This window comes from Methanomassiliicoccus sp., from assembly GCA_033485155.1.
Lineage (GTDB): Archaea > Thermoplasmatota > Thermoplasmata > Methanomassiliicoccales > Methanomassiliicoccaceae > UBA6.
The window spans coordinates 230,687-288,357 of sequence record JAWQJJ010000003.1 but is presented as its reverse complement, the minus strand read 5'-3'; the positions used below and the strand labels follow the sequence as shown (position 1 = coordinate 288,357).

The 57,671-nt window shown below is 58.5% G+C and carries 52 protein-coding genes and 1 rRNA gene (2 of these 53 running past the window's edge); 34 read left to right on the top strand and 19 right to left on the bottom strand.

Features of this window, described 5'->3' with window-relative positions; genetic code table 11:
• The 4 genes from SA339_06925 to SA339_06910 form a co-directional block, all read right to left on the bottom strand.
• Window positions 1–907, bottom strand: the 5' portion of a protein-coding gene (locus SA339_06925) for a hypothetical protein (protein MDW5562945.1). 32 nt of this gene lie to the left of the window's left edge; 907 of the gene's 939 nt are visible here — the first part of the coding sequence; its start codon is at window positions 905–907; its stop codon lies off the left edge, out of view.
• Window positions 908–993: 86 nt separating this feature from the next.
• Window positions 994–1,584, bottom strand: coding sequence for a hypothetical protein (locus tag SA339_06920; GenBank protein MDW5562944.1), 591 nt, complete (start codon window positions 1,582–1,584; stop codon window positions 994–996).
• A 15-nt stretch (window positions 1,585–1,599) separates the two neighbouring features.
• A complete protein-coding gene (locus SA339_06915; GenBank protein MDW5562943.1) occupies window positions 1,600–2,700 on the bottom strand; it encodes a DUF763 domain-containing protein in 1,101 nt (366 codons plus the stop codon).
• A gap of 64 nt (window positions 2,701–2,764) precedes the next feature.
• Window positions 2,765–3,166, bottom strand: a complete 402-nt coding sequence (locus SA339_06910) for a DUF61 family protein (protein ID MDW5562942.1) — start codon at window positions 3,164–3,166, stop codon at window positions 2,765–2,767.
• A 142-nt stretch (window positions 3,167–3,308) separates the two neighbouring features.
• Between SA339_06910 and nifB the strand changes: the two genes are divergently transcribed.
• From nifB to SA339_06870, 8 genes are all read left to right on the top strand, one after another.
• Window positions 3,309–4,601 carry a nitrogenase cofactor biosynthesis protein NifB gene (nifB, locus tag SA339_06905; GenBank protein ID MDW5562941.1) on the top strand — a complete coding sequence of 431 codons (1,293 nt, stop codon included), beginning with the start codon at window positions 3,309–3,311 and terminating at the stop codon, window positions 4,599–4,601.
• Between the two features lie 9 nt (window positions 4,602–4,610).
• The gene (locus SA339_06900) at window positions 4,611–6,209 is read left to right on the top strand and encodes an acetolactate synthase large subunit (protein MDW5562940.1); all 1,599 of its coding nucleotides are present in this window, start codon (window positions 4,611–4,613) and stop codon (window positions 6,207–6,209) included.
• Window positions 6,210–6,498: 289 nt separating this feature from the next.
• Complete coding sequence (gene alaS, locus SA339_06895; GenBank protein MDW5562939.1) at window positions 6,499–9,186, top strand: alanine--tRNA ligase; 2,688 nt, start codon at window positions 6,499–6,501, stop codon at window positions 9,184–9,186.
• Window positions 9,187–9,355: 169 nt separating this feature from the next.
• On the top strand, window positions 9,356–9,934 hold the full coding sequence (locus tag SA339_06890) for a 30S ribosomal protein S13 (protein ID MDW5562938.1): 579 nt from the start codon (window positions 9,356–9,358) through the stop codon (window positions 9,932–9,934).
• 24 nt (window positions 9,935–9,958) lie between these two features.
• Window positions 9,959–10,645, top strand: coding sequence for a 30S ribosomal protein S4 (locus SA339_06885; GenBank protein ID MDW5562937.1), 687 nt, complete (start codon window positions 9,959–9,961; stop codon window positions 10,643–10,645).
• 2 nt (window positions 10,646–10,647) lie between these two features.
• Window positions 10,648–11,031 carry a 30S ribosomal protein S11 gene (locus SA339_06880; GenBank protein ID MDW5562936.1) on the top strand — a complete coding sequence of 128 codons (384 nt, stop codon included), beginning with the start codon at window positions 10,648–10,650 and terminating at the stop codon, window positions 11,029–11,031.
• Window positions 11,032–11,042: 11 nt separating this feature from the next.
• Window positions 11,043–11,882, top strand: a complete 840-nt coding sequence (locus SA339_06875; protein MDW5562935.1) for a DNA-directed RNA polymerase subunit D — start codon at window positions 11,043–11,045, stop codon at window positions 11,880–11,882.
• Window positions 11,883–12,093: 211 nt separating this feature from the next.
• The gene (locus SA339_06870) at window positions 12,094–12,285 is read left to right on the top strand and encodes a rubredoxin (GenBank protein MDW5562934.1); all 192 of its coding nucleotides are present in this window, start codon (window positions 12,094–12,096) and stop codon (window positions 12,283–12,285) included.
• Window positions 12,286–12,336: 51 nt separating this feature from the next.
• Here SA339_06870 and SA339_06865 read toward each other — a convergent pair whose 3' ends face one another.
• Both SA339_06865 and SA339_06860 read right to left on the bottom strand, forming a co-directional pair.
• Complete coding sequence (locus SA339_06865; GenBank protein MDW5562933.1) at window positions 12,337–15,681, bottom strand: DNA polymerase II large subunit; 3,345 nt, start codon at window positions 15,679–15,681, stop codon at window positions 12,337–12,339.
• A gap of 107 nt (window positions 15,682–15,788) precedes the next feature.
• Entirely contained in the window at window positions 15,789–16,784 is a 996-nt protein-coding gene (locus SA339_06860; GenBank protein ID MDW5562932.1) for a GTPase, read from the bottom strand.
• A 58-nt stretch (window positions 16,785–16,842) separates the two neighbouring features.
• Between SA339_06860 and SA339_06855 the strand changes: the two genes are divergently transcribed.
• Window positions 16,843–17,544: an NUDIX domain-containing protein gene (locus SA339_06855; GenBank protein ID MDW5562931.1), complete on the top strand. Its 702-nt coding sequence runs from the start codon at window positions 16,843–16,845 to the stop codon at window positions 17,542–17,544.
• 75 nt (window positions 17,545–17,619) lie between these two features.
• The gene (locus tag SA339_06850) at window positions 17,620–18,060 is read left to right on the top strand and encodes an Lrp/AsnC family transcriptional regulator (protein MDW5562930.1); all 441 of its coding nucleotides are present in this window, start codon (window positions 17,620–17,622) and stop codon (window positions 18,058–18,060) included.
• Here SA339_06850 and SA339_06845 read toward each other — a convergent pair.
• Window positions 18,055–18,678 (bottom strand): hypothetical protein, encoded by a 624-nt coding sequence (locus SA339_06845; GenBank protein ID MDW5562929.1) that lies wholly within the window; start codon window positions 18,676–18,678, stop codon window positions 18,055–18,057. The genes SA339_06850 and SA339_06845 overlap by 6 nt on opposite strands.
• Before the next feature lie 43 nt (window positions 18,679–18,721).
• Window positions 18,722–19,393 (bottom strand): superoxide dismutase, encoded by a 672-nt coding sequence (locus tag SA339_06840; protein MDW5562928.1) that lies wholly within the window; start codon window positions 19,391–19,393, stop codon window positions 18,722–18,724.
• Between the two features lie 176 nt (window positions 19,394–19,569).
• Here SA339_06840 and SA339_06835 point away from each other — a divergent pair, with 176 nt between their 5' ends.
• The 5 genes from SA339_06835 to SA339_06815 all read left to right on the top strand — a co-directional run bounded on the left by SA339_06835 (window position 19,570) and on the right by SA339_06815 (window position 23,808).
• Window positions 19,570–21,036 carry a DHA2 family efflux MFS transporter permease subunit gene (locus SA339_06835; protein MDW5562927.1) on the top strand — a complete coding sequence of 489 codons (1,467 nt, stop codon included), beginning with the start codon at window positions 19,570–19,572 and terminating at the stop codon, window positions 21,034–21,036.
• Window positions 21,037–21,114: 78 nt separating this feature from the next.
• Entirely contained in the window at window positions 21,115–21,888 is a 774-nt protein-coding gene (gene heR / locus SA339_06830) for a heliorhodopsin HeR (GenBank protein MDW5562926.1), read from the top strand.
• 70 nt (window positions 21,889–21,958) lie between these two features.
• Entirely contained in the window at window positions 21,959–22,918 is a 960-nt protein-coding gene (locus SA339_06825; protein ID MDW5562925.1) for an EF-Tu/IF-2/RF-3 family GTPase, read from the top strand.
• A gap of 45 nt (window positions 22,919–22,963) precedes the next feature.
• Window positions 22,964–23,302: a hypothetical protein gene (locus SA339_06820; GenBank protein ID MDW5562924.1), complete on the top strand. Its 339-nt coding sequence runs from the start codon at window positions 22,964–22,966 to the stop codon at window positions 23,300–23,302.
• An 80-nt stretch (window positions 23,303–23,382) separates the two neighbouring features.
• Window positions 23,383–23,808 carry a hemerythrin domain-containing protein gene (locus SA339_06815; GenBank protein MDW5562923.1) on the top strand — a complete coding sequence of 142 codons (426 nt, stop codon included), beginning with the start codon at window positions 23,383–23,385 and terminating at the stop codon, window positions 23,806–23,808.
• 11 nt (window positions 23,809–23,819) lie between these two features.
• On the opposite strand, the gene SA339_06810 is transcribed toward SA339_06815, so the two are convergent.
• Both SA339_06810 and SA339_06805 read right to left on the bottom strand, forming a co-directional pair.
• Window positions 23,820–24,731 carry a hypothetical protein gene (locus SA339_06810; protein MDW5562922.1) on the bottom strand — a complete coding sequence of 304 codons (912 nt, stop codon included), beginning with the start codon at window positions 24,729–24,731 and terminating at the stop codon, window positions 23,820–23,822.
• Between the two features lie 2 nt (window positions 24,732–24,733).
• Window positions 24,734–27,355 carry a PEP/pyruvate-binding domain-containing protein gene (locus SA339_06805; protein ID MDW5562921.1) on the bottom strand — a complete coding sequence of 874 codons (2,622 nt, stop codon included), beginning with the start codon at window positions 27,353–27,355 and terminating at the stop codon, window positions 24,734–24,736.
• 183 nt (window positions 27,356–27,538) lie between these two features.
• Here SA339_06805 and SA339_06800 point away from each other — a divergent pair, with 183 nt between their 5' ends.
• On the top strand, window positions 27,539–29,599 hold the full coding sequence (locus SA339_06800) for an ATP-dependent DNA helicase (protein ID MDW5562920.1): 2,061 nt from the start codon (window positions 27,539–27,541) through the stop codon (window positions 29,597–29,599).
• Between the two features lie 97 nt (window positions 29,600–29,696).
• Window positions 29,697–29,817 (top strand): 5S ribosomal RNA (rrf, locus tag SA339_06795).
• Window positions 29,818–29,832: 15 nt separating this feature from the next.
• On the opposite strand, the gene SA339_06790 is transcribed toward rrf, so the two are convergent.
• Window positions 29,833–30,414 (bottom strand): hypothetical protein, encoded by a 582-nt coding sequence (locus SA339_06790; protein ID MDW5562919.1) that lies wholly within the window; start codon window positions 30,412–30,414, stop codon window positions 29,833–29,835.
• Window positions 30,415–30,547: 133 nt separating this feature from the next.
• Window positions 30,548–31,498: a hypothetical protein gene (locus tag SA339_06785; protein MDW5562918.1), complete on the bottom strand. Its 951-nt coding sequence runs from the start codon at window positions 31,496–31,498 to the stop codon at window positions 30,548–30,550.
• A 72-nt stretch (window positions 31,499–31,570) separates the two neighbouring features.
• Between SA339_06785 and SA339_06780 the strand changes: the two genes are divergently transcribed.
• Window positions 31,571–32,860, top strand: coding sequence for a hypothetical protein (locus SA339_06780; protein ID MDW5562917.1), 1,290 nt, complete (start codon window positions 31,571–31,573; stop codon window positions 32,858–32,860).
• A 17-nt stretch (window positions 32,861–32,877) separates the two neighbouring features.
• Here the strand turns inward: SA339_06780 and SA339_06775 are convergent, their stop codons facing one another.
• Window positions 32,878–33,315: a phosphate-starvation-inducible PsiE family protein gene (locus tag SA339_06775; GenBank protein ID MDW5562916.1), complete on the bottom strand. Its 438-nt coding sequence runs from the start codon at window positions 33,313–33,315 to the stop codon at window positions 32,878–32,880.
• A 480-nt stretch (window positions 33,316–33,795) separates the two neighbouring features.
• Here SA339_06775 and SA339_06770 point away from each other — a divergent pair, with 480 nt between their 5' ends.
• The 6 genes from SA339_06770 (at window position 33,796) to SA339_06745 (ending at window position 42,240) form a co-directional block, all read left to right on the top strand.
• Window positions 33,796–33,975, top strand: coding sequence for a hypothetical protein (locus SA339_06770; protein ID MDW5562915.1), 180 nt, complete (start codon window positions 33,796–33,798; stop codon window positions 33,973–33,975).
• Window positions 33,976–34,261: 286 nt separating this feature from the next.
• Window positions 34,262–37,216, top strand: coding sequence for a PAS domain S-box protein (locus SA339_06765; protein ID MDW5562914.1), 2,955 nt, complete (start codon window positions 34,262–34,264; stop codon window positions 37,214–37,216).
• A gap of 309 nt (window positions 37,217–37,525) precedes the next feature.
• Window positions 37,526–38,365: a zinc ribbon domain-containing protein gene (locus tag SA339_06760; protein MDW5562913.1), complete on the top strand. Its 840-nt coding sequence runs from the start codon at window positions 37,526–37,528 to the stop codon at window positions 38,363–38,365.
• Window positions 38,366–38,888: 523 nt separating this feature from the next.
• Complete coding sequence (locus SA339_06755) at window positions 38,889–40,025, top strand: hypothetical protein (GenBank protein MDW5562912.1); 1,137 nt, start codon at window positions 38,889–38,891, stop codon at window positions 40,023–40,025.
• Between the two features lie 252 nt (window positions 40,026–40,277).
• Window positions 40,278–41,753 carry an ATP-binding protein gene (locus SA339_06750; protein MDW5562911.1) on the top strand — a complete coding sequence of 492 codons (1,476 nt, stop codon included), beginning with the start codon at window positions 40,278–40,280 and terminating at the stop codon, window positions 41,751–41,753.
• Between the two features lie 241 nt (window positions 41,754–41,994).
• Window positions 41,995–42,240: a hypothetical protein gene (locus tag SA339_06745; protein ID MDW5562910.1), complete on the top strand. Its 246-nt coding sequence runs from the start codon at window positions 41,995–41,997 to the stop codon at window positions 42,238–42,240.
• A 98-nt stretch (window positions 42,241–42,338) separates the two neighbouring features.
• Here the strand turns inward: SA339_06745 and SA339_06740 are convergent, their stop codons facing one another.
• On the bottom strand, window positions 42,339–44,408 hold the full coding sequence (locus tag SA339_06740; protein ID MDW5562909.1) for an SPFH domain-containing protein: 2,070 nt from the start codon (window positions 44,406–44,408) through the stop codon (window positions 42,339–42,341).
• A gap of 306 nt (window positions 44,409–44,714) precedes the next feature.
• On the opposite strand from SA339_06740, the gene SA339_06735 reads away from it, so the two are divergent.
• From SA339_06735 to SA339_06715, 5 genes are all read left to right on the top strand, one after another.
• Entirely contained in the window at window positions 44,715–45,026 is a 312-nt protein-coding gene (locus tag SA339_06735; protein ID MDW5562908.1) for a hypothetical protein, read from the top strand.
• A 165-nt stretch (window positions 45,027–45,191) separates the two neighbouring features.
• The gene (locus tag SA339_06730) at window positions 45,192–45,539 is read left to right on the top strand and encodes a hypothetical protein (GenBank protein MDW5562907.1); all 348 of its coding nucleotides are present in this window, start codon (window positions 45,192–45,194) and stop codon (window positions 45,537–45,539) included.
• Window positions 45,540–45,765: 226 nt separating this feature from the next.
• Window positions 45,766–46,206 carry a phosphate-starvation-inducible PsiE family protein gene (locus SA339_06725; protein MDW5562906.1) on the top strand — a complete coding sequence of 147 codons (441 nt, stop codon included), beginning with the start codon at window positions 45,766–45,768 and terminating at the stop codon, window positions 46,204–46,206.
• Between the two features lie 333 nt (window positions 46,207–46,539).
• The gene (locus tag SA339_06720) at window positions 46,540–47,463 is read left to right on the top strand and encodes a hypothetical protein (GenBank protein ID MDW5562905.1); all 924 of its coding nucleotides are present in this window, start codon (window positions 46,540–46,542) and stop codon (window positions 47,461–47,463) included.
• Window positions 47,464–47,728: 265 nt separating this feature from the next.
• The gene (locus tag SA339_06715) at window positions 47,729–48,643 is read left to right on the top strand and encodes a cysteine synthase family protein (protein ID MDW5562904.1); all 915 of its coding nucleotides are present in this window, start codon (window positions 47,729–47,731) and stop codon (window positions 48,641–48,643) included.
• Window positions 48,644–49,125: 482 nt separating this feature from the next.
• Here the strand turns inward: SA339_06715 and SA339_06710 are convergent, their stop codons facing one another.
• Both SA339_06710 and SA339_06705 read right to left on the bottom strand, forming a co-directional pair.
• Window positions 49,126–49,929, bottom strand: a complete 804-nt coding sequence (locus SA339_06710) for a hypothetical protein (protein ID MDW5562903.1) — start codon at window positions 49,927–49,929, stop codon at window positions 49,126–49,128.
• 275 nt (window positions 49,930–50,204) lie between these two features.
• Window positions 50,205–50,522 (bottom strand): Rieske 2Fe-2S domain-containing protein, encoded by a 318-nt coding sequence (locus tag SA339_06705; GenBank protein MDW5562902.1) that lies wholly within the window; start codon window positions 50,520–50,522, stop codon window positions 50,205–50,207.
• 482 nt (window positions 50,523–51,004) lie between these two features.
• Between SA339_06705 and SA339_06700 the strand changes: the two genes are divergently transcribed.
• The 3 genes from SA339_06700 (at window position 51,005) to SA339_06690 (ending at window position 54,074) form a co-directional block, all read left to right on the top strand.
• Window positions 51,005–51,310 (top strand): KGG domain-containing protein, encoded by a 306-nt coding sequence (locus SA339_06700; protein ID MDW5562901.1) that lies wholly within the window; start codon window positions 51,005–51,007, stop codon window positions 51,308–51,310.
• Between the two features lie 1,599 nt (window positions 51,311–52,909).
• Window positions 52,910–53,083: a hypothetical protein gene (locus SA339_06695; protein ID MDW5562900.1), complete on the top strand. Its 174-nt coding sequence runs from the start codon at window positions 52,910–52,912 to the stop codon at window positions 53,081–53,083.
• 751 nt (window positions 53,084–53,834) lie between these two features.
• Entirely contained in the window at window positions 53,835–54,074 is a 240-nt protein-coding gene (locus SA339_06690; GenBank protein MDW5562899.1) for a hypothetical protein, read from the top strand.
• Here the strand turns inward: SA339_06690 and SA339_06685 are convergent.
• Both SA339_06685 and SA339_06680 read right to left on the bottom strand, forming a co-directional pair.
• Window positions 54,063–54,662: a DUF2284 domain-containing protein gene (locus SA339_06685; protein ID MDW5562898.1), complete on the bottom strand. Its 600-nt coding sequence runs from the start codon at window positions 54,660–54,662 to the stop codon at window positions 54,063–54,065. The two genes, SA339_06690 and SA339_06685, sit on opposite strands and share 12 nt — an antisense overlap.
• A 5-nt stretch (window positions 54,663–54,667) precedes the next feature.
• Window positions 54,668–55,825, bottom strand: a complete 1,158-nt coding sequence (locus SA339_06680; protein ID MDW5562897.1) for a uroporphyrinogen decarboxylase family protein — start codon at window positions 55,823–55,825, stop codon at window positions 54,668–54,670.
• A 183-nt stretch (window positions 55,826–56,008) separates the two neighbouring features.
• Between SA339_06680 and SA339_06675 the strand changes: the two genes are divergently transcribed.
• The gene (locus SA339_06675) at window positions 56,009–56,341 is read left to right on the top strand and encodes a hypothetical protein (GenBank protein MDW5562896.1); all 333 of its coding nucleotides are present in this window, start codon (window positions 56,009–56,011) and stop codon (window positions 56,339–56,341) included.
• 141 nt (window positions 56,342–56,482) lie between these two features.
• Here SA339_06675 and SA339_06670 read toward each other — a convergent pair whose 3' ends face one another.
• Complete coding sequence (locus SA339_06670; GenBank protein MDW5562895.1) at window positions 56,483–56,689, bottom strand: hypothetical protein; 207 nt, start codon at window positions 56,687–56,689, stop codon at window positions 56,483–56,485.
• Window positions 56,690–57,042: 353 nt separating this feature from the next.
• Between SA339_06670 and SA339_06665 the strand changes: the two genes are divergently transcribed.
• Window positions 57,043–57,671, top strand: the beginning of a protein-coding gene (locus SA339_06665) for a saccharopine dehydrogenase C-terminal domain-containing protein (protein ID MDW5562894.1). The gene runs 814 nt beyond the window's last position; the window shows 629 of its 1,443 coding nt (coding positions 1–629); it begins with the start codon at window positions 57,043–57,045; the stop codon falls past the right edge of the window.

The window sequence follows — 57,671 nt, the reverse complement described above, 5'->3', positions numbered from 1 at the left end:
TTCTTTTAACGACGAATGTGATCCATCTGCTAGGTGTTCTTGTCTGACCAAAGTCGAAGTCAGTATACGAACGGGACACCGACTCCGCATAATATCTGCCGCCCTTGGATTTAGCGATCACATTGTCCAGCATGTCCTGGAATCTTGGATTTTTAGTTGCATGGGGAAACAGCGATAGGGCATCAAGCACCCTGAGAATCCCATATTTCACTTCGGGGTACCTCAGTTTTGTAAATTGGGTTCCGATTCCGAATCCATATGGTCGCCATGGCTCAGCTCGGCGGGCCCAATGGTCCAAGATGAGGTCGATGGCCCCGTTCATCTGCGGATCGTCCCGAAATTTATCGTACTGCCCGAGGAGCATCAGTATGTTGAGGTTATCCATGGGGCATGATTCCGTGGACTCTAGTTTCTCCCCTCTTGCTCGATTCATAGCACAATGCCACCCACCATCTAGACGCTGATCCTTGAGTAATAGCTCGACGAACTTCTTCAACCGGGGGTCGTTTTTATAGCCCATTCGGGCCAGCGAAGAGAGCAGGATGGCCGAGATGCAGTAATAGCGGGGCTTCATGTTATTTTGAAAGACGAACGAGCCGTCCTCCCGCTGCAGGTTGAGGATTTCCTCGACCTCCCGTTCGAGGCCCAGATCATGGATGGTGAGGCCAATATCTGCTAGGAAGTACAGATCCCAGAATGCATTGCCGGTACTGGTGTAGGGGACTTGACCGGTCTTCAACCCCTGCAATCCGACCTTATCGTCCTTAAGTCTCTTTATGACGGCGGCGATTCCCTGTTCTCGAATGGCCTCAGCCGGCCTCCCTGGCAGGCCTAGCAGTTGCTTCTCGAACGCATGCCTCATCCAATACTCGCCTTCGATCAGCCACTTGGCGACCTCTTCGTCCATGATCCCCCGAGGCCATACCCGCCGGTGGGCATAATGCTTGGTCCAGTCAGGCTCGAACACCGTTTACAGGGCAATATGAAAAATGCTCACTCGGAGACGCCGTACTTCTCCTTCATGAGCTTGATTATGTTGTCCAGTTCGTTGTAGTTACGTCGACCGAGGTCGAGGACCTTACCGCTGGACAATACAAGTTTGAGGTTGGTCGGCATTTCATCCGTCCTGTCCTTGATGTTGATCTCTATCCGGCGAACGAGGATCTTGGAGATCCTTTCCTTGGGAATGAACCCGGGGAATCCCCTCACCTCTTCGAGGAAAGAGGTGTGGACCTCCAGGCCCCTGGACCAGACCTTAACCGGATAGCTCATTCGGCGGCCCCGTGGGCTTATGACCTCAGTGACGTAGAACATGAGCACGAGCGCGACAACTCCCATGAGGAGGTTACGAACGGTCGTTCCGTCGGAGAGGTCCTTCGATGTCGCCAGGTAAATGAGATAGATGAAGAGGACGATCTCGGCCATCCTGCCGAGGTTCTCGAACAGGGACCACCTCCAACCTGCCAGGACCTTTCTAGGCTGCAACTTCTTCGGTATCGTTTCGGTGTACAGCAGCTCGCCCTTGGTCTCGTCGAACGCCTTCTTTCCCTTGGCCATCGTCACGGTGAAGGGAAGGAGAATCAAGTATCTTTGCCTGGGTCAGCGCTCGAAGTCCGGGGGCACCATTGCCCGAAGTCGCTGCACTGCCTCCAGCTTCTCCCGCTTCTTGACCTTGGCCTCCTCCACGCCCTTGGTCAGGTAGTCGATGGCCTGATCCATCGCCCTGCGGTCCACGGGATAGGGTACGCCGTCCTTGCCGCCGACCGCGAAGGAGAACTTCACGGGGTCCTTCCAGCTCGGCTCAGCCCCGTACACCAGCTCCCCGGTCAGAGCCAGGGCCCGGATTGCCGATGGACCAACCCCCCTGATGGCCAACAACTCCTCGTAACTGGACGGCTGGAACTCGTACGCTGATCTCAGCGCCCTCCAGTTCACCGTGCGGGGCATGTGCAGCTTCAGCGGCTGCCCCCCGCACCACTCGTCCAGAGTGCTTTGCCCCTCGGCCACTAGCAGGATGTCCTTCTCCACGTGCTCAATCCCGTCGCACACCAGGTCCACTGCCACTCTCCTAGATTCGCCGGATGCCCCGGCGGTCATGTCCAAAGTTTCCTCCACCCGGCTGCCCAGGATGGCGGTGTGCGGCTCCTCTACGAAATGGCGTGCCATCCCGCTGTTCCACTGGTACCGGCGAGCGTACCCGCTGACATCGGACATCCCCTGCTGGACCACTGTCCAGTGACCCTCACCGTCAAAGGCCAGGGCGTGATGGTACAGGCGGTGACCGTCCTGGATCGCAGCGCTGTCGACCTTGGCGCACATGCGGGACACATAGACCAGCCTCTGCTGGTCTTCCTCCGACATGTCGCACAGGTCGGCGTGGAAGGCAATCTCGTCCGGAGTCCTCAGAGATACCTTTCCTTTCCCGCCGACCACCACCAGGTCCTTGCGGCCCTCCAGCGCTTTCTTCAGTGCTCCGCAGGTGACGGTGGTGGTTCCGGAGGAGTGCCAATCGAAGCCCAGCACGCAAGAGAACGCCTGGAACCAGAAGGGGTCCGCTAGCCGGCGCAGGTACTCCTCGCTCCCGCACTCCAGGAGCATGACGTCGGAGATGGCCCCGGCCAGCTTGACCATCCGGTTGAACAGCCAGCGCGGCGCGCTGCCGTTGTGCAACGGTAGATCGGTGATCCCGGTGCGGGACATGCGATCACTGACGATCGGTCATAAGCATAAGCGTTTGCCGGGGTTGGATGAAAATCTCGATGTTTCACGGAGAGAACATCGTTGTGGTAGCCGTCGGCAGCACGGTCCTGAGCTTCACCATGTGGGGATGGAACAGCCTCATCTGATCAGGGAACTCCGGCTCTCTTCCTACGATCTGGGACACGACCTTGACCTCGACCCTCCCCAGGATCTTCCAGGCACCCCCCGCCTCATCCCCGGTGTCGGTCATGATGATGATCGGCAGCTTTAGCTTCGGCTGGTCCCAGGGATCGACGATGGTGGACAGATACTCCAGCTCGTTCCTCTTGATACGGTAGTGGATGCCATCCTTGCTCTGGTACTCGGGATCTTGGGCTTTCAGGAGGTCGGTCAGAGAGGTCCTCCTGGACGGCACATGACGGTTCATCATCTCCAGGAGCCTTCGTATCTGGGTTTCGTCCTGCATCGCCTCGGTCTAGGTAAACGGAATTCTTGAAGCTTTGGCTGTCGCGGCCTTCCCCGATCTGGAGGGCATCTTGGAGCTGCCGTCCCTTCAAAGGTCCGAAACGGGTAAGGGGCATCGGTTATAATCGTTAAAGTGCATCGTGATGACGAGGGAGATGGACACCAAGGACAGGCCAGACCTGAAGGCGATGCTGGAGACGCATCCCTGTTACAACGAATGTGCTCACCGCCAGTTCGCCCGCATGCACCTGCCGATAGCGCCGAAGTGCAACATCCAGTGCAACTTCTGCAACCGCAAGTACGACTGCACCAACGAATCGCGCCCTGGCGTCACCTCGGAGGTCCTGACCCCGGAGCAGGCGGTGGAGAAGGTACGCTTCGTCAAGAGCAAGGTGCCGCACCTCAGCGTAATCGGCATCGCCGGTCCCGGAGACCCGTTGGCGAACGAGGAGACCTTCCGGACGCTGGAGCTGGTCGGAAAAGAGTTCCCGGAGATGACGCTGTGCCTCAGTACCAATGGCTTGAACCTTCCGAAGAACGTCGAGCGGCTGAAGGCGTTGAACGTGCGCTTCCTCACCGTTACCATGAACGCCATCGATCCCGAGGTCGGCGCACGCATCTATGACTTCGTCCACTATGATGGCAAGAACTACCGCGGGGTGGAGGCGGCAACGATCCTCCTCAATAACCAGCAGGAAGGGATCAAGAGGGCGGCGGACGCGGGAATGCTGGTCAAGGTCAATTCTGTTCTGATCCCCGGCATCAACGCCGATCACCTGCCGGCGGTGGCCAAGAGGGCGAAGGAGCTCGGCGCGTACATTGTCAACATATTGCCGCTCATACCGGTGCCGGGCACCAAGTTCGAGAACCTGCCGGCACCGACGGCGAAGCAGCGAAAGGAGCTGCAGGATTTGTGCGAAGTGGATATCCGGCAGATGAGGCACTGCCGGCAGTGCCGTGCCGATGCCATCGGCCTCCTGGGCGAGGACCGCTCGGCGGAGTTCGCGCACTTTACCTGCTCCGGCAGCAGTGCAGAGAAAGGACAGCCGGTGGCGCTGGAGTTGGAGGGAGCAACAAAATACCGCATCGCTGTCGCCACCGGCGACGGCCGGGCCGTGGATCAGCACTTCGGCATGGCCGAGGTGTTCCGCACCTATACTGTGGAGGCCGGCAAGATCTCCGAAGGGGAGAGCATCGACGTGCGAGAACAGCAGGAGATCCCTCTGTTCGGGCCCGGTCACCGCACCAAGATCGAAGATACGGCCGTCAAGCTCAGAGGCATGGATGCGGTGATCTCGACGAAGTTCGGGGAGCCGGCGATCGAGGTCATTCGGGAGAACGGCCTGATACCGATAGAAGATCATGGCGACGTACATGACGCGTTGAGGCGGGCGGCGGATTCGATCTACAAGGAGCGGTCGGCCACCTTTCAATGAGGTGCGGAAATGAAAGGTTCGGACATTCTGGTCAAGTGCCTGGAGGAACAGGGCGTAGAGCGCGTGTTCGGAATCCCGGGAGAGGAAAACCTCGACTTTATGGACTCTTTGGTCGGCTCGAACATCGATTTTATTCTAACTCGCCATGAGAGCAGCGCTGCCTTCATGGCCGGAATGGTCGGGCGGTTGACCTCGAGGCCCGGGGCGTGCTTGACCACCCTGGGCCCGGGAGCAGCGAACATTGTCATCGGGGTCGGGGAAGCATATCTCGGCTATTGTCCCATGGTGGCGATGAGCGGGCAATTGAGCCACTCATGCCACCGCCCGACGAGGAAGCAGTACCTGGACCTCATGTCCATGTTCCGTCCCATCACCAAGGGTGTTCTTTCTCCGGCCAATGCGGAGGAATTGGTCGGAAAGACAAGGGAAGCGTTCTCCCTGGCTGCCGCCGAGCGCCCGGGGCCGGTGTACCTCGAGCTACCGGAGGACGTTATGAAGGGTAGCGGCTTGGAGCCGGCCCCCCCATCCCGTCCCATTTCCGAGAGCGCGATGGCCCCGGACGTAAGCCAGGTCAGAGAATGGCTCGCCGCGTCCCAGCACCCGATCATCCTCGCTGGCAGCGGCGTGGTCCGGGGACGGGCGACCGCCGAGCTGATCAAATTCGCGGAGCGGTGGAACGTTCCGGTGGCCATGACCTGGCTCGGAACAGGGAGCGTGCCGTTCGATCATCCCCTGAGCTTGGGGACCGTAGGCCTGCGGAGGGCGGACCTCGTCAGGCGGGCGTTCGAGGCTTCGGACCTCGTTCTCCTTGTCGGTTTCGACATCGTGGAGTTCGAACCGCTGTACTGGAACTTCGGGACGGCGAAGAAGGTGGCGTACATGGCGGCGGCACCTTGCAATCGCGTCCCGGGATTCCAACCGGACCTCCAGGTCATCGGGGACGTGCGCCCGATGCTGAGCGCATTAAGCGAAATCGGTGCGGCCGGTCAGAACTGGACCGCGGACCTGAAAATTGAGCTGAAGGAAATGCTCGCCACCGTGCCTAATCCGGGCAGGGGGGTGAAGCCGCAGGCGATAGTGCGGGCGATCAGGAGTGCGCTGGGGAAGGAGGATGTCGCAGTGTCTGACGTGGGCGCCCACCTGCTGTGGATGGCTCAACGATACCCCGTGTACAAGGAGAACACCCTGCTCATGAGCAATGCCCTGATACCGATGGGCGTCGGCGTGCCATGGGCCATTGCCGCTAAGCTAGTTAACCCGGAGCGCAAGATCGTGGCTTCGGTCGGCGACGGGAGCTTTGCCATGACTGGTATGGAGCTGCTCACGGCCAAGGAGCAGGGGACGCCCCTTGTAGTGGTGGTGTGGAACGACTCGGAGCTCGGATTGATCCGGATTAAGCAGGAGAAGGCGTTCGGACGCAGCATAGGTGTACGATTCGGCAACCCGGACCTCGTCGGTTATGCCAAGTCGTTGGGAGTCGCCGGCTACCGGGCATCATCGAGCAGAGAGTTAGAGGAGGTCCTGACGCGATGCCTCAAGGACGACGAGCTGGCGGTGATAGATGTGGCGGTGGACGCCAGCGAGACGTCAGGCCTCTCGCCGTCCTGAGCGCGGCGTATTCCCATGTCCCCCATATTTCACCCAGGAGCTGAGGAAGTCGACCGTTCGGGCCCGCCATCAGCAGGTCATCGAGGATCATCAACATCGGCTATAGGGCCGATAACAACGGCTGATGCAGCTTCCTCCGACCACGCGCCCTATGATGCTGTACGCGGCGTGCTGGGAGCGGGACGAACCAGATGAATACGGGAGGGTCATGCAGTCCACAGGGGGTTGTATCGTGCCTCCCTCATCTAATTAGAAAAGGATTAAATGAGCCATCACATTACTCGCCAGCATGTCCTCAGAGTTCGATCTTCAGTTCTTCAAGGATAACAACTTCATTCGCAAGGTCTGCCCCAAGTGCGGCCGTGCGTTCTGGTCCCAGGGAGATTGGGAGACCTGTGGAGAGTCTCCCTGCGAGGAGTACTCGTTCATCAACAACTCGCCGATAAAGCGGCCCTACTCCAACCACGAGATGCGTGAAGAGTATCTCAACTTCTTCGAGGAACATGGTCACGGCCGGGTCCGCCGCTACCCCATCGTCGCCCGGTGGCGGGAAGATGTTTTCTTCACCCAGGCCAGCATCTACGACTTCCAGCCGTGGGTGCTCAATGGCGTCGTTGATCCGCCGTTCAATCCGCTGACCATTTCCCAGACCTGCGTCCGGTTCAACGACATCGACAACGTTGGACGCACCGGTCGGCACTACACCTTCTTCGAGATGCTCGCGCATCATGCGTTCAACAGATCGGGGAAGGAGATCTACTTCAAGGACCGGACCGTCGAGCTCTGCCATAAGTTCTACACCGAGCGGCTGGGCGTACAGAAGGAGAGGATGCGCTACATCGAGGAGTGGTGGGAGGGCGGCGGCAACTCCGGACCGTGCGTGGAAGTGATCCTGGAGGGCGTGGAGCTTGCCACCCTAGTGTTCATGCAGTATCGGGAAACGCCGCAGGGCCGCATACCCATGGACATGACCGTGGTGGATACGGGCTATGGTCTCGAGCGTGCGACCTGGATCTCCCAGGGAACGCCGTCGGCCTACGAGGCGGTCTTCGGTCCGGTCGTCCAGTACATCCAGGATGAGGTTGGCATCAAGCCGAACCAGCGCATCTTGGAGGAATACAGCAAGGTGGCTGGGGCCATGAATATGAAGACCGCGGCGGACATCCGGAACCTGAGGCAGCGCACCGCGGAGCGGCTCGGGATCACCTACGAGGAACTAATCGCCAACGTTGGGCCGATGGAGGACATCTACATCATCTGCGACCACTCCCGCGCCTTGGCCTTCATGCTCAACGATGGGGTGGTGCCGTCGAACGTGCGCGAAGGCTACTTCGCCCGCATGCTGGTCCGCCGGGCCCTGCGCTCAATGCGCTCGCTGGACGTCAAGTTCACCCTGGCTGACATCGTGGGGATGCAGATCGACTACTTCTCGCCATACTTCCCTGAGCTGGTGGAGAACCGCGACGACATCATGTCTCTGGTCAAGGTCGAGGAACAGCGTTATTACGAAACGCTGGAACGCGGCCGGTCCATTGTCCAGAGGATGACCAAGGACCTCAAGGGCCAGCCGATCACGGTCGACAAGCTCATCGAGCTGTATGACTCCCATGGACTGAACCCGGAGATCGTTAAAGAGTTCTCCGATGTGCCAGTGGAGATACCAGACAACTTCTACATGCAGGTCGCCAAGCGGCACGAGTCCACCGAAGCCGTCGACGAGGAAGGGGCGAAGACCGAGGAGTACCCTCTGAACATGCCGGAGACCACGAAGTCGTACTACGAGGACCCAGAGGTCATGGCTTTCGAGGCTGAGGTCGTGGCCGTGGTGAACGGGGCGGTGGTGCTGGACCATACTTACTTCTACCCCGAAGGGGGTGGCCAGGAAGCCGATTACGGCACACTGAACGGCTACGAGGTCATCAACGTGCAGAAGGTGAGGAACACGATCCTGCACTTCCTGGACGGAAAGCACGACGTCGTTGTGGGCAGCAGGGTCGCCTGTGCCATCAACGAGCCCCGGCGCCGGCAGCTGATGCGCCACCACACCGCGGCGCACATCATCAACGGCTCGGCCCGGGAGATGCTCGGAAACCATGTATGGCAATCGGGCGCCCACAAGAGCGTGGACGAGGCCCGCCTGGACATCACCCACTTCGAGAACCTCTCCGAGGAGCAGCGTACTCAGCTGGAGAAGCGGTGCAACGAGGTGGTGCTGGAGGACCATCCGGTGGAGATCAAGTTCATGCAGCGGGACGAGGCGGAGGCGAAGTTCGGATTCAGGCTATACCAGGGTGGTGTCGTCCCCGGCAAGATCATCCGTGTCGTCAACACCACCGGGGTGGACGTGGAAGCGTGCGGCGGGCTGCACTGCGACCGTACCTCTCGTGTCGGCCCCATTCGCATCCTGCGCACCAAGAGGATCCAAGATGGAGTGGTCCGGATCGAATACTCCGCCGGCCTGGCCGCAGTCAATGGAATGCAGTCGGACAAGGCGTGCGTCGATCAGCTGGCAGACAGGATGAACGTTGGTCGCGAAGCGCTTCTCCCGGCCGCGGTGAAGCTCCTCAACGACGTCAAGGAAGACCGCAAGCGGTTGGAGAACATGGCGGCCAAGCTTAACAGGATCATGGCCGACAGCCTGCTGGAGAAGGCGGTCCAGGTCGACGGCGCGCGCGTCGTCGTCCACCTCGCGGCGGAGGACGAGGACCCCCAGGCCCTCTCCCTCGCCCTGACCTCGGTCCCCGGTGTGATCGCCGTGCTCGGTCTTCAGGACAAGAGCCCCAAGCTGTTCGTGTCCCGTTCCTCCGACATCAAGCTTGACTGCCGACCAGTGCTTAAGGACATCATGAAGCTGGTCGGAGGCGGGGGCGGGGGCAAGCCGGACTTCGCCCAGGGCGGAGGGGGCGACCCCGCCAAGCTGCCGGGAGCGATGGAGCGGGCCCTCGAAATCGTTACAGCAGCGATGGCCAAGCGGTGAGTCGAGGACCTCTCCCGTACCTCGTTCCCGAAGGCATCGCCAGCATGGCTCAGGGCACAGCCGGCGAACAGAGAAATGGTTAAATAGGGACTTGCGTGTAGGGGAGACGCTCCATAAACTATATACATAGAATGGATAAAGTTCATACAATTTCATTGGAGGTAGCAGTTTGGCGCAACCTGAAGGACAGGAAAAACCACAAAAGGCCGAGAAGAAAGAGAAGGGAAAGAAGGAGAAAGCGGAGAAGCCGGTAGAGAAGAAGGTCGACGAGAACTTCCGGTACATCGTCCGCATCATGAACTTCGACATCGATGGCAACAAGTCCCTGATGATGGGCATACAGAATGTGAAGGGTGTCGGCCCCCGTGTCGCCGCTGTCGTGGCTAAGAGAACCGGCATCAAGCCCTCGGAGAAGATGGGCAACCTGTCCGAAGCGCAGACCGATGAGATCACCAAGGTGATCGCCAGCTACCCGGAGTTCGCCCCGCACTGGGCTGTGAACCGCCAGAACGATTTCGAGAGCGGTGATGACATGCACATCTTCGGCGTGGACCTCGATGTGGCGAAGAAGGACGACATCAACCGCATGAAGATGATTCGCTGTTACAAGGGCGTAAGGCACGAGCAGGGACAGAAGGTTCGTGGTCAGAAGACCCGGTCCAACGGACGGACTGGCCTTACTATGGGTGTCAGCCGGCAGAAGGCTCAGCAGCCTGGCGCCGCCGCGGCCCCGGCCGAGAAGAAGTAAGAGAGATATTGAGCAGGTGTTAATATGGGAGATCCGAAGTTCCCTCGCCGGTCCTACGACGCTCCTTCTCACCCCTGGAGAGGAGAGAGGATCAAGGCCGAGACTGAGATATGCAATGCCTACGGTTTGAAGAACAAGCGCGAGCTGTGGAAGGCCCAGGCGGTCCTCAGGAACCTGAGGAACCAGTCCAAGCTGCTGCAGGCCCGCGTCCGTCTTAACGACGAGCAGGCCAAGCTCGAGGCGTCCCTTCTGCTGAAGAAGTGCGCCCGCATGGGCCTCCTGCCCATGGAGGGGAGCACCCTCGATGACGTCCTCGGCCTCACCCAGGAGACCGTCCTGAACCGCAGGTTGCAGACCCTGGTCCACCGCAAGGGACTCGCTGCCACGCCCAAGCAGGCAAGGCAGTTCATCGTCCATGGCCACGTGTCCATCGATGGCCGCAAAGTCACCATCCCCGGATACGTCGTGAAGAGGACGGAGGAGGAGAAGATCACCTTCAACCCCCTGTCTCCCATATCCAACGAGCTTCACCCCCTGAGAACCGGGGGACAGCCGAGCAATGCTCCCGAGGCCCCGGCCGCGAAGGTCGAGGAACATTCGAACTCCCAAGTGGAGAAAGTCGAGAAGGTACTGAAGAAGGTCGCCGCCGATGTGGTCGAGGGCGAGCCTGCGGACCTGCCAGACCTGACCCCTGAAGCAAAGGAGGAGTAAAAATGGGAAAGTGGGGCATCGCGCACATCTACGCTAGCTATAACAACATCATCATCACCCTGACCGACATCACCGGCGCTGAGACGATCACCAAGGCCACCGGTGGCATGGTGGTCAAGGCGGCCAAGGACGAGTCTTCGCCCTACGCGGCCATGAGGGCCGCGGAGAAGGTGGCGGAGATCGCCAAGGAGAAGGGCATCGAAGGCATCCACGTGAAGGTCCGCGCTCCGGGCGGCAACAAGGCTACCTCCCCCGGTCCCGGCGCACAGGCTGCCATTCGGGCGCTCGCTCGAGCCGGCATGAAGATCGGCCGGATCGAGGATGTCACCCCCATCCCCCATGATGGGACCAAGAAGAAGGGCGGCAGAAGGGGCCGAAGAGTATAGAGGTTGCATACATGGACCTGAAGATCATCGACCTGACCGAAACCCATGCTAGGTTCGTCGTTTCGGGGATCCGCCCGGACATGGCCAACGCCCTGAGGCGTACGCTCATGACCGAGGTCCCCAAGATGGCCATCGAGACCGTCGAGTTCCACCTGGGTCCGATCAGGGACGAGGACGGTAAGGAATGCGAGAGCGTCAGCCCGCTGTTCGACGAGATCATCGCCCACCGGCTCGGTCTCGTGCCCATCCCTACCGATCCCGATCTGTACGTCGTTAAGGATAAGTGCACCTGCAACGGCGAGGGTTGTCCGAACTGCACCATCATGTACTCCCTCAACAAGAAGGGCCCCGCGGAGGTCTACTCCGGCGATCTGGAGCCCCTCGGTGGGAAGGAGCTGAGGGTGAAGGACGAACTCATACCGATCGTCAAGCTCGGCCCTAAGCAGGCATTGCTCGTCTATGCCTCCGCTGAGCTTGGCATCGCCAAGCGGCACGCCAAGTGGCAGGTGACCTCCGGGACCAGCTACCGCTACTACCCCACTGTCACCATCGACACGGCGAAGTGTGATGGCAACGAGGAATGCGTAAAAGCCTGTCCCCGCGACGTGCTGGCCAAGAAGGACGGCAAGATCGTGGTCACCAACCTGGAGGATTGCATCCTGTGTAGCGCATGCATCAAGGCCTGCCCCAAGGACGCGATCACCACGAGCGGCGATGAATCCAAGTTCATCTTCGAGTTCGAGACCGACGGTTCGCTGACCGCCCGGGACACTCTGAGAAAGGCCCTGGAGATCCTCGAGAAGAAGTTCGACGACTTCCGTGAGGATGTGGGTCAGCTCATCGAAGGATGAAACCATAGCGAAAAACCGCTTTCTGCCCTGACGGGCATCTTCCATTTTCCTTTTCTGTAATGCGTTTATCATCGTTCCCGGTCAAGGACCGCGTTATGACGGCGACTCCTTCGAAATCGGAGAGATCGTTCGAGACCCATATTCAATCAGGGCTAATTTTCTTATATTCTTCAATAAATGGTATCTTACTAAACCATAGGAGCTCACTTACATGGAGAAGAACATGGAAAAGTATGTCTGCCCCATCTGCGGCTACATCTACGACCCAGAAGTAGGAGACCCTGACCACGGCATCCCCCCCGGAACCCCGTTCGAGGATCTGCCGGACGAGTGGACCTGCCCCTACTGCAACACTCCGAAGAGCAGCTGCCAGAGCTTCTCTTCCGTCATGGGCAGCATCTAAGCGGATGAAGGCCGCTTTCAGCATTAAAAAAACCGCCTTCCCACTGCATGCTCACATGAAATCGGTGAGCTTGCATTTTTTTACCTTATCTGACTGGAACAGCGATTTCATCGACTCCTCGACTATGCCTATGCGTTGCTGAGTATAGGCGTCGAGCTCGAACTTCTCGCTGATCTCCTTGGTGATCTCAAGGTACTTCTTCACGCTCTTCTCATGTACCGTGAGCGTTAGGTTGTTGCCACAGTAGCAGCGGCCCTTGAGCGGTATGCGGCGGTACTTCGCTCCGCACTTGGTGCACCTCAGCGATTGCGAGGAGAAGGACTTCAGGTTGCCGATCATGTCCGGCAGGAAGTGCTTGGTGATGACCCGGTACACCACGTCCTTGGCATCGACCGCCCGGATGATGCGGGCGAGTTCCAGCTGGGCGTTCATCTTATCGATCATGGTCTCCAAGGTCTTGTAGGCCGATTCGTTAGGCCCCTCGGAGATGTCCCTGGTATCATGGGTGTACCCGAAGCCCTCATACTGGAGCGCCGAACCGATGCGGCCGGAGACCTGGTCCATGATAGAATCGATCTCCTTGGGGTGCTTGTACTCCAGCGTCGCCTGGTAGAACTCTAAGGGGTACTCCCAGCGCACATCGATGTTGTGCGCCTCCTTGTCGATCTCGTTGGGATCGAGCCTAGTGGTCAGGACCAGGGGGGCATCCATCAGCCCGCCCCGGCTCTTCGGGAGGAACTCCTTCGAGAAGTTGAGCAGACCGTCGAGCAGCAGGATGACCGAATCCTCGTCGCCATCGGCGTTCCTGCGCTTGGCGGCATGGAAGAATGGGTGCCCGTAGCCGACGTTCGTTTTCGTGTAACCGATGATGCGGCACAGGATCCCGCCCGAAGTGTGGGGGGCGAGACCGATGGTCAGCTGCCCGATGAGGTCGCCGCGGTTACGGGCGTTGTAGAACCTCGCGAGCCCGTAGTACTTCTCCAGCAGGTCGTCGACGAAGTCGGCGATCTTGATCATGTAATCCCCGCAGCTCTCCGACGGTATGATGTCCTGCACCCTGAGCTCGCACACCTGCTCGGGAGAGGTCAGCTCCTCGTTGTGGACATCCTTGGTGTACCCCAATGCTCTAGCCTTCTCGATGCTCAGCCCGATCTCCCGGGGGCGGAAATGGGTCACCGGAACATCGGTCATGTCGAACCGGATCGTGCCGTCCTTGAACACATAGATGTCATGGACCGCCCGCAGCAGACCCTTCTCCAGGGCCTCGGGGGTCTTGTTCTTCGAGATCATACCCTGGACGCCCTTGATTTCTGGGGCCTCGGCCACTCCCACGCGGGCCATGGCGTTCTGCAGGAGCTGGCTCAGGTCTATGCGCTGCGTGGTCGGCCTATTAACGGTGAAGGTGTGGGCTCCGCACTCCGCACAGGAGCATAGGAAGGTATTCTTCCCGCACTCCGGACACTGCCGGAGGCCCATCTCCGCTTCCACTCGTGATTCGTTGACCGCGGTGGAGACGAGACGCTGCATCCCTCCGCTCTGGCCCAGGGGGAACAGGGCGTGGGGCGGGGGCTTCATCTTCCTCTCCTTGGCCTTCTCCGGCCTGGCCATCCTCGAGCCGATGCGGGTGACCGCCCGCGCCCGCACCTCGGCGCCCATGGCCTTCGAAACCGCCCTCAGGGTCGGCGAGGGCAACAGCTCGTCGGGCTGCGCCCCCGGGTCGGCCAGGGGCGTGCGCTCGACGATCTTCCCTCCCTCATGGCTCAATCCGAGGCCTTCCAGTAAGGGCATGGCGTAGAACTCGACGATGACCTCCTGCCCCGTGACCCGGTGGAGGGCCCCCAGGGACTCCAAGGTGCGCTTGCTGCCTTGCTCTCGCTTGAGATGCAGTCCGTCCTCCTTCCACGCTCCCGTCGTCAGTATGTGCGCCCTGAGGGCCTGCAGGTCCTCCAGGGGTAGGTCGTACCAGAACAGGTTGTACCTAGGATGCAGGGGCACCCCGAACTGGCGGGAGATCTCCTTGGCCCGCTCGTAGCCCGGCTCCTCCCAATCGGCAGGCAGATCCCGCGCCTTGGACCTGAGTTCGGCCCTGTACCATTCGGGCACGTAGCCCGCAGGCGCGAGGATGTGATTGTTTTCCATGAACTCGCCGTAGGCTAGCAGCACCTCCCCGAGGTCGACGATCTCCGCGACGTCCGGCCGGTATCGCTTGGCATCCTTGACGGTGTTGGCCTGAACGAGGTCGCCGTTCTTGAGCAGCAGGATCGGTCCCTCGATGGTGTCGCAGGGCGTGACCGCACCAGCCTTGCCCGGGCGCTCGATCTTGATCTGCGTGCCGACCGCGAGGAAGTCGTTGAGGGCGAACATGGTGGCCGGATTGATGGCCAACGCGGCCAGACCGGTAGTGCGTCCCCTCCCGTACCGCAGTCTGAAACCTCCAACGCGGGAGGGGTGGCAGATGACCGGCCTGCCGGCGACCATGTCCTTGAGGAACTTGGAGTCCGGCACTATCTTCTTGGCCGACTTATCATCGCCCTTGTCGTGGCGCTTCTTCCACTCCAGGTACTCGTCGATGAACTCCCAGCCATCGATGCCCAGCTTCTTGACGTGCTTCTGGATCTTGGGCGCCTTCAGGCACATGCCCTCCGATATCACGAGGCAGGCTCCGCCCCGCACCCGGTTGGTCTCGATGCGCGGCAGGTCCCGGAATCCCGAGATCTCCATCTCCTCCGTGCCCTCGCCGTCGACGCACACCGGGCAGCTGCGGGCGATGATCTCGATCTCCTCGTTGCCCGGAGTATATTGAAGGTGCTGGCACTGCTTGTAGAGGGGAATCTCCTCCATGAACCGCTGAACCTCGCTTTCGGTGGGGATGTACCGCCCGATACCGATCTCCCGTCGGACGACGTCCCCGATGAGGACGCTCAGCGCCTGCCCGGTCCCTCCCGCCGCCCGGATGGGCCCGGCGAAGGAAATGGAGAGGTACTCGGACCCATCGGCATTGCGGCCGATCTTGCATCCGGCGATGCCTTCCAGCGGCGCCACCAGGATGCCTTCGGTAAGGACGGCGAGCCCGACCCGCACCGCCCGGTCGATCGACTCCTCGCGTGTCTTGGCCGGCTGGGTGGCCATCTCCTTGGCCACGAGCAGGGAAACCTCCTCGCGGTTGTGGTTCTTGGACAATTCACGGATGCGTTCGGCCACGCCCTCCACATGCCAGTCTTCGAGCAGCTTCTCGCATCTCGAGGCCAGGTCCTCGGCCCGCGGGATCTCCACGAAGACCTCGGGGTCCAACCCCCGGGCTCGGGCCCGGCGGGCTATGCCGTAGCACCGGTCCGTCTCCGCGAACAGGCCCTTGAAGTAATCCTCCATGGCCTTGCTGCACGCCACTCCCGCCATGCTTAATCACCTGCGATCCGCCGATCCCCTATGTCGGCCATCGGCCAATGCGAGGACGTGAAGATAAATGGTTCGCTTGAAGAGATGGCAAAGGCGAATCTTTACCCCTAGGTCGGCAGCTTGTCCAGGTCGTTCACCCGTTGAGCCTTGAGCGCTCCCTCGATCTTGGCCATCAGTTCGTCCACTCCCTCCCCGGTGAGGGCGGAGATGCGCGGCCGGTCTGTGAACTTGCCCTCCAGGTCCGCCTTGCTCTCCACCTCGATGATGGGTATCTCCGAGAAGTTAGCCTTGACTGATTCCAACAGCGCCAACTGCCGGTCGAGGGTGTAGCCGCAGGTCTCCGAGGGATCGATGAGGAATACGATGATGTCGGCCAGGTAGCGCAGGGCCAGGACGGCCTGAAGCTCGATGGCGTTCCGCTTCTCCAGCTCCCGGTCCAGCAGGCCGGGGGTGTCAATGATCTGGTAGGTCTGCCACCCGCTCTTGAGATGTCCAATGATGACGCCCTTGGTGGTGAAGGGGTAGGGAGCAATGGTGGGCTTGGCCGTCGAGATGCGTTCTACCAGCTGGCTCTTGCCAACGTTGGGGTAGCCGGCGATGACCACGGTCTGCACGGTGGTGTCCACCGCCGGGAGCTGTCTCAGCTGGTCGCGGGCCTTTTGGCAGAACAAAAGGTCCCCGTCCACGCGGTTGATGACCGACGAGAAGCGGCCGTAGAATTCCCTGGTCGCCTTGGCCACCTCATCGATGGTAGGAGCCCTCCGTACCCGCATCAGGTAGATGCGCTGGAGATCGGAGCACTTCTCGGCGCACCACGAGAGATTCCCCAGCGCCTTCTTCAGCTTCTCGTGCCCGATGATGACGTCGATGAGCTGGGAGTAGAACTCGTCCTCCTTCTCCATCCGAGGGAAGGAACGGACGTACTTCAGCAGCGTGGTGGTGGTCATGTCCCCGATGGCGGTTATCTTGCCGATGTTGGTCTTCTTGACCGTATCGAACGCTGCCGCCCCGTTGACCTCCTTTCTGGAAGCTCGGGCATAGGCCCGGTCCAGGAGCTCCTGGGCTGTCATGATGGTCGGAATCTGCCGCTTCCAGTCCTGCATGGCCGGGCCATAGGAGGGAGCAAGTTATTAAGTTATCATTTGGCCATCGTCGGGGGCGATGAGCCACGGGGTCAGGTGCCAGATCTGGTTGACGGAGGGGGAACGCCTGATCATTGGGGAGGAGGGGGCCGGGTTGCTCGCTTCTATCGCCGAGCGGGGATCCCTCCAGGAAGCGGCCGCGGTCCGGGGGATGAGCGACGGGCGGGCTCGGGAGATCATCGCCCAGATCGAGGAGGTGCTCGGTGCCAGGATCGTGGTGAGCGGGGACAGGTGCAACCTCACCGCCGAAGGGAACGCGCTCCTCGATGAGCACCAGAACAAGAAGCGGCGGGCCGACGAGCAGCTGGCCCACGCCTTCAGGAACCCCACCCTCACTGCCGACGGGGTGGTCATGGTGGATGGCCGCATCGTTCTGGTCCGCCGGGGCCGGGAGCCGGGTAGGGGCAAGTACGCGCTGCCCGGCGGTTTCGTAGAACACGGCGAACGGGCCGAGGACTGCGCTGTGCGCGAGGTCATGGAGGAGACTGGATTGCGGACCGAGCCGCTGGGACTGGTGGGCCTGTACTCCGACCCCGGGCGGGATCCCCGCGGGCACATCGTCAGCGCGGTTTTCCACCTGCGCGTCGTGGGCGGCGAGCTGAGGGCCGGGGACGACGCCGATGAGGTGTCGCTCTACGACCTCGATTCCCTTCCGGAGCTAGCCTTCGATCACGCCAAGATCATTACCGACCATCTTAGGGCGACGGGGAAGCGGCGCTGAGCGTAGAACGCCGCTATCACTGCCCCCCTTTCACCTGGAAAGCTTTTATACTGTGGGCAAGCGTACAAAGACAGGATGCTGCAAGATGACCTTGACTCCAGGATACTTCGGTTGTTGCAGCGGAACGGAAAGTTGACCTATGAGGAGATAGGGGCCCTCGTCGACCGCTCCCCGTCGACCATACGCGATCGCATTAAGAAGTTGGAAGAGAATAAAACGATCATGGGCTACTCCGCCATCGTCAACCACGACCGCATGGGCATCAGCTGCGATGCGTACATCGCCGCGGACATCCCGCCGGACAAGACCCAGACGGCGATAGCCTCCCTGTTCTCGATGGAGAATGTCTCCGAGATCCTCCGGGTCACCGGGGAGCGCCGGATCATGTTCCGCATCCGGGCGGCTAACAACTCAGAGATGATTGACATCATCGACCGCAAGATCCGGCCCCTGGGCTTTCACAACATCGAGGTGACGGTGGTCTTGGAACCGGTGGTCCGCTATCCTGGACTATAATTCGTGGACCTTGGCGCTCTCCGGGACGTCGACCCTGAGCGAATGCCCGTCCTTGGAGGGTTTTCCCACCGAACTCTTGGACACCACCCAGAACTTGCGGGCGAGCATGCCGCCCTCCAGGACCAGGGGGTTAACCCTAAGTATCCTCTCCACCTGTTCCGCCGTGTAGAACGCGGTGCCGTACTGGCCGATGAGCGTGACCCCATGAATGGGCGGTGCGAGGGCCATGCTGGACAGCTGGACGATATGGGCCTCGAAAGCATCAGGGTCAGCGCCCAGCCAATCCAAGTCCCACATTATCACCAGTTCGGGACGGGTCAAACCGTCCAGCTCCACGTCGATGTACTCCTGCAGTGCACCGGCCTGGAACTGCCCGGAACGGCACAAAAGGGGTTTGGCGGGGACGACAATCAGATGCCCGTCCTCCACGGCCGCGTCCAGGACCCGGGGGCGGGAGGCCTTGGTCTCCGTGTCCCAACGGTCACTAAGCATGACCAGGCGCTGGTCCTCGCCCATCCAGGAGACCGTATCGGTCACCACCCGCACCTGCTCGGCATCACTGCGGTAGATGTGTGCAGCGTGGTCACCTCTCCTCAGCTCCTCATACCATCGCTTCATGTCTGCACCCGGCCCAACAACGAGAGATCGTCGGACGAGGGACTCATAGCGACCCACCGGCCGCGGCCACCGGCACCGCCATTCCTTCCTTCCTCCCGCCGAGGACCTTCTCCAACCGCTGGTCGATCACGTCCCAGTTGATGACGTTCCAGAAGTTCGCGGTGTACTTGGCCTTTTCGTTTTTATAGTCCAGATAGTAGGCGTGCTCCCATACGTCCATGACCATCAGCACCTTGAACCCGGGGATGGCATAGAGGTCATGATCCTTGACCTGTACCAACAGCGGGCGCTTGGTCATGCTGCAGTATATCAAGGTCGCCCAACCTGACGATTCCACCGTGTTGGCGAGCTCGGTGAATTCCTTCTGGAAGCGCTCGAAGCCGCCGAACTCTTGGTCCAGGAGGTCAGCGATCTTGCCTCCGGGCCTCCCTCCCCCTCCCGATGTCGCTGGCCTCATGTTCTCCCAGTATAACTTGTGGAGGAAATGGCCCCCGACATTGAAGGCCAGGGCCTGGGCTTCGGCCTTCATGTTGGGCATCGTTCCCTCGGCCCGGGCCTTGTCCATCTTCTCGAGGAGGCCGTTGGCCTGGTTCACGTACTTCTGGTGATGCCCGTCATGGTGAACTTTCAACAATTGTTCGGATATGAATGGCGCCAGCTCCCCGTACCCGTAGGGCAGGGCAGGGAGCGAATAAAACCCCTTGCCGTCGGTCATTTTGTCACCGTACTCGCTCTGAGCGACCCCTATAATTTACTTTTGAGAAACCGCGGGACCGGAGGTGGTGTCCCCTCCGGCATGGTCTTCCAGAAGCTAAGAGGGCCCCCGTCAGCCTTATCTAGAGACGAAACGCTTTTGGCCCCCTCCATATAGAGGCGTGAAGGGCGATAACATTGGCAGCGCTGGATAAACGGGAACGGCGGATCATCCTATTCATTACCTGTGTCGGGGCACTCATGGGCCCCCTGGACTCGACCATCGTCAGCGTCTCCCTGCCCACCATCTCCAGCGATCTGGGGATGGACTATGCGACGGCGTTGTGGATTCCCACCGCGTATCTCCTCGCGGTGGCTAGCTTGCTGCTCACCGTGGGCCGGCTCTCCGACCTACGAGGGCGAAAGCCCTTGTTCGTCGCCGGCTTCGCCATCTTCGTCCTCGGCTCCCTCCTATGCAGCGTGTCCGTCAACGGCGGGGAGATGATCGCATTCCGCTTCCTCCAGGGTATCGGGGCGGCGATGATCATGTCAACCTCGCCCGCCATAATAACCGCCTCCTTCCCGCCCCAGGAGCGGGGTAAGGCGCTGGGCATCAACGCCATGTCCGTGTACATCGGCCTCAGCTTGGGTCCGCCCCTGGGAGGCTTCCTGACGGCGTCCTTCGGTTGGCCGTCCATTTTCCTGGTCAACATCCCCATAGGTCTGGTCGTCATCGCCCTCTCCCTGGCGATGATGAAGGAGCCGGTCCGCACCGTCCGCCCCCGCCCCTTTGACCTGACCGGGGCCATAACCTTCGCCACCGGGCTGTCCGCGCTGCTCATCAACCTTACAGTGGGGGAGGACCTGGGCTGGACCTCCCCGGTCTCGATAACCCTCCTGGTGGTGACCATCATCAGCTTCGCCGTGTTCGTGGTCATCGAGCGGAGGAAGGGACCGGACGCCATGCTCGACCTCCACCTGCTGACCAGGAACCGCCTGTTCGCCATGGCCAACATCTCCGCCCTGCTGAACTACACCTCGTACTTCGGGATCTCCTTCCTTCTTTCGTTCTACATGCAACGGGTCCTCGGTTACTCCCTGGCGCTCACCGGCTTCGTCCTCCTGTCCATGCCCCTGGTGATGAGCATCCTGTCGCCCATCATGGGGGCCGCCTCCGATCGCATCGGCTCCCGCGTCCTCGCGTCCGGGGGGATGCTCCTCATCACCATCGGCCTGCTGTTGCTGGGGACCATCGGAGAGAGCACCTCGGCTCTGGAGCTCGTCGCCTATCTTGTCCTGCTGGGCATTGGCATGGGGATGTTCTCTTCTCCCAACACCAGCGCCATCATGGGATGCGTCCCCAGGGAGCAACTGGGGGTGGCCTCGGGGACCCTGTCCACGATGCGCACGGTGGGGCAATCGCTCAGCCTGGCGGTGATGGGCGCGTTGGTGGCAACGGTGGCCTCGACCGCGGTGGTGTCCGAGCTGTTCTCGGGGACGATGGGCTCGGTGCCCCTCGCCGGGACCGCGGAGTTCGTCAGCGGGATGAACTTGGCGTTCATGGTATCGGCGGGGATCGCCTTTGTTGGTGCCCTAACCTCGCTGGCCCGGGGCAAGGTGGTGCAGTGCGAGGTGGAGAGCATGGCTGAGGGAAAGGGTCCCTGATCTGGCCCCCTTGTCCCCATCGAACGGACCTAACCTGTTCGGTATCTTTTTATTATTTCGGAAAACGATATACCAACCATGAACCTAACAGAGGAAATGAAGTTCAAGAGACTCAGGAGGTTCAACGCCGTAATGGCGGTCGTGCACCTGGTGCAGGCACTGCTCATCCTGGTGCTGGCAAATAATACCTCCCAGCCGATCTACAGCTATTTCCTGAAGTTCGATCCGGCCACTCAGAGCCTGATATCGCAGCAGCAGCTGATGTTCGATCTGCTGCTAGGCCCCATGGTCGCCCTGTTCCTGTTCATATCGGCGTTCGACCACTTCCTCCTGGCCGGTCCGCTGTACAAATGGTACGTGGCGGGGTTGAAGGAGAACCACAACTACGCCCGATGGTACGAGTACGCCATCTCGTCCTCGGTGATGATTGTGGTCATCGCCGTCCTGTGCGGGGTCCGGGACATCGCGGCGATCATTCCGCTGTTCGCCATCAACTCGGTGATGAACCTGTTCGGGCTGATGATGGAGAAGCACAACCAGGTCACCAAGAAGACGGACTGGACCTCCTACATCTTCGGCACCTACGCCGGTCTAGTTCCTTGGGTGGTCATCTCCATCTACCTGTGGGGTTCGGGAGTTGGTGGAAGAGTCCCGGACTTCGTGTACTGGATATACTTCGTCATTGCGATCTTCTTCTTCTCCTTCGCCTTCAACATGGTCCTGCAGTACAAGAAGGTGGGAAGATGGAAGGACTACCTGTTCGGCGAGTATGTCTACATCCTGCTAAGCCTGTTCGCCAAGTCGGCACTGGCCTGGCTGGTTTTCGCGGGTACCCTGGCTACCGGCACCTGAGGGCGTCGGGGCCGGTCCCTCTCTTTTTCCATCCAAAAACCTTTATCCCGCCCCATTTTTATCGTCCACCATGGCCAACCTGAACGTGGCGGTCATCGGTCCGAACGATTACGCCAAGGACCTGGGAAAGAAGGGAACCGCCTCGGACATCACGCTCTACGATCTGAAGCAGGGCACCGATACGGTGACCTTCATCGAGCCGACCAAGTATCCCGACCGCCTTGCCCCGCTCTTCTATGCTGTCTCCATGGCCGACCGCGCGCTGGTGGTGGTGGAGGCGATCAACGCTCAGCTGGGGGAGTGCATCGTCATGCTGCAGTGCGCCGGGGTGAAGGAGGGATACATCATCCTCCGCAATTACCTTACCCGGGAGCAGCTCGCCCCGCTGACCAAGGGAACGGTGTTGGAAGCGTATCGCTTTGTGGAGGATGACAAGAACTCCCTCCGCGAGATGCTGATCAGCGAGGCCAAGGGCCGGACGGTCGCTCAGGGGATGGGGAAGGGGGCAGTACCCATCGACCACTTCTTCAACGTCAAGGGAGTGGGCACGGTCATCCTCGGCTACGTGGCGTACGGCCGCATCGAGAAGCACGACGACCTGAAGGTGCTGCCCACCAACCGCACAGCACTCGTGCGGTCTATCCAGAAGCATGATGACGATTTCGACGACGCGGTCCATGGGGACCGCGTCGGCCTGGCACTGAAGAACATCGACGTGGAGCAGCTGGACCGAGGGTATGTGCTCACCGAGGACAGCAGCATAAGAAGCGACTCATCCGTCACCGCCCAGGCGGAGCTGGTCAACTACTGGAAGATGCCTCTGAAGGAGGGGATGGTCCTGCACCTCGGACACTGGATGCAGTTCATCGGCGCCCGTGTGGAGGCGGTTAAGGATGGCGGCGACTTCCGTCGGCCGACCATCTCCTTGACCCTGGACAAGCCGGTCGTGCACCCTCCCGGGTCCCGGGCGGTCATCATGTACCTGGAAGGCGGGAAGCTGAGGGTCGCCGGCTCAATTGTCCTTCCGTGAACGACAGGGCGATAAACCTGTGCGAGGATACTCCCGGGGAGAGAGATGGACTTCGATAGGTACGTCGTCGATCTGAACGCCAGGTGCGTGTGCGGATGCATGGAGGGGGACAGGATCCATAATATCTACCGGTTCCCTAACGATTTCGGGGCTTCGGTGGTCTCCGCCCCCAAGGCCGACCTGGCGGCCAAGGGGACATTTCGCCTGTACGTGCTCCACTTCGAGACCCCGGGGCCGGAGCACGAGTACGAGATCGCCCGCGATACGGGCCTCACCGAGGACCACATCGTGTGCAAGGACTGGGCCGACGCCGAGGGGTGGCTGAAGAAGGTCTTCGACCTCCGGCCAGAATGCGGTGAGCACCGCCATTGTAACTGCCACTGAGCTTCCGGCGTGCAAGCCTATTATACGTTGGCGTGGAGAAGCGGTCCAGACCATCGAAAAGGATGGTCGGACGTGACTACATGGACATATTCGAGCACATCATGAAGGAGCACCGTGAGGTCGAGGGCATGCTCGAGAGGCTGAGCGAAGGCTACGACGAGAAGGTGTTCAACGAGCTGAAGCTGAGCTTGGCCGCGCACATGCGGGCGGAGGAGGGATCACTGTACCCGGCGATGAAGGGAAAGGAGGAGGGGATGGTGGAACACGCCATGGAGGAGCACCGCCAGGTGGACAAGCTGCTGGAGTCCTTATCGGCATTAAGTAAGGAGGGCGATGCCTTCACCGACGCGATCGAGGAGCTGACCTCGGTGATCAACGACCACGTGATGGACGAGGAGGAACAGATGATCCCCCGGGCCCGGAAGCTGTTCGACGAGGGTGAGATCAGGGAGATGTCGAGCAGGTTTGATGAGGTGGACGAGAGCATCACCCAGAAGGCCAACTAGGCCTTTTCGCTCTACTCCTTGCGTACGAGGTACTCGGCGATGCCATAGCCCTTCTGCCCGTTGAAGGTGTACTCGGCCAGGGTCTCGTGCATAACCGATACCGATTTACCGTCCCGACTGGGGAAGGGCATGGCTACCAGGCGGAGAACCTCGGCGGTGACCTTGTGCTTGGCTCCGAACTTGTCGACCAGGGACATTGCCAGAGAGCGCGGCGTGCCATCGGGGTCCAGCACGGTTCTCACCTCCGCCTTGACCAGGGGCAGGTTCTTGCCATTGAGGTGGAAGTAACCGGCCGAGACCTCTCCCTGGTCCACGAACAGCTTGGTGACGTTGAGCGCCACGTGATCGGAGAACTGGGCGGTCAGCCATATCCACATCTTGGGCGCGTTCCAGTCCCGCACTCCCCAGGAATGGTCCCTTTCCCCCAATCCGGAGAGGTCGAGCTGCTCCTCCCCGACCATAAGCGAGCCGGTGATTCTGCCGAACTGCTCGAGGTGCTCGGAGGCGACCTGCCCAGAGATGCGCTCCCCGGCCGCATCGACGCACTCCCGGTAGTCGAACACCTCGTTACGAGCCTCGAAGGCCAGGTTGAAAGAGACGGGCACCGGCACGGGCCCCTTATCGGTCATGCAGGCCATGTGCCCGCCGTAGGTCATCTTCCAGCGCTTCTCCGGCTCCACCACCTCGAAGTGGAGCCCCTTGGCGTCCAGAGTGCCCCGGCCGTAGGTCTCCTGGTCCTTGATCCCCACGACCGGGCCGTCGGGCATCATGATGAAGCAGAACGCCGAGCGCTCGTCCATGTTCGGCTTCAGCCCGATGCGCATGAAGACGCAGACGTCATTCGCCTTATCATACACGTTGAAGTAGAAGCTCTCGCTCCACTCCTTCTCCATCCCCGCTGGGTGTATCATGTCGGTGTTCATGATCATGCCTCTTCCAAGATGTATATGGTACCATCGTTGCCATCTAGAGTTACTCTTTGCCCGGTGCGGAAGAACGAGGTGGCGTCCTTCACCGCGGTGACCGCGGGTATGCCATACTCCCGGGAGACCACTGCGCCGTGCGATAATATGCCTCCGGTCTCAGTGATCAGCCCCCCTAACTTGGAGAACACCGCCGTCCACCCTGGGTCGGTGTTGGAGGTGACCATGATCTCGCCCTCCCTCACCGTGGGCAATGCTTCGATGTTCTGCACCACCCGCACCCGACCGGTGGCCACTCCAGGGCTGGCCGACACTCCCGTCACCCTAACGGTGTCCGCTCCCCGGACCACGGTGTCATCGAACTCCAGGTCGCCCCGTAGGAACTTGGGTGGGAGAACGTCGCGGCAGAGCTCGAAATCGGCCCGCCGCTCCTCGACCTTTTCCTTGACCTCCCCGCCCCGAGCGCATAGCTCGAACACCTCCTCCTTGCTCAGGAAGAAGACGTCCGTCGGGTCGCTGAGATAGCCGCGTTCGGCGAGCCTCCGACCGTATTCTAAGAAGAGTTTCCTCCAGCGATAGATCATGTGGTCGAGGTAGAATCGCTGGTTCTCCCGGAACATCAGATAGATCTGGGCATAGCTGAGCACCGGCCGGAAGATGAGCTTGCGGGCAAATCCGAAGCGGAGGCGGCCGAGGCTCTTCAGGACCTCTTTCTCGGCCTCCTCGCGCTCCCGTGCCCGGTCTCTCTCCAGCTTCTGCAGATCCCCGACCTCCGAGGTCACGAGGGCTCTCACGACGTCGATGACCAGCGTGGGATCGTCGGCCCACCGGGGGAAGTACATCTCGCGGGTGTGGGAGCGGTGGCCGTAGGTGCGGAGGAACCCCTCCAGCTCGTTCTTGAAGGAGGCCAGACGGGGATCGGAGCGGACTGCTTCCAGCGTCCCCTGCCGATCGCCGGAGGTCAGCGCCTCGTGCACGGCCGGGTTCTCCCGGGCCGCCCGGGCGAGCTTGGCTATAGCGATGTTGGTCTTGAGGGTCTTGTTGTCCTCAAGACCGGAGATGAGCTTGGCGTAGTACACCCCACTGCGGTCGTCAAGCCAGTTGGCCAGCCACTGCTTGACCATGAGGTTGGTGCCGATGGAGTGAGTGACCATGCCATAACGAATGAGCCGGTAATGCTTGATCCCCGCCTGCCGATAGGCCAGGTACTCGTCGTACAGCTGGCCGTCGCTCAGTGAGGGGAGATCCAGGGAATCGAGCCGCTCCGACACCCGGACGAAGCCTTCGGCCCACCGGCGGTAGGCCTTGTCGGTGCGGAAGATCGTGCCCTCGTTGTCCAAGATGGCAATGCGGACCTCGGCCCACAGCCGCTGGACGATCCGGGTGTCGGCTCGGGCGATGCGGGCCTGGTCCTTCTGGGGGAAGTAGTTCAGCAGCTCGGTGGTCCGGGAGAACTTGGGGTTGTAGGTGAACACCTCCTCCAGCACGGACGCGTTGAAGTAAATATGCCCCCGGTGGACCTTCAACAGCTCCTTGTCGGTCAGGTTCCAGTAGCCCATGATCTCCGAGCCCTCGTGGTTGACGTACTTGGTGAGCAGTTCGCCCAGAAGGGAGAAGAACAGCGGAGAGGTCACGTCAGACCAATACTCGTCGCCATAGGCCCTTGTCCAGAGGATGTCGGAGCCCTCTGACAGATTGGTAATGGGGCGGGACTGCAGCAGGAAGACCTCGTCCCCCTCAATGGCCCACTCGACGTCCTGGGGGGCGTGAAAGTGAGCTTCCACCCGTCTGCCCATCCGCCCCACCTTGGCCAACTCGCCCTTGGTCAGGGACGGGGCTGTCTGTCTGTCCGGCTCGATGTTCACCGACCGGGAGCCTTCGACGGATAGGAAGATGCCGGTGACCTTGCGGCTTATCGCCTTGTCCACCGTACGCAGGGTCCTCTTGTCGCAGATGAAGCGGTCCGGGGTCACCAGGCCGGAGGCGATCGACTCTCCCAGCCCCCAGGAGGATTCTACGATCATTCTATCCTTGCGTCCGGACACCGGATCGGAGGTGAACATGATGCCCGAGGAGTGGGCGTTCACCATGCGCTGGACCACCACCGCCATCCCCGTCCCCAGCTGGTCCACCCCGGCCCGGTGGCGGTAGGCGATGGCTCGGGAATTCCAGTAAGATGCCCAGCATCTCCTCACGTTGGCCATGATGTCCTTCCGGCCCACGTTAAGGTAGGTATCCTGCTGCCCGGCGAAGGACGCACTGGCCAGGTCTTCGGCCACTGCCGAGGACCGCACCGACCACAATGCATGGGGGTCGATGGCCCCGATGGCCCGGTCTATCGCCTCTGCCATTCCATCATCCGTTTCGCCTACGAAGAGCGCACGGATACGGGCGGAGGTTTGCTCCAACGATGTCTCATCTCCCGGGTCCAGGGAAGCGAGCAACTCCCCTATTCGCTCACGGACGCCGCCGCCCAGATAGCGGTCGTAGACCTCAACAGTGACCACGATCCCCGGAGGGACGCGAAAGCCCCCCCTGATCAGCTTGCCGAGGTTGGCCGCCTTTCCTCCGACCTGAGCGTCATTCTTCTCGTCAACGGCGTCAAGGGGCACGATGAGAACCATACTTAGCGACCTCGATGGGGGCGTGCGGCAGTATATCCGAAAGGGCGATAAAAAGTATGTGCTGGACGCCGATCGGTCGTTTATGCTATCCGTGGCCCTCCCCCAGGGAGGCGGACAGACGCGGATTGTTGCTGTCGGCTTACCCTAGGTCATGTTTATATCCTACCCAGCGATGCTTCGCTCATGGCAGGGAGGTTCTGCGAGTGCGGCTGTCTCCTAGACCCGACATCCAATATCTGTCCGGGATGCGGGGAGGAGGTGAGGCAGGTGCGGAAGACATCGGGCAAGATGGTCCCCGCCGGACGAAGGGAAGCCGCCGAGGAGAAGGTCGAGGTGGACCGCCCTCCCTTCTTCCCCTATCGTCCCCGGCCGTCGCAGATCGAGATCGTCGACGCGGTCCAGGCTGCCATGGATCAGGGGAAGCACCTGGTCATGGAATCGGGCACGGGCACGGGGAAGACGATATGCTCCCTGGTGGGGGCACTGCAGCACGCCAAGGTCCATAAGAAGAAGGTGCTGTACCTTACGAGGACGATCTCCCAGAGCGATCAGGTGATGAAGGAGCTACGCTCCATCTCCCGCCGCCAGCGAGTGTCCGGGCTGGCAATGCAAGGTCGAAGGCGATCGTGCCTGCTTCTGCGTACCCTGGAGGAATTCGAGGATATTCCTCCTCACGCCCTGTCCAGGATATGCGAGGAGCGCAAGTCCCGTACATTGGCCAAGCAGCACGGGGGATGCCCGCACTACGCAGACTTCCTAGCCATCGGGGAGATGAGCTTCTTAAAATACTGCGCCGACGAACTGCCGACCGCAGCGGAGTTCGATCGCTTCTGCGAGAAGCAGGGAGCCTGCCCGTACGAGGCCAGGAAGGCCATCGTGCCCCTGGTCGATGTGGTCGCCGTCCCTTATGTCCAGGTGCTGTCAAAGGACATTCGGTCGCAGCTGTTCGACCGAATGCAGCTGACCATGGACGACGTGGTGATGATCGTCGATGAGGCTCACAATCTCATCGATGCCGCCCGGGACCAGGAGAGCTTCGACCTCTCGATGCACGACATCGAGGCTGCTGAGGACGAGGCCAAGGAGCTGGGGAATCCCAGATTGGTGACCGGAGTGGATCACGGTCTGCTGTGCTCCACGTTGCGACGCATTATCGACGAGGCGGTCCGGGAGCAGGTGCCTCGGGGGTCCTACGACGCCCGCCTGGGGCGGAGGTTCCTGGAGGGCCGGCTGAGGGGAGAACTGAAGCTGGACGATGAGGAGCTGCACGCCATGTGCGCCAACATGGTCGGCATCGGGGAGAAGCAGATCGAGCTGCGCCTGGAACAGGGCAAGGAGCCGAGCTCGGCCACCCTTCGCCTGGGCTCGTTGCTGGAGAGCTGGTTCCGGGCCGAGGACGCGCGGTTCGTGAAGCTGGTGTCCTCCGATGACCTCGGATCGCTTAAGGCGTGCTGCCTCGATCCCCAGGAAACGACATCATTCCTACGGGAGGTCAAGGGCGTGGTCCACATGTCCGGCACCCTGCAGCCCCTCAAGCAGTACGCGGACATCCTCGATCTGCCACCTCAGCGGGAACTGCGCATCTTCCCGTCGCCGTTCCCGTCGGAGAACCGTCTGGTGCTCTACGCCGAGGACGTGTGCGCTGGCCAGCGGGAGATGCGAGAGGATCCCTCGATGAAGGAGCGCATCGAGGACCATATTATCCAGATCTGCCAGGCGACCGACCGGAACACCATGGTGTTCTTCCGCTCCTACGACATGCTGCGGACCATGCGCCCCCGGATCGAGGAGCTGGTCGATCGCCAGCTATACTGGGAGGAGGCGGGAGCGTCCCGACGGCTGGCCTCAAGCATCCAGGCGTTCAAGCGGGGCCGCGGCGGGGTCTTCTTCACGGTCATGGGGGGCAAGGTGGCCGAGGGCCTTGATTTCCCAGGTCAGGAGCTGGACATCGCGGTGATCGTCGGCCTGCCCTATCCCCCACCATCGTTATTGTTGGACGAGCTCAAGAACCGCTATGATCGCAAGTATGGCCCAGGGCGGGGGTGGGAGTATGCCTCCGCCGTCCCCGCGGTGCGCAAGGTGCAGCAGGCGGTAGGCCGGCTGATCCGCACGGAGACGGACCGGGGGGTTGCGATCATTCTGGACAACCGGGTGGCGCGGTACCGGGAGCAGGTGGGGGCTCATCCGTCCAAGGACCCTGTGGCCGAGATGACAGGGTTCCTGGGATGGAGCAAGAGGTTCTGAGGGCATGTCCCCAAGCGATACTCCCTGGACGTTCCGTTCTATGGCGGGGCGACCGTACAGAAACGAATAAATAGATGATATTCATCAGTGGTTTTGGTGTGACGGCCACAGCGGCGGGGATACACCCGGTCCCATTCGAACCCGGAAGTTAAGCCCGCCTGCGTTCCATGCTGTACTGCGGTGCGCGAGCCCGCGGGAACCATGGAACGCTGTCAGCCACTTTTTCTCTCACTTCACTTCAGAGCCTGCTTGATCACATTGGAAACCATCTCGGTATTGATGGCTGTTCCACAGTACTGGCAGAACTTAACTCCGTTTTCCCCCATGCTGCTATGGACGTTGAGCGACGCCCCGCAGCAAGGACATTTGTAGGGAATGCTGAGGCTTCCGGAGTTCATCTGATCGATGAGGCCGTTGACGTCCACGTTGATGTTCTTGACCACCTGGTGATTCTTACGGTTCCTGACCTGCCCCGCTTGGGCCAGATAACCGAAGTCCTCATAGAGCTGGGCCAGCTCCTCATAGCGGGCGTTTAGCTCGAGCCTTTCCGCCAGAGGGGGCAAGAACTGGTTCCTTAGAACGTTCTGACAGCGTGGACAGAACGTATAGGCGTATCTGCCATAGTGGATGAACGGAGCGAGGCGGTAGCTGCGCTTGAACCACTCGATCTGTCGTGGACTATAGCTGCTGATATTGTTCAAGGCGCAGTGCTGGTGCATACCGTAGCCGCACATCGAACAGGTCATCTGCAGATCCTTGGCGGTGACAGGAGCGTTGCAGCAAACGCAACTGTACAGTACCTTCGGCTTGAACATGATGAGCGATTTAAGATTATTATTTTAATATAATCCTTTGTCTCCCCAAATCGCTGTTTCCTTATCCATCAGGGTTCGCTCTGACCCAATCAGGAAATAAGAAAAAAGCCGCCACTAGGGGCGGGGTCCTTGTTCACGCGGTATAGTTCGAGCGGATGTTGATACCTCCCGCGCTCGCATTGGACCGGACTTCCAGGTTGGACCTTCCGGGGTAGTTCTGAGAGGCCATATCTCCATCAGAGCCGTTGAACCCGTCACGGCTGCTGACCCTGACCCCGCCCAGATCGGCATGCGAGATCACATGGGCGGAGGTGTTGCCTCTGAGGTCCAGGGTGATGTCAATGCCCCCCAGCGAGGCCGAGGACCGCACCGTCAGGTTGCTGTCCAGTTCGCTCCCCTGCAACATGGTGAGCCTTATGCCGCCTGCTGAGGCCCGCAGGTCCACGCTAGCGTTGCCAGTGGCGTTAAGGTCGGTCCACGACAGGTCCACCCCTCCAAGTGAGGTATCCATCCTTAGCGGACCATCGAGCACGGTCCCGCCGGTCATGTTGAGCCTGACCGCTCCCGCCGAGGCCCGAAGATCGACCCCGGCCAAGGTCACTCCTTCGGCGGTCGTCACGTTGACGGTACCTAATGAGCTGGTCACGTTGAGCGCGGTCTTCAGCTGGCTAGATATGTTCAGGGTGCACCTGATATCGTTGTTAGAGAACCACCCGATGTTCCGGCCGACGCTGACGTTCAGGTCAATAGCCATGCTTTCCGACCCGTTGACCGCCGTCCAGTTGACCTTCACCGGCTGGTCTGGACCGAGGAGGCCGGATCGGTGGGTGCCGACGACCGTCATGGAGGCGGCCACCGAACTATCGTTGACGAACCTGACGTCAATGCTGCCGGTATCGATGGTCACGTTCATGCTCAACGACCGCGCTCCAGGGGCTATATCCACCTGATGGGACTCGTTGACCTTCACGCTCTTGAACGGTACGAGGAACAGGGCGATCGCCGCCACGAGGATGATGACGATGATGACGATCGCTATAAGAACTCCCGCTAGCCCCGAGCGGTCTCGGGTCAGATGCCTCATACCCAGATAAACGCAGTCGGCCCATAATAGTTTTATTCTGCTCGCAGGAGACCATTACATACCGGGCTAACGATGACGGAGCGATGCATGGATTGTTCGGGGGTGCCCGTGGCTAGCGCTGAGCATCCCGCCAACGAGGGCCTTGATTTCAATATCGGCCGGAGAGTGTCAAGAGAGGTGCTCTGCAACTACCTGTCCCGTTCCATGATCCTGGCCGACCTCACCGGGAGCGGCAACTTGGCGGACGATGTTCGTATGATCAGAAACACCGGTGCCAAGTACATCGCCCGCGCCGGCGGCTCCTGGGTACTGACTCCAGAGTATGTGGGGTCCCTCTCTCGGCGCAAGGAAATCGCCGGTGCCGTCCACGCCGTGGATGAAGAGCTGATTCTCGAAGCCTGTATCTTCGAGACCGTCAGCGGCTCGGTCGACATGATAGAGATACCTGCCTGGGTGTTCACGGCCTTCGACCGCAAGGTCAGGAGGCGCTGCTTCTCGTCCAAGCACATGGTCTTCCGGTTCGGGAAGCGTCGCGATGTATTCGGTCCGGGTATCAGCGTGCCGGATATCAGGAGAGCGGAGACCAAGATGCTGTTCTACTATCTGGCGTGTATTCACATCGACGCCGGCTTCGAGGGATTGCATCTCGGCCAAGTGCACCTCATGGGAGCCAATGACTGGGGTGGAAGACGGCATCTGGCCGACCTGCTGGCAAGGATACGCTCATACGCCCGAGAGCATGCCCGCCGGGGCACTGTGCTCATCAACGCCCACACCTTCGGCATCGCTCGCCCCCCTGGGTATTTGCTTTTCGACTTTCATGCTTCCCCGGTTCGCGGCCGGGCTCCAGAGGGCTCGAGACCTCACCCCTCGAGCGAGAGCGAGCCCCAGGACATCGTCCCCGGGGTGGGGGTGGGCAAGGAGGTCCGAAAGCTGGACTTCAGGGACTCCATCATCACTCACAGCCTCGGAGGTATCGCCCCCAGCGGATGGGGGACCGACAGCCTGCCATATATCGTGGAATTGGACAACTGGAACGGGTTCACGCCCGAGCTGCTGGATAAGCCATCGTTCGGCGACGATATCAATTGGTGGGGATTCGACGAGATCAGCTGGTTCGCCAACCAGCCCAAGGCCTATCGCGCCCGGTGGTTAGCGGAGACCTATGCATGGGTAAGGGCGACCGACCCTGCCGGCCACCTCGAGATGCCAGGCCGTCGAACGGCGGCATTACGCCATACCGACGGCTCGATTCGTCAGGAGACGTATAGCGCCAGTGACAACGGTGGGTTCGGGGACGAGGGCGCCATCCGGAAGGTGTGGACCGACGATCGGGCTCTCCGTCGTAGGGCGGGGACCTGATCCCGGAATGAACCCGGTCATTCTTTGCCCGCCACGACATCGGCGGGAACGTCCTTCATGGTCTGGGTTTTCCGCACCAGGTAGTATCCAATGGTCGCCGAGGCGATGATGACGCCAAGGCCTAGTAACATCAATCCTTCCGCCTCCTCGTAGTTGAAAATAATGATCTCCCTCGAGGCGGCGGTGACCGCTACCAGAAGGACCAGGTCCGCTCGGGGCCGTGACTCGGTGATGAGCCCACGAATGGTGTCGAGAAGCTCCACTCCGATGATCACCAAGAGCAGCTGTCCAAAGAACGCGAGGATCTCGCCCTTATTCATAGTAAAGTGGCCTGCCAGCAGATCGTTCACGAGGATCAGGAACAGGCCGATAGTCACCAGGACGATGAGGATAAGAATGAGCGTTATGATGGCATAGATGACCAATGTCCTGACCGTTCGCTCCGCATTCACCACATGGCCTTGTTGGCCTGACCAGGGATATATTCCTATTGCCACGGGATAACGATGGTCCAATCCCCCTCGATCCATCGCCGCCGAGACCAACGTGCTACGATCCTGAACATGGATGGAAGGCCCGACCCATTCAGTAGCTGAGCTTGTAAAGGGAGTCAAAGGCCGGGGGTGCTCGACCCATTAACACTGGAGTAGGTTGAGCAATGAGCAACTTTGGTGGAAAGGTCGATGTCGAGGCATCCCTGGCCAATCAAATGTTGTAGCTCAAGGTATAAAATCCCTGCCTCGCCCTACGCTTCAGCCTCGCTGGTTACGGCGCCTAGGGGCCGTGCTTCCTCACACGATGAATGGGCCGATGATCTATGGGCAGAGATCATTCCAGAAGTGAATTTCATGCCTTTAAATTATAAGTATCTATATGAAAATCTGTATATACTAAATCCATCTCTATCACTCCAACCTAATATGGATGGGATGATCATGGATTGCTCAAAGTGCGGTACAACCAACGACGAGAGCGCGACCGTTTGCCAGAAGTGCAATGCTTCACTGAACGCCCCCGAGCAACCGGCCAAGAAGAGGATGTTCAGCAACACGCAGGTAATCATCGTGGCGGCAGTGGTGGTGTTCGCGGTCTTTATCGTGGCCGCCTCCATATAGGCCAGCCATTGGACGATTAGCACGCCGCAAGGTGACCAACCGACCTCCCGACGTGTTGCTCCAGGTGAACGACGGATAGCGTGTCAGTAACGGTCAGATGCACTCACATCGCTATACGCTGGCCCTGCCCCTAAGGGAGCGAGGAAGATCACTGTAGTCCAGGACCTTGCGGCCCTGGGCCATGAACCATACTTAGGCTCATAGCGCAAAATGCCGCCCCCGGATGACACCAGGCTCTGGCACAATGACGATTATGTATCTATAGAATCAATACATAGCATAGAGTATGTTGAGGCCGGGGGGTGCATCAACGAAACATGGAGAGATCCCTCTAGACAGATTCAGGCTCATCGTGGATCAGGCGCCTGAAGGCATCTGGACGGTGGGAGTCGACGGCCTCATCAACTTTGTCAACGAAAGCGGGTCAGCCATCCTCGGTTACGCTCGAGAGGAGATGATCGGCCGCCCGCCCACCGACTTCATCCTCGAGGACAAGGAGCAGAATGGTGAGAAGTTCAAGGGCTGCGATGATGGCAGGGCCCATCAGGCCGAGGTTCGCATGCGCCGCGGGGACGGTTCTGAGGTCTGGACCTCCTTATCCACAACTTCGATTTTCGATGACGAGGACAGGTATGCCGGCGTCTTGTCATTGTTTGCCGACATCACCGGAAGGAAAATGGGCGAGAAGGTCCTCAACGAGCGGGAGGAGCGCTTGCGCATCATGGTGGATGGTTCTCCAGACATCATCTGGGTGACCGATGCAGACAGTAAGCTCATCGCCGCAAATCGCCAGTACCATGAGTTTTTCGGCATCCCCCTCGAGCTTGCCGATGAAGTAGAGTGGCAGACGCTGATACATCCGGAGGATTCGTTCACCTATCTTTGCACCTTCGAGGCCGCATCGCGCGAACACGGGCCCTTTTCGGCCGAAGCGCGGGTCCGTAGATCCGATGGGGCCTGGAGATGGGTGGAGTCCCACGCCGAGCCTCGGTTCTCCGAGAGCGGTAGGTTCCTCGGGCATGTCGGCGTCAGCTCGGACGTCACCGAGAAAAAACTGGCCGAAAATGCCCTGAACGATAACCGGGAAATGTATCGTCAGCTGGTGGAATCGATGACCGATGGCGTGGTCATACACGATGGAGGCCGCGTGCTCTTTATGAACCGGGCCGGAGCCCGGATCATGGGTTATGATCGGCCCGAGGACACCATTGGCATCAACCCCATCGACGTGGTCCATCCAGATTATCGAGAGATAGCGTCGAGGCGGATCTGGGACCACAGGGGGACTATCCAGCCCCGCATCGAGGAGAAGTTCCTCCGCAAGGACGGCTCAAGCGTGGATGTCGACGTCACCACTATGCCGTACAAGCTCGATGACAGCATGGGTGTGCAGGTGATCTTCCGGGACATCACCGAGCGCAAGAGGTATGAGGAAGAGATCACGCGCTCCCGGCACATGCTGCAGCTGGTGCTGGATAGCGTTCCCGTCCCCGTCTTCTGGAAGGACATTAACTCGAGATACATTGGGTGCAACCGCATCGCCGCCAAGGACGCCGGGCTGTCCGAACCCAGCGAGATCGTGGGGAAGACCGACCGTGACCTCGCCTGGTGGAGTTCGGCCGAGATGTATCGGGCCGATGATCTAGAGGTCATGAGAACGGGCATCGCCAAGATGAACTATGAGGAACCGCAGCTCCGGCCCGATGGCAGCCAGCTGTGTCTCATGACCAACAAGCTGCCGCTCAGGGAACTCGATGGCCGCATCATAGGGGTCCTCGGAACGTACGAGGATATCACCGAGCGCAAGAGGGCGGAGAAGCAGCTCAGGAGCACCTTGGAAAGGTTCTACCGAACCCTCTCTGACATGCCCTACGGCATCCTCTTGATCACCGAAGCGGGCAAGGTCGAGTTCGCCAACCCGGCCTTCTGTGATCTGTTCGACCTAAATAGGCGGCCAGAGGACCTCATCGACCTGTCCCGGGATGAGGTCCTCGAAATGGTCCGCGATAAATACGGAGACCCACAGGAGGCAATAGCCCGGATCGAGGAGATTTTATCAGGTGATCGGTCGGTGCGGGACGAGGAGGTGGCTCTGAAGGGAGGTCGGACCGTCCTCGTCGATTATACTCCTATCAGGATCGGGAGCGAAGCATGCGGGAGGATGTGGATTCATATCGACATCACCGGGCGCAAAAGGGTGGAGGAGTCGCTGCGGAGGGGCGAGGCGATCCTTCGGGGGGTGATCTCCAACCTGCCCATCGTCCTTTGGACGACCGACTCAGACGGCAACTTCACCCTATCTGAGGGGAGGGGTCTCGGTAGCCTCGGATTGAGGCCCGGTGAGGTGTTGGGGCGTTCGGCCTTCGAGATGTATAGGGACTATCCGGCCATAACCGACGCGATGGCGCGAGCCCTACTGGGAGTGGAAAGCCCATTCACCGTCGACATCAGGGGGAAAACGTTCCAAGCCTGGGCTGTACCCATACGCGATGAGGAGGGATCGGTCAACGGATTGCTGGGGGTGGCCGCGGACATTTCCGAGCAAAAGGAGCTGGAGGAAGAGCTCAAACGTTCGAACGATGATCTGCAGCAGTTTGCATACATCGCCTCTCATGACCTACAGGAACCGTTGCGCATGGTCATCGCCTTCCTTGGGCTGTTGAGCAAGAAGTACGGCGATGAACTCCCATCGCAGGCCAAGGAGTATGTGGCAACCGCCGTCGAGGGCTCGGTGAGGATGAGGGAATTGATCGACGATCTGCTGGACTATTCTCGTTTGGAATCGAGACCGGTCGAGCCTATGGATGTCGACATGGGTCGGGTGGCTCAAGCGGTCAGGGACGATCTCGGCATGCTGATCGCCGAGAGCGGAGCGGAGGTCGCGATCTACCCCCTGCCGACCATCCACGCCGATGAGGTGCAGATGAAGCAATTGCTTACGAACCTGATTTCGAACGCTCTTAAATTCCGTGCGGAACAGCCGCCCCGGGTAGAGGTCTCCGCCGTCACGTACAACTTTATGTCGGTCTTTGCGGTCCAGGACAACGGCATCGGCATCGATCCCAAATACGCCGAGAAACTGTTCAAGATGTTCCACCGCCTTCATACGAAGGAGGAATATCCGGGCACCGGCATCGGCCTGGCGGTCGCCAAGAAGATCGTCGAACGACACGGCGGCCGCATATGGTTTGAGAGCGAACCGGGCAAGGGGACGACGTTCTTCTTCACCATCCCGGCATGATCGGCTTCAACCGGTCATTCTCCGAACGCCGGGCAGCAGGGCTTGTTTACCTAACCTCCTGTGCTTCCATCCGATCATCATCCTGCATGACGGACATGGTGTTTCCATCACAGTCCCTTCATTTCGGCATCATTTGGGCACCTCAGCCTCCTTGGTCGGAGTAAATCCGCTCCTCGTTTTCTCGTGATATCCGATACCACCCACCGGCGGAGATCACCGACGGCCATGAATCAAAGGTGAGGGATGAAGATGCGGTCGTTTCTCAAAAACCATTATCAGACGTTCCCCCTATCCGGTGGTGAGCGTAAAATGGTATATTGTACGAACTGTGGTAAGAGCAACAATGACGATGCTCTTTTCTGCCAATATTGCGGCGTTAGGAGGACCGATGTCGCTAAGGTGACCTCCTCTGCAGTCGCCGTCCCTCCCCTGCCAAAACCCATCGAGGCTGCACAGACGAACGCTGCGCCCCCTCAGACCTCCGAGTTTTTCCCGGTCGCAGCCCCACAGGCATCGGTCAATGACGCTACTTCACGTCCATCCATGTCCCTTCCTCCGGGAGAGAGTGTGGAGAAGCTCGTCAATGACGTCAACGGCCTTGTAATCAAGATGAGGGATATATTCCCTGATGTCACGGAAAGAGAATGGGTGAAAGTGGCCAAGACCGGGGATGGAGAGATGATCAATCGGTTCTTCCAAGAACGGATATTGCCTATAATCAGGGATTATGATCAGAAGATGGACAATCCGAACCTCAATCCTGGTGAGGAAGTTCTATGGAGCCACGATGTCCACAAGGGGCTCATACGCAGCGCGCTCGCGGAGAGGTGGGTGATCACCAATCAGAGGGCCATGATCGAGCGGCCCGCCACCGAAACGAGCCAGAGATCGGTGGAGACGATAGGACTGGCGGTGTGCAACGTCGCGGTTATGAACGAGCGCCGGAAGCGAAATGCGAGCCCCATTGGAGCCTACGCCGGCCGCAATGGGGCCGCGGCCGAGGCCGGTAGCACTGACGGAGCCAGCATGGTCTTTGGAGATCTGGTCTTCCTGTTCAGCGGGAAGGAAGAGCTGCGCTTTTCAGGCATCAGCGACCCGGACGGAGTCAGAAGCATGGTGATGACGCTGAAGAGGCAGTTGAAGGTCTAGCCTGACTCGATGTTAGGACCTACCGATCAGTGGAGAGGAGGTCGGACCAGACCTCTCTCATCACCCCGGCGGGCGAGAGTATATGTAGCCTTTGCTCCCAACAGACCTTGCCGGCCTATGGCGCTCTTCAACCGGATATCGTCTCAGCCATGATGTTTCGGACGCCTCCCCCTGGTGGGCGATCGGGCGTCTGGCCGGCCTTAGCCTTAGAGGCGTTGGAGGCCTCAGATTTTTGTCAAAAATTTTCCAATACTCGCTCCTCCTCGCGTATCCGTCGTTCATTCATCGATCACAGATCGAGCAAAGCCTCCCCCCAAACCCGATGAGGCGCGATCGACCAACATTGAGGGGTCATAATTCGCCTACATGCGATGTCCGCAAAAGCCATTTCTGCTCAAAAAAGAACCATCCAGTTCATTCTCTAAATTGAAATCAGTAGTGATAACCGTTTCAAAAACGAGAACTACCCCCTCCCCTTTTTGCATATTGCCCTAAGGGAGGGCCTATTTAGAAAGGGATGCAAATGGTTAAGAGACATATACCTAAGATAGCGGTAGCCATGGCTGCACTGGCCTTGCTGGTGCCTGGAGTCCTGCTTTTAGAGGGCTCCACGACTGCCGCCGCGGCCGCGACCACCGACCCTAGCCTCGGCCGGGTCGGCGTGTCTGGCGAAAATTTCACGATCGATGGCAACATCACCGACGAAAAGTTCTTCGGCGTGGATGATACCACCGCCCTAGCTTTCGCGATCGAGGCCTACATCAATGGCAACCGCGATGTTGCCGGATGGACCTCAGTGTTCAACTCTCCCGACACCGGCACTCACGTGCCTGTCGCTCCCAACGACTCTCCAGATACGTTCTGGAACCAGTACTTCGCCCAGATGGAGTACTACGGTGTGAACCTCGTCCGGATCGGTCCGGGCGATGCCTGGGGAACCCAGCTGTCATACGATGCATGGATGGATCACCGCGACCAGTACAACGAACTGCTCCACACCATGTGCCACTACGCCGAGGCGCACGGTGTGTATCTGGCCTTCGTGATCGCCGGATCGCAGGAGTATCCGACCTTCACCTACTACGGCTCCGGCACCGTGTTCGACCCCTCGTCCGAGGGCTTCGCCAACTTCGTGGAGTTCGCCAAGGCGAACATGGTGGAGCTGGAGAAGGAGAACTCGGTAGCTATGTACGATATGTACAACGAGCCTGACCACAACCTCGTGGACGCCAACTACTGGCACGGCGACAAGGTCAGGTTCAACGCCTGGGAGAACGCCGTGGCCGACGCCACCAAGAACGTCTCCACTCACCCGAGGACCATGGGCGTCGCCGGGTTCGGGAACCTGTTCGGCATGAATCAGGAGGACTTCAACCTCTCCACCGGCAATGGCGGCTTCGAGATCCTGCACCGGCACTACTACGGCTCGAACTCCGATACCGCTAACTTTGCTCTGCCCGAGGAGTGGGCCCATGCGGCGGGCAAACCCCTATATTGGGGAGAGCTCGCCGATAACGGCGTGTATCCCCTGGTCCGGTACGACTTCGGGGAAAAGGCCATCTGGTCCGCCGGGGGCCAGGCCATAACCTCGATGGTGCTGACGGGGACCCCGAACTACCCATATACCGGTGGGGCCCTCGCGGACCAGACCGCCGAGTAAGCGCTGCCGGTCAAGGGACAACCGGTCCTGCTTGATGCAGAATCGGAATGCCCCGTCGGTCCCGACCTGGGAGGAACCAGGAAGGTCAAACTCTTTCCCATATCTTCAATCACTTCCAATCATGTGGTCGCCTGGCCCACGAATACATGGCGCTACCGTCATGTCTGTGTTTTTGCTCCTAGCGGATCATATTTGAGGTGGCTAACCGTTATCCATCTGCAGATACGACTCCATACCTAGGTGGCCATCGGAATGGGTTCAGAAAAGGAGATCTCCCAGCGATCATGGGTCGATGAGGGGTTCAGTGATAACGAACTCGAGTTTCGAGGGATTTTCGAAAACCTCCAGGAGGCGGTCGTCCTTCACAGTCTTGTATTCGATGAGGGAGGCGAGATCGTGGATGGCACGATCATCAACGCCAACCCTGCAGCGTTCAAGGCCTGGGGACTTCGCTCGATCGAGGAGGCGAGGTGTAAGAGGGGCAGTCAGCTCGTCAGCGACGGTCTACTTGCCCAAGAACTCAAACTGGCGCGGGAGGCAAGAACGACCGGTCGGCCGGTTAGCAGGGAGATAAGCTCGGAGACCGCCGATCGTCATTTCCTGCTGACCGTGGTCCCCATGAAAGGGGACCGGATCCTATTCACGAGCGTGGAGATCACCGAGCAGAAGAGGGCTCAGAGAAGAGCTGAGGAAAATGAGATCCTCTTCCGTTCGATCTTCGAGAACAACGTCGATGCTGTGCTCCTAACTAAGCCGAGCGGAGATGTCCTGATGGCCAATCCTGCCGCGCAAAGGATGTTCGGTATGGCCGAGGACGAATTCAAGATGGTGGGCAGAGAGGGGATACTGGTCCGTGATCATATGCTGGAGTCTGCACTCAAGGTACGGATGCAAGGAGGCCAGATCGCCGCTGAGCTCACCTTCCGGCGCAAAGATGGTAGCACCTTCCCCGGCGAGGTCACCTCCAGCCTCTTCACCGACGCCGATCGTTCGATCAGCGAAACGATCTCGATCCGAGACATAACTGAGAGGAAGAAGGCAGAGGAGAACCTCAAGCGCTCCAACGATGAGCTTCAACAGTTCGCCTATCTTGCCTCTCATGATCTCCAGGAGCCGTTGAGGATGGTAACCTCGTACCTTGGCCTGTTGGACAAGAAGTTCGGCAGCGAGCTGAACGCTCAGGCCAAGGAGTACATGAGCTACGCTGTTGACGGTGCCGTGAGGATGAAACAACTAATCGATGACCTGCTGCAGTACTCCCGCGTCGACTCAAGGCCGATCGAAATATCCGAGGTCGACATGAGCGAATTGGCCCAGAAGGCGGCGGATGAGATTCATGTCTCGATCACAGAGGCTAAGGCAACGTTGGTGATCGGCCCCCTCCCCACCATCCATGCAGACCGGGCTCAAATGATGCAGGTGCTCACGAACCTCATTTCCAACGCCATTAAGTTCCGTGACGGAAAACCTCCAAGGGTCGAGGTCTCCGCTATCCTCCATGAGACTGAAAACGTTTTCTCGGTCCAGGACAACGGCATCGGAATCGATCCCAAGTACGCCGAGAAAATGTTCAAGATGTTCTCCCGCCTGCACACCAAGGAAGAGTATCCTGGGACGGGAATAGGTTTGGCGATCTGCAAGAAGATCGTGGAACGGCATGGCGGCAGAATATGGTTCGAGAGCGAACCAGGCAAGGGGACGACGTTCTTCTTCACCATTCCTCTGTGAGGGATGGCGGGAATGCGGCGATATATGCGAATTAACAATAGTTATATTACTCTGGATGGCAGTCTACGAAAAGTCTCCCGGTCAACAGCTTGGTCTCCAATGAGCGGATCGACCGCTTTGACCATCAAATCACACCCCCTGTTGATCGGGAGGCTCAGCATCCAAACACAATGCATGGACATGCTCTCAACGCCGCCGGCAGACCCTGCATACTTATAGCCACATCATCAACAATCACATGATGAGGATGAGACAGCTTACCTATGACAACCTGGCACAGTGGATGAGCGAAGCGGAAGATAAAGTCCGGAAGGAGATGGAAGAGCTGTGCCAGCGTCCAGACTCCTACAGTGAGCCGATACGCCAGATGATCGCCACCCATCAGGGCCGGTTGCTGGCATTGAAGGATCTGCGGCTGCGGATACGCGCCGAGACAGGAATAGAGCTGAAGGGGACCAAGGCGCCACCGGACGTGAGGAAGCAATGACCGAAGGAACACGGGGGAACCACCCCCCTTTACACCGCATCTAGACGAGCCCGTGGCCTTTACACCCCTTACGAAATTGAAAAAGGAGAAATTGGGTTTTAGAAGCGATCCTCACCCTCCTCGGCCTTCTTCGGCTCTTCCTTGACCTTCTTGGGGACCTCTGTCTTGGTCCGGCCTGCCTCCTCTGCCACCTTCTGAGTGAGGAAGAGGGTCATGATATCATTCAGGCTTCCGCCCGTTCCATTACTAGATACCAGTATTTCGGGTATGATCTTGATGTTACCCTCTGCGATAGCCTCGATCATCTTCAGCCTGGCGATGTTGTCCCCGCCCATCGCTTCCACCTGAGCCCTGTAGGCGTCTGCCTTGGCCTCTCCGATGGCCCTCTGAGAATAGGCTTCGGACTCACCGACGTTCCTGATCCTGGAGGCATCAGCCTCTCCCAGGAACTTGACTTTGGCCGCATCCGCCTTGGCCGTCATCTGCGTCTTGGCCGCATCCGCTTCGGCAATGAACTTTATCCTGGCCGCCTCTCCCTCAGCCATTTTCTGGACCTTATAGCTCTCTCCTTCGGCCAGGATCATGTTGGCAGCCTTGTCCCCTTCCGCGCTCTTCCTCCTGGCATCAGCCCTGCTCTGTTCGATCTCGATCGAAAGCTTGGCCGCCACAACCTCGCCCTGCTTGTCGGCCTGCGCAGTCTTCGAAATGACGTCCTTCCTCATCTCCTGGGCCTCCGCCTGCTTCTGGAACTGGGCCAGCTGTTGCTCTGCGATTTCCTTATCGGTCTGGGTCTTCATCAGCTCAGGCGGAGCCAGAATGTACGACACCAGCAGGTTCTGGGCTTCGACGTGGTATTTGTCGAACTCCTTCCTGGCCGTATTCAAGGCCTCCTCCTGCAGCCGAGTTCTGCTCTTGATGAACTCGATGGCCTTCTCGTTGCCGGCCTTGTTGCGGAACGACGAATCGATAAGCGGATGGACTATCTGCTGGATCAGGTTCTCGACCGAACCGAACCTGGCGATGACGAAAGGCGCGTTCTCCGGCCTGATGCGGATGATCATTCTCACATCCACATCCAGGGTGAAGGCGTCGGAGCTGGTGACCTTCAACTGACTGAACTTGAAGAAATCGTCCGCCTTATCGTTCGCGGCCCCTATGCTGCTCTTCGTCGGCACGTCGTTCGCCCAGTCGATGGTGATCGCGCTCGTTGGCACCAGGTATGGAGTGAACGCCAGCGGGTTCAGATTATACTTGCCAGGGGCGACCGGCTCTTTCCATATCCCCCGGACGTTCTTGTCCGTGATGAGCAAGGTCTCCGCCTCCTCATGCACTGGTGTCCCGATATCGTCTGATCCGGTGTTGTCGCAGGGATCCCCTTTCTTCGATTCCAGCTCGATACCGATGTTCGACCTGATGACCGCGACGTATCCCGGGGGGACCTCCTGGATCTTTACAGGCTTCACCGTGAAATGCAGAGGATTGATGTAGTATGCCCCTGGTTGCAATGATTCCTGTTGCGTTCCCCTGTATCCACCGGAGTCCACGAACGCCTGTCCATCGGTGAAATGCTTGTGCGGCCTTGAACTAGCGAATTCGGCCGAAGGCTCCTCGGCGGGTTTTGGCGCGATCAGGTACCCTGAGGGGAGCGGCCGACCATCCTCGGCGATGACGATCCCGATCATCTCTTCCTCGATCCTGGTGGCCCCGCTCACTGTGATATTGAAAGCGGCCGTGTTGATACGGTAGACGCCCGGCCTTAAGATCGCTACCTGCGGCCCCTTGATGCCACCATTCTGGAGGAACATCTTCGCGTCCTGGAAGTTGTTACTTTCCACTTCATCTCCCAGGACCCGCCCCTTCTGCATCGGTCTGCCGTCGATGGCGTTGACCACTCCGATCGAGTCTGGGCCGATGCGGACGACCCCGACCCGATCCACAGCCCAGATGAGCGGCATCTTCCAATACAGGCCCGGCATCAGGGTGTCGGCCTGGATGCCCACCTCACCGTCAAGGGCGATAATGTGCCCTTGCGGCATGGCTTTCCCGAACATCTTCTTCCTCTTGATCCCCACCTGGTCATCCTGGATAAGATATAGTCCAGAGTAGGCGAAGATGATTGCTAGCACTAGCACTACCGCGACCACGATCAATACTGAGATATCGACCATTTGCCTCCCCGCCGGGGTATTCTTTCGTCGTTATTATAATTAAATCGGAGCATTTTGATTCTATGTAATCGAAACGCTGTGCGGCAAAGGCGGGGCCCACCAATCGGCTCGACTCAGTCGTCATGAGGACGAAGGACGGTATCACTTAAAGAAGAATGCAGAAAATGCCAATTGGCCACTTCGCGCCGGGATGTAACTCAAGAACGACCGGAGAACATTTATCCGCCTATAGAATAGTAAAAATATCAGCGAGTCCAAATGAGCGATCAACCGATTTTCTGGGGAAAATCGTAGGAGGTGCGGAAGATGTACATAATGCAGATAAGCAAGCACAACGCCGAGGTCTGCCCGACCTACAACGATCGGACCAAACCATCGACCGTGGACCTGCTGAGGAACTTCAATGATTTATTGGCGAAACATGGAATGAAACTGGCAGGAATGTGGAACGACCATCCCGGGCACATGGTGTACAACATCTACGAAACGCCCAACATGGACGCGTTCGCGGCGTTCTCCATGGAGCCGGAGATGATGGCATGGCTATCGTACAACACCGTCGAAACGAAGGTGGTCTACGGGCCTGACGAAGTCATGCAGATGTTCGGCCTCAAGTGATCTGAAGAACGGAACGATCAAGCTGGTGCCACCGGACCGCCCGAGTCCATCGCCGGTGGCCATCTCCCTTTTTCTCTTGATGTCATAGTGGTGGAGTCGTTACTCCAATCCCCGGTGGAACATGGCGGACAATGTTGTTATAGGATGAGGTCTGAGCCCGGGCACATGATCGACCTCGAAGAACTGATCACCCATAGGATGGAGGCCATTCAGGCAACCGACGTCGACTATTTTGTCGACTTCGAGATCATGGGGGCGGGGGACTCGGAGTATGGCGTCATCGCCGTCCTTGGTCAGGACGGTGCCGCACATCGCTTCGAGTTCCTTGAGTCAGCGATCAGCTGGATGCGGCCTGAGGCCATCGACGAGTACAATGAGATCGCTGATGATGGAGTCCCGGTCACGGTAATCGTTCCGAACGATGCGTTCCTGGCCATGAGCGAGCGGGTGCAAAAGTACGGAAGCACGGACATCGCCGTCTTCGGTTATGATGCCATCCTCGCGTATGCCTGAGATGTGCATTTCGGAAGAAGGACGTTTTCGGACCAGTAGGCATGGTCGCTTCGGTCATATCGCCGTCTTTGAATGTTACAGAACAGCGACGACCGATACACGCACCAGGGGCCAGACAGAAAATGCCCAAAGCTTGACATGTTGCTTCTCTTTTTAGGAAGCATTAACGGCATTGATGATAATATGGAATCAATATTTTTATATATAAATGATTAAAACATATTTAATGATTGAATTGGCCACAGCGCTACCGAAGTACAAGAAGTTCATAATGTACACGGCAATCTGCGTGATCGGGTTCGTCATCTTCTTGATACTGCTCGTGACCATAATGGATGTCATCACCGCAACCTTCAACCAGGACCTGATCAATTCGACCAAGCAGACCGTTCTCAACCTCATTGGTAACTTCCTCCTGCTAGTGGTCTGCATCGAGCTGCTGGACACTCTTTACGCCTACGCCGTGAAGCAGAAGATACATGTGGAGATCGTCATCCTCGTGGCCTTGACCGCTGTGGCTCGGGAGCTGATAGTCTTCGACTACGATACAGTGAGCAGTTATGTCCTGATCGGTATCGGGGCGGCGATCATCGCCCTGTCGACCTCCTACTTCCTGATACACAGGTGTCGCACCAGTGGAGATAGCCACATCGCCACCGAGGAATGATGGCGACCATTATTCATCTGGTCTGAAGTTCGAAGAGCGCGCGTATATTTGGCTCAACATCCCCTCGAACAGTGGCGTTGGGAGAGGCCGTTAGGCGTATCGGCGCTTCACAACCGGCCGTATTCGGGTAACAATGGTCCCCGGGCCTAGGTATGTGCTCGTACAGACTAATGTGAAATCACTCATGGCCTCCTTGTAACGGGAGGGCCGTTGTTCAGGAATGCAGGTAGGGGCACACCAGCGGGGTTGGTCTCGCCACCCCGACATCTGATTCCAGTGAGAGGGAACTATCCCAATTATATGGGTGGACCGAACATATGATAATGGACCCACATGGTCAGACTGGAAGATCTCTTAGGTCCCCTCCATCAGGGCGTTTGGGAGGTCATAGTGCCCAAGGAGGAGGTTGACGAGCCGCTCGGTCCGGAGTGGATCATCTCCAAGGTAAACCTCCCCAGTCCCCAGACGATCGCATCGTATCGCAATGGAAGATATCACTGTCATGAGACCAAATTGGAATGGAGGGTGCACCTGGATCTCTACGACCCATCCTCCCATCCCATCATGCACCTGGTGGACGACGCCCCTCTCGTCCTGATGCTGGCAGGGACGTTCGAGTCCCTCTGGGTGGATGCAAAGAACACCAGACGAATGGATGTGGAGGAGTTATTACGGGAACATAAGTCTGCCTGGCAGCTGCTCCTCGTGATAGGTATCTTTTTCCTGGGCATAGGGGCGCTCGTTCTGGTCAATTCCTGGCTGGCCATGGCTTTCTTCGTCGTCGTCGGATTGCCGGCGGCCATCATAGGGTTCGCCCTGTTCCTGTTTTATCTGGGCTATAGGACCAAGCCTTTCAACGCCATCGCCAAGAGAAATATCATCGTGGGGATCGCGTTCATAGTGATCGGCCTCCTGGCCCTTCTTTCACCAGTCTTCCTGACATTATTACTGGTGATGTTCGTAGCTATATGGCCGATATCGACCGCGTTCGTTTCCCTTAGACGAACGACAAGGGGTAAGATCGCCACTCCAGATGGTTTCCTTAAGAGGTTATCCATCGGCCTGCTTTCGGCCGTATTGGTCATCCTATTCTTGATATGGCCTCTGGAAGTGACAGCGTTCATTATCGACGTCGTGGCAATCATGGTCATTCTCATCGGCATCCTCTATCTGTTCCGGGCTTTTGGGGTCCGAAGCGCATTGAAGGCGCTGCATATCGATGGCAGTATAAAGGAGGCGAATCCAGAGGGCGGCTGACCCAACCTTCGATCAGCTCATTGGCCGATTCAAGAGCGAACCACGGTCCAGGTAAGACGTACTAAGCGTATCTATTCACATATTCACGGAACGATGTCTTGCAATCCTCACCCATAATGGTGATCGCTGAAAGATGCCGGTGTCATGGTGGGAGCTCTGAAGTGAGCCTGAACGATCGATTGGTGCCTCAGAACCTTGTCGCTGACCTCCAGGGCCATGATGCATCCATTAAAAACACTCCTCCCCATTACCGGGTGATCATTCCATGACTATGCCTCAAGCTGATTATAAAGAGAACATCCTTCAGACGATCGGCAACACCCCCATGGTCAGGATAAACAAGCTTAATCCCAACAGCAACACGACGATATTCGCAAAGGTGGAAGGTTTCAACCCTACTGGCAGCATCAAGGACAGGATCGCTCTGGGCATGATCCAGCAGGCTGAGGCCGAGGGCAAGCTGACCAGGGGGAAAACGATAATCGAACCGACATCGGGCAACACCGGCGTGGCTCTTGCGATGATCGGGGCGATCAAGGGTTACGATGTCGAGATAGTCATGAGCGACTCGGTCTCGGTGGAGCGAAGGCAGATGATCCAGGCCTTCGGAGGAACCGTCACCTTGAGCGAGGGTAAGTACGGCACCGACGGCGCAATCCGTAAGGCACGGGAGCTGGTCAAGGCCGATCCAAAAAAGTACTTCATGCCGGACCAATTCTCCAATCAGTACAATAAGATAGCTCACTATAAGACGACAGGGGATGAGATCTGGAAGCAGACCGGAGGCAAGGTCGATTATTTTGTCTCGGCATTAGGTACCTCCGGCACAATAATGGGGGTGGGCAAGGCACTGAGGGAGCATAACCCCGATATAAAGATCGTCAGCGCCCATCCTGTCAAGGGCCACTACATCCAGGGGCTGAAGAACATGGAAGAGGCCATCGTTCCGGCGATCTACGATCCATCCCAGATCGATATCACGGTAATGGTGGATACGGAAGTGGCCTACGAGATGACTCGCCAGATCGTTAAACAGGAAGGTATCTTCGTGGGCATGAGCAGCGGAGCCGCGATGTATGCTGCAATCGAGATGGCCAAGCGAATAGAGTCAGGAGTAATCGTTACCATCCTCCCAGACCGGGGAGAGAAATACCTGAGCACCAACCTGTTCCTAAAATAGGCCAGTCTCAATATTTGTCATTCCGAGAATATATGCAGAGGCAGGACATTGGGATTTCCGCAAACTCCACAGAGTTTGCTTGCTCTTCCCACTTGGTGATCGGTGGGACTAGTTCGTCCAGGTATCTTTTTCCATCGGATGCGTGAACTCGATGGCCTTGCTATAATGATCGCAAGCTCTTATGCTTACGAACTCAAGGGCGAAAAAAACACGCGGTTCAGGTGTCCGCATCCAGGACAGGATGCCGTCTTCCGAATACAGTTCACGTACTTCATCCGCCCCCTGTATCGCATTGGCCAGATGGGCGATTGTGGGACAGGGGGGAGCGGAGGCGATTATCGCCCGTGAGGTCCACTTCAATAAAGTTATCTAGGTCGATAACTTGTCAGCTTTGCCTTCCTGGTCAACAACTCACGATCGACACCGAAGGTCTAGCAGCCTTCTCTCCTCTAGTCGGTTTCATTGTCGGCCAGGTTGGCACTTTAAACCATCTTTTTTCTGATCGATTCCCGGATCTGCTCATCGTCCATGAAGAAGACGAACCGCTCGAACGCCGGTTCGCCGTTTAGGTATGGTTCGCTGACCGGCGGCATTCCCGTGCCCCAATAATCGACCTCCTTTACGCTCAGTTCATCGATATTCTTAACGGCATCACGTATCTTGGCGTTGACCATGAACGGCATGAAGCATTGGTCGTATGCACCTAGATAGAGCACATTCCGGTCATGACTGGGGTAGTCCACGACCTGTGTGCTGGACGCTATGACGTCGCCTTTGACCGGGAAGCGAAGAAGAAAGCGTGAGGTCGATGGGCCTATCAGTTCAACAGCATCTCTGAATCCGTATTCATGATAGAAATCATATTGCATCAGCGGAGCGCCTTTCAGGGTTAGAACGTCTACGAACCTGCACCCATCATCTAGCCGCTTATCGAACCAGCCGGTGGAAAACATGTGGTCGAGGACCGCTTTCCGGACCGGGAGGCCAGGGTCCTGTCTATACCAGGCACAGTCGATGGTCATCGTTCTCCGGGGATCGGTAGCGTGCCTTCCCAAAGGATGAGCGACAGAAGGGACGCACTCTACGAAACCCTTGGCCTGGCCATCTTGGCCGTAAGCGAGGACGCCTATTGTCCCGAACCTTTCGATCATGCCCGAGACCCACTGTTGCCGCGCAGCCCTCCCTGCGATGAAATGGGGATTCTTATCCACTCCTGGCATGTTGCCGCAGATACTCACTAGGTCGTCAACGTTACTTTTAGCGATGTCTTCGAATCGATAGGTCAATTCCTAACCTCCACTCCTATTCGAACGAGTAAGATCAGGTATGCAATGGGATTGTAAAGACATGTGGGTTAAGGGTAAATCGACCCCCCAGGCGGGCCGATGAAAAGGGCTCTCCACAATGACCAAGAGTGGGCACCGGTTCGACGGTATAAGAAAACGTCCCACTGTTGTTAAGGCAGAGTCCCAGGGCGATCATCAGCGGTTCTCCCGACGGATGAGCAAGGGCGGAATAGGATGCCCTGGCCCGCCCTTGGTCGATAACCTCGCTGTCGCAACTAGATATCCAAGATGACACTGTCGCCATTGACGATGACCTTATAGGTCATTAGGTTGGCCGCCTTGGCGAAGGGGACATAAGGCTTCTTGAGGCTCTTGCCGGTGGTGACATCGTACTCGGCCCCATGCTTCGGACAGGTCACCACGATGCCTACCAAATGGCCATGGCTCAGCGTACCGCCAGCGTGACCACACCTGCCATCCATGGCATATAGCATGCCGCCGACGTTAGCGATGGCATAGGCTTTTCCCTGAACATTAACTTCCCTGATGGTCCCTGGGGGGAAGTCATCCCGCTTACCTATGATCGATCCCACTATTATCCCTCCCTGCTCGATCGCCTTTTCAATTACTATAGGCCATTGATGTCATTTTCAGAGTCCGATAAAACCTTCGCATAACATCGACTGATATTACCCGACCTACTGGATGTCATGTGGCTCATGGCGTCTCCGCTCCCCGCCGTGATCTGACCCTGAGGCGGTGGAACGTGATCGCTCCCCTGTTGGCCTCCTGCCATTCAGTCATGGGTATCCTGTTCGGTAGAGTCTGGCAGTATTTTCGGTCGAGAACTTGGGCGCGGTGATCATCACAATGCCGGGCTCGCCTATCACGGCCTTGTGGCCTAAGTCTGTTCACCGCGCGATGTCGTTGCTCCCCCATCCCTGCATCATCGGCGGATGGTCTTGAACGCCTATGGTAGCGTCACCCTTGACCTCGCCCCGAAGAAGGAACGGTAAATCACCTAATAGTGTGAGATGCGAGGCATCGATTCCCTTAAAAAGGGAAAGGTGAAAACATGGCTGAGAAGAAGCGTACCAAGAGCGGAGAGATGACCACGGCCGAGGCCGGCCGCATGGGCGGCGAGAAGACATCCGAGACCCACGGCAAGGAGTTTTACCAGGAGATCGGTCAGAAGGGCGGCGAGGCCGAGCATGAGTGCCGGGGACGCGAGTGCACTCATCCCTCTCACCAGCGGGAGAGGAGCGGCACCTCGGGAGAGTCCACTCACGAGAAGCTGTCGGAGGCCGGTCGCAAGGGAGCGGAGGCCCAGCCGACGGAGGCCAAGCGCAAGGGAGGAGAACACTCTCACAAGAACGATTGATCTTGATATCTCCCTACGCATAACCCCTTTCCATTTTTCTAAAGGCCATTGGGTCGATCCAACTGGGCACGAATGGGCCCGCTTGTGAACGTGAACGGATGGATGCTCTTTCATGATTAGCCTGCCAGCAGGCTAGACTTACCTGGGGGCACAGGGATGGACCACCATCTCTACACCCCTATACACTCGGTCACCGCGGCGATGAGCTTGATCAGGGGCCTAGGGCCCTGATGATTTTTTACCTGATGGGCGGGGCCTAGTGCAGCTATGGCTTTACCAAAACGACCATCAGTTACCCGCGGAAGCGATTTCCGTGCCGTTAATAGTATCCTAAAAGAAGGTAGCCCGTTCACCACCATCCTCGGCCCGGTAATGCCCAGGGGGAAGCGGGAGGAATGTTGCCTAGGCCGAGGGGAGCTCGAACGGCTGCGAGCGGCGGACCCGGGTCCCTAGCACCGGCGATTCAGGCCTTGAGGAAATGCCCCCGATCCCGAAGTCCAACAGATAATATCTCGGCAGTCAGGCTTTTCCGAACGGCCATCTGCCACCAATGTTTATTATCGGTGCGATGTCGCCTTCCTGCCGGATTGGGGGCTATGCTTTCCCCCTTAATCTGGATTAAAAAACCGGTACACCCTACTATGCCATGGTCCCGGACCGGCCCTATTACCTGGGCGACGATTCCTCCATTCAATGCACAATGGTCTGATACGACCCCTCCATTTCCACTGTAATCTTGTGCGATAGATAAAATGCTGGCAACCATGCTGAATTTAAATATCTATTTTGATAACGATAGTGCTCTTCACCCCCTAACGGGAAGCCGTTGCCCAGTCTTGAACCAGGTGGGCTTTCTGAGATCCAACATCGTGGCTAAGCTGGGCGGCAGGGACCATTTCAATTCATGCTACCCGTCGATCCCAAACCTCCATTTGAACTAGCAGACGTGTCGCATCGAGGAGGCATCTCGGAGGTCGCCTGGCATCCAGGCATCGTTAGGGGATGAGGTGAGTATTTTCAACAAAATGGGAGGATGGAAGCCCCCATGGCTGGAGCAAGCGTTTGGTTCAGGATGGGATGGAATGGCTCGGCCATGGTATTTGGAAGGGCCTCTATCATCACTTCTAAGCGGGATCGATTGATAAATATCTGGCTCAAGGATGATGGAATCTGAGAATGGTTATGAAGGGGCGCCGCACGTGAGCCTCAAGGGCTATCAAGCGTCCTTGGTGGAGCGCGCGCATCGATACGTTCAGGCGGATGCTTGCGCATGTTACTAATCATTTGTCTATTTTAGAATCCTATACATAGATATATGAATACAATTTGTAATCTTCTGTCGCCTCCTCGATGGGAATCAACCTAGACAACCGAACCTCCAACGAACCTCCTCGGATTCCTCAACTAAGTCTAGTGCCTGTCGAGGAGGTATGCCCCCTCCCTATGGACTTTCTGGGACGAGCCTTCGATCATTGATGGGCCATTAGTCTCATCGGCCAGCGATAAACGCCATATGGACGAAGAGTGCAGGATGTACAAGATGCGTAATTATTTCGTCGCACTTATCCTTAATAAAACCCAAAGGTCTTCACCGCCTCAGTGACCATACGGATCATCGCTCCAAAGACAGATCCGAACGCTCGGAGGCTGTATCGGAAGTTCAGGGCTACCGGAAGGTGTCCGGTCGCCAAGGATGGAGTGATCCTGTATCTTATCAACGACGCGACGGAGAACGATGAGGAGTATATACTGACGCTAGAGATGAAAAAGTGAGCGACTAGCCAGGGCCAGTATGATCGTTCTGCGTGCATCGAAGGCCCCTGTCGGCCCAGGGAATATGCATGGAAAAGGTCTGCTGACGATCCTGCCCCTTTCATAACGATTTGATCGGAGCCTGGGTCGGTCTCATCTCACCGACGCAAAACCGTTTATAGCGCTGCCGCGTAGTATGCGCGCTGGTCATAGGCGCAAAATCATCCCCACTCCCTTGATCTGCATCGTACGTACATGTCGATCGCCCAAGCCGCGTCTTGACCAGCTCTTTCTCCATCCCCCCATCGCTTGGTGGCGTTGGAACGTTGGCGCTACAGGCTGTCACGGTGCTGCGGAGTATCAAAGGGTCAGGGGCGACCCCTTCATTTCCACTGAAATCTTGAGCGGCAGATAAAATGCTGGCTACTGCTTTTATCTTAAATATCCTTATTGATAATGATAAGGTGGAAAATGCACAGGGGCTCAGCGCACGATAGGGGGCCGCTGTCATTGTCGGGGCGAAGGAAGGGAATGACCTGCAGACCGTCTGTTGCACCGGGGCAATGCCCGGTCCCAGCCACGGCACGAATGACATCGGCAATGCGCGCCTCCACCGACCTAATCATTTAGTGAGGTCCGGTCGGCGGTTGCCGTCCTTCACCGTCGGATCAATCAGTTTGAAATCGAACCCTCCTTTTTCCCCTTCCATCACGGAGACGGACCTGATGGAAAACATCCAAAATATGGGTGCCATGCACTGGTCAAACAACAAATGGATGAGGCTAAAGGTTTTCATCTCATCATCGCCATGGCCGTGCTGGCCCTTCTGACGATTTTCATCGAGACCATCCTCCTGCCCGCTCTGCCGATGGTGGCGGAGGACCTTCAGGTGGGCGCTTCCGACCTGGCATGGGTCTTGACCGCGTACACCCCCGCTGGAGCGGTCTCTGTGGCCATCATCGGCAACCGATGGAAGGCACCCTCCGTACGATCCTGCAGCTCACTCCAGTAATAGAAGCATGAAGGTCGGCAACATCTCTGGTGACAATACGGCCTTATCCTTGATCACGTGGGCCTCGATGCCTGCGTTCTTGGCGGTGGCGAACACATCGATGCCCGCCGACTCCATCGACGGCCTGGCCTTCACCGGGAACCGGCACTTGGTCTTACCCTCCTCAAGGGCGCAGGTATCGCATCGGTAGCATCGGTGAGCACCGTACAGGTAAGCCTTGTAGTAGCCGGCCAGGAAAGCGTGCCTCTCCATGTCGAACCCCGCGTCGCATGCTTTCACACTCATCTTCTTTAGCCCACCATATAGGTTCTGGGGCGGATAGGTGTCAAAGCCGAGGAATCCCTCGTAACGGATCAAGTATGCCGTCCTGTACTCGTCCAGCACCTTCCTCGTGTCTTCCGGTGTAGGGCTGTAGGGGGGGCAGGTCAGCCGCGTTCCGTAATACTTGCACCCATATTGGCAGCGCAGCCGGACCCAATGGGCCGTGACCACCTGGGAGGCATCCAGTCGAACGAACGCCGTCGCTCCGCTGTCCCTCGCCATCCTCTCCAGCTCCCCCTCTATCGCCTGTCCGGCTTCCGAGCCCATCGTTCTCACCACGTTCCGTAGGTGCCGTAGTCCCTGGCTGCCTGGACAAGGGCGAACACGTTGGCCGGCAGAGCATCGGGCGGCAGTTCGCACGCGGTGCCCAGGATGTAGCCGTTACGGCTATCCCGCCCTCTGATGAGCTGTTCCTTGGCCTGCTCGTAGACCCGCTTCGGGTTCGGGAGGATCATCATTTTGGTGTCTACCGATCCCATGATGGTCGCCACGTCTCCGAACTCCCTCATCAACAGGTCCGACGGAAACACATCCCTTCCCTTGTAACCGGCGTGCATTATGGTGAAGGGTGTGAACACCAGCCGGTCCTTGAACATCTTGTAGGAGGTCTCGTGATTGCCGCACAGATGGTAGAGGACCTGTGGTCCTGCCCCCTTCCTGAGGCAATTGTCCACGAACTTGTGGAGATATCTCGCCGAGAGGTCCTCGATGTCGGCATCAGAGAAGATGTCGTTGTTCGCCAGGACCGAGCCGGTCGAGATGAGCGCCATCCCGTACCGGTTGGCCATCATCTCGGCACCATTTGTCGCCACCTCGGCATATTTGGATATGAGCTTGTGGGCGGCGTCCCGCTCGGTCATCGTCCACATGATGAAGTTCTCGATGCCGCAAAGCTGTGCCCCTCCTCCTGTAAGATCGGAGGTGTAGGTCATCGGTATGAACTTCTGGGGAAGGTGCTTCAGCACATAATCGTGCACGCGGACCATCCGCTGACCGGTCCAGCTGTTCTCCATCTCCTTCACGTCCGGAACCTCGATCTTGTCTACCATCTCCAGGTCCTTGACGTTCGGCTCTCTCACCGTGGGCGGCAGAAGGGGCTTGAACTCGATCTCCGCCCCCAGCTCCGCGACCCAGGGAAGGGAGAAGTACCAGTGGGTCATGGGTATGAGATCATACATCTCCGAAGCATTGGCCACGCACCATGCTCCCAGTTCGGGGTTGGTGTAGAAGTCGTTGATGGTGTACCCGGAGATGACAGCCGCGTGGGAGAGCATCATGGCATCGACATCTATGCGGTCGAACTTCTGACCGGTGAAAGGGCTGGTAAACCTCTTCTCGGCATGCATGTGCCACTTCTGGTTCGGTGGTGGTAGGACGTTCTCTGCGTCGACGCTCATCGGCAGGAAAAGGTCGGCGATGCTTTTAACCATAGTCCCGTTTTTTACCACCCTCGATTGGTCTGGAGATTATCATTGGACTCGGCCGATGGCCGGCCTTCTCCTCATTCTACGATGCCCCGTCTGCCGTCCGAACACGGTTACCGCGAAAGTTGGGTAAAAGCACTTATGGCTCCTTTGTTTCGTGTCTTGCGTAAAGCAAGAAGAGGCGGGTAGATGACAGCTAAGGTCAAGGTCAACATGCGGCTATGCGGCAAGACGCACCTGATCACGGTAGATATGGCGGAGGATGGCAACTTTAATTGCAGGATAGAAACCGACTGCGTCAACGTCAAAGAGTTCGCCGAAGGTCTGGAAAGCATCTCCCTGACCGACCTGACAGATAAGGCGAATAGCGGCATCATCAGCCGCTACTGCAATTGTCGCATGTCCGCCAATTGCCTCGCTCCGGCTGGGCTGATAAGCGCAGGATGGATGGAGGCAGGAATGATCTCCCGCACCAATGCCCGCAGGAACAGGGCCAACGACGTCGAGTTCATTGTGGACTGACATATGCCGACCTTTGATGAATGAAACGCGCGGCCTGTCGGCAGCCTGGGAGGACTGCCCTCCTCGAATGACGATCGGATACCATTACGCCTCGGCTCGCGCCTGTCCCCCCTGCCTGAGCCGCCGAGCCCGACCGACGACCTACGGCGTGAGCCCTTGCTGCTCGTACTCCAAGGGGCTGCTGAAGAACTCACCTGCCATTTCCTTGCCGGAATTCCACCGCACCAGCGCTCCGCACCGTGAGCACGAAGCCTCCATGTTCTCATCATTGTATCGGAAGCGCATCACGGCTTCGGCACCGCATGCCGGGCAGACGTGCTTCTTGATGACGTCAGCGCATTCGTTCATGGTACGGAAGTATGGCTCATCCTTGACCCCTTTTTCGGGGGGAGGGGAGTGAAAGTGCCCCAGTGCTCATACTCCGAACCAGGCATTGGTGTAGGGGCTCGCCCCTCACCCATGAGCACCCTCGTCCCGGCTTATGCCGTTTCGAAGCTTGGCCAGCATGTTCCTGAAGGAGGTAAGGCTCAAGCGAGCTCGCGACCTCACTCTCATGTTAGTGGGACCGAATACATGACCCCGACGGCCACTCACTCCCCCGTCCCCCATCCAGTCTGAGAATATATGTTCCGATAAAGGAACCTTTTTTTACAAGTATACGATTCCAAATCTATCAAGGCCAAAGAGGACTCTCTTAGATGATGAACTTCGACAGCAAGGTTCTGATCATAGGTTATGGTTCTGTAGCTCGATGTACGCTACCCATCCTGTTGCGTCATATCCAAATCCCGTACGAAAATATCACCATCATCGACTTCGAGGACAAGTCCTCAGCCCTGAGAAGATGGACCAGCAAGGGAATCAAGTATCGGCAGCGGAGGATAACGCCGGAGAACCTCGATTCCGTCCTCTCCGAACACCTGTCCCCAGGGGGATTGCTCATCGACCTGGCCTGGAACATAGACGCTAACGCCATCATCCAGTGGTGCCACGACCATGAGGTGCTGTATCTGAACACCTCGGTGGAGGTCTGGGACTCCCTGTCCGAGGTGGGGTCGAAGGACCCGGTGGAGAAGTCCCTCTATTCCCGGCAGATGCGTCTGCGGGAGATGGTGAAGGGCTGGGATGGCGGAGTAACGGCGGTCGTTGATCACGGGGCCAATCCCGGCCTGATCTCCCATTTTGTCAAGCAGGCGTTGGTCGACATATCGGAGCGGCTTATTAAGGACAAGAAGGTGACCGAGAAAAGGGCCGCGCTCCTGCAAGAGCTTGTACGATCAAGGAATTTTGCGGAGCTTTCGAGGACTTTGGGCGTCAAGGTCATCCACTG

Bases quoted from the DNA above. Each gene is read 5' to 3' on its own strand.
- SA339_06700 (MDW5562901.1), top strand. From the start codon at position 51,005: ATGGCTGAGAAGAAGCGTACCAAGAGCGGAGAGATGACCACGGCCGAG.
- SA339_06740 (MDW5562909.1), bottom strand. From the start codon at position 44,408: ATGGTCGATATCTCAGTATTGATCGTGGTCGCGGTAGTGCTAGTGCTA.
- SA339_06690 (MDW5562899.1), top strand. From the start codon at position 53,835: ATGGATGAGGCTAAAGGTTTTCATCTCATCATCGCCATGGCCGTGCTG.
- SA339_06685 (MDW5562898.1), bottom strand. From the start codon at position 54,662: ATGGGCTCGGAAGCCGGACAGGCGATAGAGGGGGAGCTGGAGAGGATG.
- SA339_06780 (MDW5562917.1), top strand. From the start codon at position 31,571: ATGACGGAGCGATGCATGGATTGTTCGGGGGTGCCCGTGGCTAGCGCT.
- SA339_06755 (MDW5562912.1), top strand. From the start codon at position 38,889: ATGGTTAAGAGACATATACCTAAGATAGCGGTAGCCATGGCTGCACTG.
- SA339_06765 (MDW5562914.1), top strand. From the start codon at position 34,262: ATGTTGAGGCCGGGGGGTGCATCAACGAAACATGGAGAGATCCCTCTA.
- SA339_06790 (MDW5562919.1), bottom strand. From the start codon at position 30,414: ATGTTCAAGCCGAAGGTACTGTACAGTTGCGTTTGCTGCAACGCTCCT.
- SA339_06770 (MDW5562915.1), top strand. From the start codon at position 33,796: ATGGATTGCTCAAAGTGCGGTACAACCAACGACGAGAGCGCGACCGTT.
- SA339_06675 (MDW5562896.1), top strand. From the start codon at position 56,009: ATGACAGCTAAGGTCAAGGTCAACATGCGGCTATGCGGCAAGACGCAC.
- SA339_06730 (MDW5562907.1), top strand. From the start codon at position 45,192: ATGATCGACCTCGAAGAACTGATCACCCATAGGATGGAGGCCATTCAG.
- SA339_06875 (MDW5562935.1), top strand. From the start codon at position 11,043: ATGGACCTGAAGATCATCGACCTGACCGAAACCCATGCTAGGTTCGTC.
- SA339_06885 (MDW5562937.1), top strand. From the start codon at position 9,959: ATGGGAGATCCGAAGTTCCCTCGCCGGTCCTACGACGCTCCTTCTCAC.
- SA339_06915 (MDW5562943.1), bottom strand. From the start codon at position 2,700: ATGTCCCGCACCGGGATCACCGATCTACCGTTGCACAACGGCAGCGCG.
- SA339_06880 (MDW5562936.1), top strand. From the start codon at position 10,648: ATGGGAAAGTGGGGCATCGCGCACATCTACGCTAGCTATAACAACATC.
- SA339_06720 (MDW5562905.1), top strand. From the start codon at position 46,540: ATGGTCAGACTGGAAGATCTCTTAGGTCCCCTCCATCAGGGCGTTTGG.
- SA339_06850 (MDW5562930.1), top strand. From the start codon at position 17,620: ATGCTGCAAGATGACCTTGACTCCAGGATACTTCGGTTGTTGCAGCGG.
- SA339_06725 (MDW5562906.1), top strand. From the start codon at position 45,766: ATGATTGAATTGGCCACAGCGCTACCGAAGTACAAGAAGTTCATAATG.
- SA339_06735 (MDW5562908.1), top strand. From the start codon at position 44,715: ATGTACATAATGCAGATAAGCAAGCACAACGCCGAGGTCTGCCCGACC.
- SA339_06670 (MDW5562895.1), bottom strand. From the start codon at position 56,689: ATGAACGAATGCGCTGACGTCATCAAGAAGCACGTCTGCCCGGCATGC.
- SA339_06800 (MDW5562920.1), top strand. From the start codon at position 27,539: ATGGCAGGGAGGTTCTGCGAGTGCGGCTGTCTCCTAGACCCGACATCC.
- SA339_06680 (MDW5562897.1), bottom strand. From the start codon at position 55,825: ATGGTTAAAAGCATCGCCGACCTTTTCCTGCCGATGAGCGTCGACGCA.
- SA339_06910 (MDW5562942.1), bottom strand. From the start codon at position 3,166: ATGCAGGACGAAACCCAGATACGAAGGCTCCTGGAGATGATGAACCGT.
- SA339_06825 (MDW5562925.1), top strand. From the start codon at position 21,959: ATGGCCAACCTGAACGTGGCGGTCATCGGTCCGAACGATTACGCCAAG.
- heR (MDW5562926.1), top strand. From the start codon at position 21,115: ATGAACCTAACAGAGGAAATGAAGTTCAAGAGACTCAGGAGGTTCAAC.
- SA339_06865 (MDW5562933.1), bottom strand. From the start codon at position 15,681: ATGGCGGGAGTGGCGTGCAGCAAGGCCATGGAGGATTACTTCAAGGGC.
- SA339_06785 (MDW5562918.1), bottom strand. From the start codon at position 31,498: ATGAGGCATCTGACCCGAGACCGCTCGGGGCTAGCGGGAGTTCTTATA.
- nifB (MDW5562941.1), top strand. From the start codon at position 3,309: ATGACGAGGGAGATGGACACCAAGGACAGGCCAGACCTGAAGGCGATG.
- SA339_06715 (MDW5562904.1), top strand. From the start codon at position 47,729: ATGACTATGCCTCAAGCTGATTATAAAGAGAACATCCTTCAGACGATC.
- SA339_06750 (MDW5562911.1), top strand. From the start codon at position 40,278: ATGGGTTCAGAAAAGGAGATCTCCCAGCGATCATGGGTCGATGAGGGG.
- SA339_06840 (MDW5562928.1), bottom strand. From the start codon at position 19,393: ATGACCGACGGCAAGGGGTTTTATTCGCTCCCTGCCCTGCCCTACGGG.
- SA339_06855 (MDW5562931.1), top strand. From the start codon at position 16,843: ATGAGCCACGGGGTCAGGTGCCAGATCTGGTTGACGGAGGGGGAACGC.
- SA339_06820 (MDW5562924.1), top strand. From the start codon at position 22,964: ATGGACTTCGATAGGTACGTCGTCGATCTGAACGCCAGGTGCGTGTGC.
- alaS (MDW5562939.1), top strand. From the start codon at position 6,499: ATGTCCTCAGAGTTCGATCTTCAGTTCTTCAAGGATAACAACTTCATT.
- SA339_06860 (MDW5562932.1), bottom strand. From the start codon at position 16,784: ATGCAGGACTGGAAGCGGCAGATTCCGACCATCATGACAGCCCAGGAG.
- SA339_06870 (MDW5562934.1), top strand. From the start codon at position 12,094: ATGGAGAAGAACATGGAAAAGTATGTCTGCCCCATCTGCGGCTACATC.
- SA339_06815 (MDW5562923.1), top strand. From the start codon at position 23,383: ATGGACATATTCGAGCACATCATGAAGGAGCACCGTGAGGTCGAGGGC.
- SA339_06805 (MDW5562921.1), bottom strand. From the start codon at position 27,355: ATGGTTCTCATCGTGCCCCTTGACGCCGTTGACGAGAAGAATGACGCT.
- SA339_06845 (MDW5562929.1), bottom strand. From the start codon at position 18,678: ATGAAGCGATGGTATGAGGAGCTGAGGAGAGGTGACCACGCTGCACAC.
- SA339_06745 (MDW5562910.1), top strand. From the start codon at position 41,995: ATGAGGATGAGACAGCTTACCTATGACAACCTGGCACAGTGGATGAGC.
- SA339_06760 (MDW5562913.1), top strand. From the start codon at position 37,526: ATGGTATATTGTACGAACTGTGGTAAGAGCAACAATGACGATGCTCTT.
- SA339_06810 (MDW5562922.1), bottom strand. From the start codon at position 24,731: ATGAACACCGACATGATACACCCAGCGGGGATGGAGAAGGAGTGGAGC.
- SA339_06900 (MDW5562940.1), top strand. From the start codon at position 4,611: ATGAAAGGTTCGGACATTCTGGTCAAGTGCCTGGAGGAACAGGGCGTA.